Here is a 50,832-nt window from a genome sequence, read left to right as displayed (position 1 = left end):
AGGCCCGAGAACACACGTTCTCGGGCCTGGGGCTTTTTCACGTTCCGGCCACGACAACGGCCGCACACGGGCGGGACTACGCTGCCACCGTGACCACCACGCGCGTCTGCGTCGCCCACCTCGCCGACCTGGACCCGCCCGGACGACTGGCCGACTGGCTCGTCGAGGCCGGTGCCGAGGTCGACGTCATCCGCCCCGGCGCACTGCCCGTCGACCCCGCCGCGTACGCCGGTGTCGTCGTGCTCGGCGGACCGATGGGCGTCCACGACACCGCTGACCACCCGTGGCTCAAGGAAGTCCGCGCGCTGATGTCGACGTGCGTGTCCAAGCGCATCCCACTGCTGGCCATCTGCCTCGGCGCGCAACTGCTCGCGGTGGCCGAGGGCGGTGAGGTCCAGCCCGGCGACGAGGGCCCCGAGGTCGGCCGCGGTCTGACCGCCAAGCGCGACGTGAGCTGGACCGACCCGCTGTGCGCGGACCTCCCCCTGATGCAGGACGTCGTGCACTTCCACCAGGACGTCATCGCGCGGCTGCCGGTCGGGGCCGAGCTGCTGCTGTCGGCCACCCGCTACCCGACCCAGGCGTTCCGGGTCGGCAGTTGCGCCTACGGCGTGCAGTTCCACATCGAGACCACGCCCGAGGTCTTCCGGCACTGGCTCGAGGTCTACCCCGGCTTCGCCCGGTGGGCCCACCCCGCGGACACCACCGACGAGGGCATCGCCAAGCTGCACGCCGACACCGAGGAGGTCTGGCGGCCCTTCGTCGACCGGTTCGTCGCCATGGCCGCGGGCGAGCTGGCCCCCGTCGCCAAGAACCTGCTGTAGCGATGGCCGACCGCGTCACGTCGTCGACGGCCAGGTTCGGGCTCACCGAGAGCCGGGCCGAGGCGGAGCTGCGGGCCGCCGGGCTGTGGGACGACCACGGGCCGGTCGTCGAGCACGAGCTGATCCTCACCGCCCTGTCCCGCAGCCCCGACCCCGACCTGGCGTTGCGCGGTCTGGCCCGCATCCGCGAGGCCGACGAGCCGGGGTGGGCGACGCTGCGCTCCGCTCTGGTGTCGAACCGGCGGTTGCGCGGGCGGATGATCTCCGTCCTCGGCGGGTCCAGCACCCTGGCCGACCTGCTCGTCGCCCATCCCGGCGAGTGGCGCAGGCTCAGTGGCGAGGGCGTCCCGGCGTCCGACTACGCGAAGACCCTGCTGCGCATGGTCGAGGCCGCGGCGGACGGCATCGCCACCAAGCGCGGCACGGAGGCGGTCAAGGCGCTCCGGTTCGGCTACCGCGGCCTGCTGCTGGAGCTGGCCGCCGACGACCTGGGCCACCTCGTCGAGCCCGCGCTCCCGGCGCCCGCCTACGAGGACGTGGCGAGCAGGCTCAGCGACCTGGCCGAGGCCGCGCTGCGGGCGGCGCTGGCGGTCGCGTGGGCGGAGAACGGCGGCCTCGCGAGCCAGGACAAGACCCGGCTCGCGGTGATCGCCATGGGCAAGTGCGGCGGCCACGAGCTCAACTACGTCAGCGACGTCGACGTGGTCTTCGCCGCCGAGGACGACCTCAGCCTAGCCACCCGGGTCGCCAGCGCGATGATGCGCACCGCCCACGAGGCCTGCTTCGAGGTCGACGCGAACCTGCGCCCCGAGGGCCGCAACGGCGCGCTGGTGCGCACCGTGGACGGACACCTGGCCTACTACAAGCGCTGGGCGCGGACCTGGGAGTTCCAGGCGCTGCTCAAGGCCCGCCCGGTCGCGGGCGACGCCGAACTGGGGCGCGCCTACATCGACGCCGTCGCCCCGCTGGTGTGGAACGCGGCGAACCGGGACAACTTCGTCGTGGACGTGCAGGCCATGCGCCGCCGCGTCGAGGACCACGTGCCCTCCGAACTCCTCGAGCGCGAGCTGAAGCTGGGGCGCGGGGGACTGCGGGACATCGAGTTCGCGGTTCAGCTCCTGCAACTCGTGCACGGTCGCACAGACGAGACGCTGCGCATCGGCTCCACGGTCGACGCGTTGGCGGCGTTGGCGGCGGGGGGCTATGTCGGACGCACGGATGGCGCGGAGCTGGCTGAGTCCTACCGGTTCCTGCGCACTCTGGAGCACCGCCTGCAGTTGCAGCGCCTCCGGCGCACCCACCTGTTCCCCGCCGACGACGACACCGCCGACCTGCGCTGGCTGGCCAGGGCAACCGGCATCGGCCCGGACCGGGGCAAGTCCGAGGCGCAGGTGCTGCTCGCGGAGTTCCGCAGGCGCGCCAACCGCATCCGGCGGCTGCACGAGAAGTTGTTCTACCGCCCGCTGCTCGAGGCGGTCTCGCGCGTGCCGACCGGCTCCCTGCGGCTGACCGCCGACCAGGCCGAGGCCCGGCTCGCCGCGCTCGGTTACACCTCCCCGCAGGGCGCGCTCAAGCACATCGAGGCGCTCACCTCCGGGGTGAGCAGGCGGGCGGCGATCCAGACCGCGCTGCTGCCGGTGCTGCTGGACCTGCTCGCCGAGACCGCCGACCCCGACGGCGGGCTGCTGGCCTACCGGCGGGTGTCCGAGGCGCTGGCCTCGACCCCCTGGTACCTGCGGGTGCTGCGCGACGAGGGCGCGGTGGCCGAGCGGCTGGCGTTCCTGCTCGGCACCTCCCGGCTGGTGCCGGACCTGGTGGTCCGCGCCCCCGAGGTGCTGCGGCTGCTGGCCGACCCCAAGGACCTGACCCTGCGCGACCCGGCCGAGGTGGCCGCGTCACTGCGCAACGTGGTGAAGCGGCACAGCTACCTGGGCAACGCGGTGACGGCCGCCCGGTCGTTGCGCCGCCACGAGCTGGCCAGGGTGGCGTGCGCGGACCTGCTGGGGTTCATGGACGTGTTGTCGGTGTGCTCGGCGCTGTCGAGCGTGTGGGGCGCGGTGCTGCAGGCCGCGCTGCACGCCGTCGACCGCTCGGAGGCCGTGGCCGCCGGGGGCAACCTGGCGCGCATCGCGGTGATCGGCATGGGGCGCCTGGGCGGGGCCGAGCTGGGCTACGGGTCGGACGCGGACGTGATGTTCGTGTGCGAGGCCGCGCAGGGCGTCTCCGACACCGACGCGCTCAAGTACGCGACCAGGGTCGCCACGACGGTGCGGCGGCTGCTGGGCTCACCGTCGCAGGACCCGCCGTTGCAGGTGGACGTCGACCTGCGGCCGGAGGGCAGGCAGGGCCCGATCGTGCGCACCCTGGAGTCCTACCGCGCCTACTACGCGCAGTGGAGCGAGGTCTGGGAGTCGCAGGCGCTGCTGCGGGCACGCCCGATCGCGGGCGACGAGGAGCTGGGCGCCCGCTTCGTCGAGCTGATCGACCCCATCCGGTACCCGGATGGCGGCCTGACCGATGACGCCGTGCGCGAGATCCGGCGGATCAAGGCCAGGGTCGACACCGAACGCCTCCCCCGCGGCGCCGACCCGACCTCGCACACCAAGCTCGGCCGCGGCGGCCTGGCCGACGTGGAGTGGACGTTGCAGCTCGTGCAACTGCGGCACGCCCACGAGTTCCCGGCGCTGCGCACCACCTCGACGATCAAGGGCCTGGCGGCCGCCGTGGCCGCCGGTCTGCTGTCGGCGGAGGACTCGGCGGAGCTGACCCAGTCGTGGCTGCTGGCCACCCGCGTCCGCAACGCGATCACCCTGGTCCGCGGGAAGTCGACCGACCAACTGCCGACCCAGGGCCGGGAACTGCTGGCGGTGGTGAGCGCACTGGGCCCGGACACCCCTGGCGGCCTGGCGGACCCGGGGGAGTTCCTGGACTACTACCGGCGCACCACCCGCCGCGCGCACTCGGTGATCGAACGGGTCTTCTACGACGAGTGACGTGCCCGGCTCCTCAGAGTGGTTCACATCTGATAGGGCGCACGGTACGACCGCATGTTCACAGATTTGAGCATTGACAGTGCTTGTCGTCGATGATCAACGCTGCTACGGTTGTCCGCAGAGCCAGGTATCCATGCGATCCGCATGAAGACAAAGCGATGCCCCGGGCGGCTTGCAAAGCAGAGGCGACCCGGGGCTTACATCCATCACCGTAGCACGGATTCGTGCTGCCCCAAAACCCGAGAGGCGGTGCCATCATGTCCGACATACCCGGGTGGGTTCGTGACGCGCTGTCTCCCGCGCGCTTCAAACCCTATTGCACAGCCGCAGGCAACGACATCGCGAGCGCGATCAAGCTCTACCACTGGAACGTTGCTGTGGCATCCGCGTTCCACACTCCGCTGCACTACCTCGAGGTCTCGTTGCGCAACACCGCGCATCGCACCCTGTCGAGAGCGTTCGACCGCTCGGACTGGTGGGAGGCCGCCCCGTTGCACGACAACGCCCTGCGCATGCTCGCCGACGCGGAGAAAGAGTTGAGGCGGCGCGACCATTCCACGACCAGCGACGACATGGTCGCCCAGTTGTCCTTCGGGTTCTGGGTGTCCCTGCTGGCCTCCGGGTACGACAGAACCCTCTGGCGGTCCCACCTCCACGTCGCCTTCCCAGGCAGGCCGCAGCGCAAGCGCCTGCACGAGGACATGAGGAGCATGCTGCTCTTCCGGAACCGGGTGATGCACTACGAGCCGATCCACCACCGCCACCTCGAGGCGGACCTGGCGACCATCCACCGGTTGTTGGGCTGGATGTCCGAGGACGTGCTCCGGCTCGTGGGGGAGATTGATCCGGTGGACGCGATCTTGGCGAACCGTCCGAGGTTCCGGTGACAGACGGTCCGTCGAGGCGGAACACGCGGTTGACGGCGTCTGAGGTCGCCAAGCACGCGGGGGTTGGACTGAGCGCTGTCAGCAACTGGCGGGCACGCAATCGGGACTTCCCGCAAGCGGTCGCCGAAGGTGGTCAGGAGACGTTCGAGGCTTCGGCGATCTCTGCTTGGCTGGATGGACGTAAGGTCCCTGGCAACCGCCTGCGCGAGGGGGAGGCCCCAGGGGCGACTTACGGCCAGAGGTTGCAGCGAAGCCTGGCGCAGGGGCACGCACCGCCTGCGGCGGTTCGACAACCCGATCGAGATCCGATGGCACTTCTCTGGTCGGCCACAGAGCCCCTCCGCGGTGAGGTGCACCCCACCGCCCTGTTTGGTCTCCTCTATAAGCTCGTTTACCTCAAGGCGACCGATCCGAGCCAGTGGCAGTCGGTCTTAGGCCGCGGCATCGGCGAAGCGGACCTCCACCTCCCCGGTCACCGTCGAGAACCGCTGGTCGGCGCAGATTTCGGACTCGTGCGCGATGAGAAGTTCCGGCATGTCCTGCGATTCATCGACGAGATCGACATGTCCGACGGCGTCGGCCCGGAGAGCACCGCAGCGCGCCTCGCGGACGACTTCCTAGCCAAAGGCGACAACCGCGTCGGTCGCGGCGGTGCCCATCACACCCCGCCCGCAGTGGCTGACCTGCTCGTGCGCATCCTGTCCTCGACCACGTCCGATTCGGTCCTCGACCCGTCGTGTGGCAGCGGTGAGCTGCTCTGCGCCGCAGGCAGGGGCAAGGCATTGGTGCACGGCCAAGTCGCCAACGTGTGGTCAGCGCAAATGGCCACGATGAACACGGCTCTCCACGGCGTCAGTGCGGAGATTCAAGTCGGCGACGCACTCACTTCAGGTTGTTTTGCGCAACACCGGTTTGACACAGTGCTCAGCAACCCTCCGTTCGCGATGCGTCTGCCCAGCGACTTAACCTTGAACTTGCCTTTCGGTCAGTCCGCGAATGCCGACTTAGCATGGCTGCAGCTTGCAGTGCTCAAGCTGAACCCCCTGGGTACCGCCGCAGTGGTGATGCCAGCCGGAGCGGCGTTCAGAGGAAACAAGGAAACGTCAATCCGCGCAGCCATGGTCGAAGCCGGGGTCGTTCACGCGGTGATCGAGCTGCCCTCGCAACTGTTCAAGCACACACAAATTTCCACGATGCTGTGGATCTTGCGGAGCCGAGAGGCCGCTGTTCCCAGATCGGACGTCCTGCTGATCAACGCGGCGCAACTGGGTACCCGCGTCAGCAACAGCGAGCAGATCCTCGCTCCGCAGGCCCAAGCACGGATCGCGACCGAATACGAGCGATGGCGGGAAGCTGCCGCGTTCAAGGGAGAATCCGGGTTCTCGCACTCAGCCACCTTTGAGGAGGTGAAGCGCGAGGATTTCGTTCTGCACCCAGCGCGCTACACCGTGATCGAGTCCGCGAAACCGGGGCCCGAGGATTTCGCGAAGTCGTTGGCGACGCTACGAGCTGAGTTGGCCGGTGTTCTCCGGGAGGCGCGCCGCACAGACGCCGACCTGGAGGAGGGCTTGAGCCGTCTGGGCCGCCAACAACGGGAGGACGGTTCCTTCGCTTCGTTGGGGGATATCTGCAGCGTCGTCGCGGGTCCTGGAAGCCTCTCCCCGGACGGGCGGGCCGCAGACGGGCGTCCATTGATCCTGACCCGCAACATTCGCAACGAACGTGTGGACTTCGGCGAGGTGGGCGCGGTCAGCACCTCCGTGGCCGCGACCATGGGCAAGTTCGCGGCCTCGGTGGGGGACATCGTCGCTGCGCGGGTCGGGTCTGACCGTCGGTTCGGCCTGGTGGGTGAAGGGCAGCGTGGCTGGCTGGTTGGTCCGGGCTGCATCCTCCTGCGGGCGCGAGAGAAAGTGCTGCCCGCGTTCCTCCTGCACTACCTGACCGGTCCAGACGCCCAACGATGGCTTGACACGCAGAAGAGAGGAACCGCGATTCACCACATCACGACCTCAGCGCTCAAAGCTTTGCCGGTTTGGCTTCCAACCCTGTCAGTCCAGCAGGAGGTCATCGAGACCATGGCACCTTTTCGGGCTGCTGCTCTGGCGCACAACCGCGTGGGGGAGATCGTGGGGGAGCTGAAGGCCTTGGTGCTGCCAGCCCTGCTCGCAGACCTGCCGGAATGATCGCGGGCCTCCGTTGTCGCGAACGCAGCTCCCGGCACTGCTGAGTGACGTGCGCAACCACCATTCGGGTACTGGTGGTCTCCGCGCTTAGGCTCGGCCCATGAGCACGCCCTGGTCCACCCGCATCGTGGTGCGCAGCTACGAACTCGACGCCCTCGGCCACCTCAACCAGGCGGTCTACCACCAGTACGGCGAGATCGCCCGCGTCGAGGGCTTCGCCGCAGCGGGCTGCGCCTGGGACGAGCTGCTGGCCAGCGGCGCCTCCCCGGTCCTGCTCGGCGCCACCATCTCCTACCGCCGCGAGCTGCGCGCGGGCGAGGCCGTCGACGTCACCTGCGAACTGAAGTTCGGCACCGGCAAGACCTTCCTGTGCGACTCGGTCATGACCAAGCTGGACGGCACCGTGTCAGCCGAGCTGTCGTGCGTCATCGGGGTCATGGACCTCACCGCCCGCAAGCTGTTGCCGGACCCACGGACCGCCCTGGAGGCAGCGGGTCTGGACCTGGCTCTCCTCGGCGCTTGACGGGGCCTTTGCTCGCGGTGTTCAAGACGGCGACGGCGACCGCGCTCACGAGCAGGCCGATGACGGCTGTGCGGCGCAGGGGTTCGCTGAACATCGCCGTTGCCCACAGGGCGGTGGCGGCCGGGGTCAGGTAGAGCAGGGTGCTGGCTCGTTCCGCGCCATCGCGGGTGGTGACGAGGTAGTAGAGCCCGTAGCTTCCGATGCCCGCTAGGGCTGCCCACGCTGTGGCGGTCCAGAACGCTGTGGTCGCCGGGGGTGTTAGATCGCCCACGACGGCGGTGTACGCGGTGATGAGTCCCGCGCTGATGACTGCCTGGGTGGCGAGGCTCTGCATCAGCGGTGTCGAGGTGCGCGGGGTGGTGGTCCACCGCTGTTGGAGCAGGGTGCCCGCGGCCAGGGACAGCATCGCCAACAGCGGCAGGACCAGCGCCGTGATGCTGACGCCCGCGCTCAGGTCCCCCGCGGCGGTCAGTGCGACGCCGGCAGACCCCAGGGTCAACCCGCAGGCGTGGGCGAACCGGAATCGCCTGCTCCCCAGCAGCGCGGCTGCCGCGAGCACCAGCGCCGGTTGCAGGGAGGCGATGAGGGCGGAGGTGCCCGCGGGGACCCCCGCGGCCGCCGCCCAGTAGACGCCCACCAGGTAGAGGCACTGGCACAGCACGGCGAGCACCGCCTGGCGCATCCACTCCCGCCGGTCCGCCGCCCGCGGCAGCCACGGGAGCAGGACGACGGCGATGACCAGGAAACGCCAGGCCAGCAGCGTCGTGGGCGGGGCGGCGCGGGCGCCGAGCTCGGCGCCGATGAACCCGGAACTCCAGACGAGGACCAGCGCGAGTGCGCGGATGGTGGCCATGAGCCGCATGTAACCATACCGGTTGGTATACTCGCAGTTCACCGATGAAGGGGAGGCGGCCGTGCTGGGCACGCTCACCACGATGGACGACACCACCCCGGGCGTCCTGCGGCCGGTCCTGCAGCCGCTGCCTGCGCTGACCGAGGCGGGGACACGACTGCTGGACGCGGCCAGCGACCTGTTCTACCTACGCGGGGTGCGCGCCGTCGGCGTGGACCTCATCGCCGAGACCGCCGGGACGACGAAGAAGACCCTCTACGACCGGTTCGGTTCCAAGGACGCCCTCGTGGCGCTCTACCTGCTGCGGCGGGCGCACCGCTGGCGCGACCACCTGCTCACCCGGTTCGCCGAGGCCGGGGTCGTCGCCGACGACGCCGCCGAGCGGACGGTGCCCCTGGTCTTCGACGCGTTGCAGACCTGGATGGGGACCCAGCGACGGGGCTGCGCGTTCGTCAACGCCTACGCCGAGGTCGGCGACAGCGAGCACCCGGCCGTCCCGGTCATCCGCGCGGAGAAGGCGTGGATGCGCGCCTTGTTCGACACCCTCGCGGGCGACCTCGGCGTGGGAGCCCACCTCCACCTGCTCTACGAGGGCACCCTCGTCCTCCTCGCCGCGGGCGCCGACCCCGGAGCGGCGGCCAACGCCCGCCGCTCGGTCCAGGCCGTGCTGGCGCACGCCGACGCCTGACGCGGCCCGGGACAGCGCAGCGCCCGCCCGGGAGGCCCGGGCGGGCGCTGTCGCTGCCTGGTTCAGTCCAGCCTGGTTCAGGCCAGCCTGGCTGAGCCCAGCCGAGAGTCACACGTCGTAGTAGAGACCGAACTCGTACGGGTGCGGGCGCAGGCGCAGGGGGTCGATCTCGTGCTCGCGCTTGAAGGCGATCCACGTCTCGATGACGTCGGGGGTGAACACGCCGCCCTCGAGCAGGTAGTCGTGGTCGGCCTCGAGCGAGTCGAGCACGTCGCCCAGGGAGGCGGGGACCTGCGCGACCGACTTGGCCTCCTCCGGCGGGAGCTCGTAGAGGTCCTTGTCGATCGGGGCCGGGGGCTCGATCTTGTTCTTGACGCCGTCCAGGCCCGCCATCACCAGGGCGGCGAAGGCCAGGTACGGGTTGCCCGAGGAGTCGGGGCAGCGGAACTCGACGCGCTTGGCCTTGGCGTTGTTGCCCGTGATCGGGATGCGGACGCAGGCGGAGCGGTTGCGCTGGGAGTAGACCAGCGAGACCGGGGCCTCGTAGCCGGGCACCAGGCGGTGGTAGGAGTTCACCGTCGGGTTGGTGAACGCCAGCAGCGACGGGGCGTGCTTGAGCAGGCCGCCGATGTAGTGGCGGGCGGTGTCGGACAGGCCCGCGTAGCCGGACTCGTCGTGGAACAGCGGGACGCCGTCCTTCCACAGCGAGGAGTGCACGTGCATGCCGGAGCCGTTGTCGCCGTAGAGCGGCTTGGGCATGAAGGTGACGGTCTTGTCGGCGTTCCACGCGGTGTTCTTGATGCTGTACTTGAACATCTGCAGGTCGTCGGCGGCGTGCAGCAGCGTGTTGAACCGGTAGTTGATCTCGGTCTGGCCGCCGGTGCCGACCTCGTGGTGGGCGCGCTCGATGTTGAAGCCCAGGCCCTGCAGGTCGACGACCATCTTGTCGCGCAGGTCGGCGAAGTGGTCGACCGGCGGGACGGGGAAGTAGCCGCCCTTGAACTTGGTCTTGTAGCCCAGGTTCTTGCCGTCCGCGTCGGCCGCGCCGGTGTTCCACCAGCCCTCGACGGAGTCCAGCTCGTGGAAGGAGCCGTTCTCGGTGTAGTCGAAGCGCACCGAGTCGAAGATGTAGAACTCGGCCTCCGGGCCGAAGTACGCGGTGTCGGCGATGCCCGACTCGGCGATGTACTGCTCGGCCTTGCGCGCGATGTTGCGCGGGTCGCGGGAGTAGGCCTCGCGGGTGAACGGGTCGTGCACGAAGAAGTTGATGATCAGGGTCTTCTCCGCGCGGAACGGGTCGATCCTGGCCGTCGCGGGGTCGGGCAGCAGCAGCATGTCCGACTCGTGGATCGACTGGAAGCCGCGGACGGAGGAGCCGTCGAAGGCGAGGCCCTCGTTGTAGGCGTCCTCGTCGAAGGCCGCCGCCGGGAGGGTGAAGTGCTGCATGACACCCGGCAGGTCGCAGAACCGGACATCGACGAACTTCACGCCTTCTTTGGCGATGAAGCCCAAGACCTCGTCGGAAGACTTGAACACGCTGGTTGGCTCCTTACGTCTGATCTGCCGGCCGGGACCGGCCCACCGCGCGGGGCGAAGGCAGATGATCACGCCTGTCCGCTCTGCGTGATGAAAGTAAGAGGGCGGTGTTGCCCGACCATCACCCTCATGTTTCACGGGCGTTAACGGCACCCGTCGTCGCTGCCGAGCATGCCGGCTGTCACCGCCGGTGGCACCCCGTCCTAGGCTGCGGGGGTGAGCAGATGGACCGGCACGTGGCTTCCCGGCTCGGGTGCGGAACGCGATTCCCAGCGGTGGCCGGGCGAGCGGATGGGACTGCCCGAGAAGGGCGAGGGCTCGGTGGCCTCGGGGGGAGTGCGCCTGCTGGCCCTGGTGGTCGACCTGGTCCTGGCCTCGTTGATCACGTCGTTGTTCCTGCCGCTGGACTTCGACGACCCGACGGCCAACTGGAACCGCAACCTGCTGTCGGTGGCGATCTGGCTGGTGATCACCGTGGTCGGGGTGGGCGTGATAGGCCTCACGCCGGGCAAGATGCTGCTCGGGATGCGGGTGCTGCGCATCGACGGCAGCGAGCACGTCGGGCTGCGCGCCGTGCCCCGGTCACTGCTCGTGGCCGTCATCATCCCCGCCGCTGTCGTCGACCGGGACGGGCGCGGCCTGCACGACAAGGTGGGCGGCACCGTGGAGCTGCGCACCCGCTAGAGCGCGGGCTCCTCGGCCAGGTGCACGGCGGTGGCGACGGGCAGGTACCCGACGCCGCGGTAGACCCGGTCGGCGTCGGCGCTGCCCGGGGTCAGCCAGGCCAGATCGACGCCCGCCTCGGTCATCGGGACCAGGGTCGCGGCGGCGGTCACCAGCGCGCCGAAGCCCTGCCTGCGGTGCTCCTCCTCGGTGGCGATGCCCACCACCTCGGTCACCCCGTCGGCGACGGCCGTCCACGACGCCACCGCCACCGGCGTCCCGTCGACCCAGGCCAGGACCATCCCGCCTGCGCCCGCGTCCGGCGCGGGCGCCTGGGCCACCGGCTCGCCGAGGCCGCCGAACGCGCGGTGGGCGATGCCGTCGCCGATCAGCCGGTGCTCGGTGGTGGTGACCCGGGAGACCACGACGCCGGGTGCCGGGTCGGGCTCGACGAGGGCGTCCCGGGCGACGGTCATGACCGGCACGCGCAGGGTGACGCTCAGCCCCGCCCCGGCCAGCGCCCGCGCGGCCCCCGGCGCGGCCTCGTCGACCAGTTCGAAGCGCAGCGTGCCCTCGGGGAAGACCTCGCGCAGGGCCCGCAGCGCCGCGGCCACCTCGGCGGGGTCCTCGACCGGCTCACCCGGGCGGGCGGCCACGGCGTAGCTGAGGAACTGCGGCCCGTCCGGGGCGAGCAGGCCGGTGAACGGGCCCGCCTGGACCAGGGTCCTGCTCCGGCTGAGCCCGCGGAGCTGGGCGGCGGCGATGCGGGCGGCGGTGTTCGCGGGGGTCACCCGTGCGACCGTATCGCCCGGTGGGCGCGGCAGCCGACCGGCTTTCGCCCGGGCGTGGTGATCTCGTCCGGCCGTGGAACGCGGAACAGCCGACCGGAAGATTCCGGTCGGCTGCTCGGCGGCGGTGTCTGGCGGGGGTCAGCGCCTGCGCATGGTGCGCTGCACGCTGCGCATCTTCGCGCCCTGCGGCATCGGGCCCTTGGGCAGTGCCGCGCCCCGGCTGGCCAGGGCGGCCATCCGCTTCTCCACGCCGTCGATCTCGGCGGGGCGCAGGTTGTTGGGCAGCTTCATCAGGTGCCGCTGCAGCTTGGCCAGCGGGATCTGGCCCTCCTCGTTGCCGACGAACACGTCGTAGATCGGCGTCTTGTCGCCGATGACGCGCGCGACGCGCTTCTTCTCCTGGGCGAGCAGCGTCTTGACCCGGTGCGGGGCGCCCTCGGCGACCAGGACGACGCCGGGGCGGCCCAGGACCCGGTGCACGGCGTCGAGCTGGGTGGTGCCCGCGACGGCGGGGGTGACCTTCCAGCGGCCGCGCAGGTTCTCCAGCGCCCACGCCGCGGCGCCGGGCTGGCCGTCGGCCTTGCCGTAGACGTTGCGCTGCACCCGTCGGCCGAAGATGATCACAGCGGCGAGCAGGCCGAAGGCGATGCCGACCGGCAGCAGGAACCACTCGATGCCGATGAGCAGGCCGATGACGAACACGACGCCCGCCACCACGAGGAACGAGCCCACCATCCACGGCAGGAGGGCCTTGTCCTCCTTGCGCTGCATCTGGAAGGCCTGCCAGATCTGCCCGCGCTTGGCCTTCGACGCGGCCTTGCGCGCCGCCTTGGCTTCCTTCGCGGCCGCCTTGTCCTGCTTATCCGCCATGCTCCCAGGATACGGTGCGCCCTCCCGCGCACACGAGCCGCGCTCTGCGAGGATGCGGGCATGGCCAGCGACCGAGGACGCGACGACCTGCTGGCCGGGCTCGACCCCGAGCAACTCGCCGCCGTGCGCGCCCCCCGGGGCCCGGTGTGCGTGCTGGCCGGGGCGGGCACCGGCAAGACGCGCACCATCGTCAGCCGCATCGCGGCGCTGGTCTCGGCGGGCCACGTCTCCGCCGGTCAGGTCCTCGCGGTCACCTTCACCGCGCGGGCGGCGGGGGAGATGCGGACCCGGCTGCGCGCGGCCGGGGTGCCGGGCGCGCAGGCCCGCACGTTCCACGCCTCGGCGCTGCGGCAGTTGCGCTACTTCTGGCCCAGGGTCGTCGGCGACAGCCCGTGGGAGCTGCTCGACGGCAAGCTGCGCCTGGTCGGCCAGGCCGCGCACCGGGTGGGCACGAGCACGGAGCGGGAGACGCTGCGCGACCTCGCGGGCGAGATCGAGTGGGCGAAGGCGTCGCTGGTGGCGCCGCAGGACTACCCGGCGGCCGCCGCCCGCTCGCGCCGCGACGCCCCCACGGCGCCGGAGCTGGTGGCGAAGGTCTACGCCGGGTACGAGGAGCTCAAGAACCAGGCGCGGATGCTCGACTTCGACGACCTGCTGCTGCACACGGCCGCCGCGCTGGAGGAGCACGGCGAGGTCGCCGAGGAGTTCCGCGACCGGTACCGGTGCTTCGTCGTCGACGAGTACCAGGACGTCACGCCGCTGCAGCAGCGGGTGCTCGACGCGTGGCTGGGCCAGCGCGACGACCTGACCGTGGTGGGTGACGCCAACCAGACCATCTACTCCTTCGCGGGCGCCTCGGCCCGGCCGCTGCTGGAGTTCACCCGCCGCTTCCCCGACGCCACGGTGGTCCGCCTGGAGCGCGACTACCGCTCGACGCCGGAGGTGGTGTCGCTGGCCAACCAGGTCATCGGCGCCGCGCGCGACCGGCCCGCCGGGTCCCGGTTGCGGCTGATCGGCCAGCGCCCGCCCGGTCCCCGGCCGCGGTTCACCGAGCACGACGACGAGCCGACCGAGGCCGCCGCGGTGGCCGCGCGGATCAAGGAGCTGGTCGACGAGGGGGTCGCGCTCAGCGAGATCGCCGTCCTCTACCGGGTGAACGCCCAGTCGGAGGTGTACGAGCAGGCGCTGGCCAAGCTGGAGATCCCGTACCTGGTCCGCGGCGGCGAGCGGTTCTTCCAGCGCTCCGAGGTGCGCCAAGCGGTGGCCGCGATCCGCACGGCGGCGGTGGCGAACCCGCGGGGGGAGCTGCCCGCGCTGGTCCGGTCGCTGCTGGCGCCGCTGGGGCTGAGCGACGAGCCGCCCGCGGGCGGGAGGCTGCGCGAGAAGTGGGACTCGCTGCTGGCGCTGGTCGAGCTGGCCGAGGAGCTGGTGGCGGCCGAGCGGGGCGCGGACCTGGCCCGCTACGCCGCCGAGCTGGAGCAGCGGGCGCAGGCCCAGCACCCGCCGACGGTCGAGGGCGTCACGCTGGCGTCGCTGCACGCGGCCAAGGGCCTGGAGTGGGACGCGGTGTTCCTGGTCGGCCTGGTCGACGGGACCATGCCGATCCAGCACGCCGACGGGGACAACGCGGCGATCGAGGAGGAGCGCAGGCTGCTCTACGTGGGGGTGACCCGCGCGCGGGTGCACCTGTCGTTGTCGTGGGCGCTGGCGCGCGCGGAGGGCGGCAAGCGGTACCGGCGGCGCAGCAGGTTCCTCTACGGGCTCATCCCGCAGAACGACCCGACCGCGCGGGTGCCGCTGCGGCAGCGGGAGGCCGGGGCGCGCGGGGTGGACGCGCCGCGGTTCTGCCGGGTGTGCGGATGCCAGCTCCACGGGATCATGCCGGTCAAGCTGGGCCGGTGCGCGGACTGCCCGGCCGACCTGGACGAGGGGCTGCTGGACCGGCTGCGCGAGTGGCGGGTGGAGCGGTCCAAGGCGCTGCGCGTGCCCGCGTACGTCATCTTCACCGACGCCACACTTTTGGCGATTGCCGAACAACGTCCGGCGGATCGGGCCGCTCTCGTGGCTATCTCCGGGATCGGGGCCTCGAAACTGGACAAGTTCGGGTCCGAGGTGCTGTCGATAATCACCGGCGGGGACTGATCGAAGGTCGTGTGACTGGCGTCACTCGAAGTTGTGGAAAATAGGTTGCACGGCCTCTGCGAGGCCCAATAACCTGCATGTGTCCGGGAGGAAGAACGCCCGGGGAAGCACCGCTGTCGGACTGACATCCGGCGGCCGACGAAGGAGTGGAGGTGGACAGCGTGGAGTTCAAGTTCCCGGAGACCAAGGTCTCGATCGAGCAGTGGACCCCGACCTGCCACCTGTTCCCGGAGTCGGTCCCGCACACCGCTGTGCGCGTCCTCGGCACGCCGGTCGTCGGCTGGCCCACCGCCGGAAAGCGCGCCACGGGCGCGTGCGTCGGCGGCATGTCGGTCATGGGTGGCAGCGCCACCCCGAAGTCCGCTCTGTCTGTTCATGGGGGCGACCTGGAAACCCTCCAGGCTCGTCGTGAGCGTGTGGCCGCTCTGGGGGCGTCCGTCGCACACACCGCACACACCACCGTTCTCTCCAACAACACCGGTCTGGTCGCTGATGGCGGCTTCCCGCGTGTCCTGTCCGTTGTGTCGGGCCGGAGGACTTAGCGCTCAGCGCAAGCTCCTGGCCCAGAGGCCGCGGACTCCGACACCGGAGTACGCGGCCTTTGTTTTTGACCACAACCGGTTTTCTTCCCAGTCAGGAGTTTCTCGACCATGTCGACCACCACTCCGCTGCCCGGCGGAGACCTGTCCGACCTGCTCTCGCAGACGTCAGGGGTCAGTGAGCTGCTGGACGCGGCGCCGTCCGCGGGCTTGGCGCTGCCCTGCCGGTCCGCCGACAACCCCGACCTGTGGTTCGCCGACGCGCCCGCCGACCTCGAGCGCGCCAAGGACCTCTGCGGCGACTGCCCCGTCCGCGCGGCCTGCCTGGCCTCCGCGCTGGCCAGGCACGAGCCCTGGGGTGTCTGGGGCGGCGAGATCTTCGAGCGCGGCGTCGTGATCGCCCGCAAGCGGCCGCGTGGCCGCCCGCGCAAGGCCGACCTCGCCCGCGAGGCGGCCGAGCGCGCGACCAAGAACGGGGTAGCCGCATGAACGCCCAGCTCAGGGACCCGATGTACACCTTCAAGCCGGAAGGTCCCACGGAGATGTTGCTCCACGAAAACCTCGCCAGATCACGAATGCGCGAGGCGGACCAGGTGGCGCGAGCCCGCCACCTGGTCCGCCGGCTGAGCGCCGCGAGGCGCTGGCAGCGCGTGTCGAAGTGGGCGGCCAAGCGCGCCGCGCACCTCACCGCCATCCTCTGACCCGCTGCCCTGATCCGACAGCCCGAACCCACCCACTACCCCGTGTGACGCCCGCCACCTCATCGGTGGCGGGCGTTCGCCGTTAGGGTGGGATACTGGATGGAAACAGTGTTGTCACCGCGTGCCTGGCGGGGCGGGCATAGGGTGTTGTCCCCTGTACCCGACGCGTTGGGGCTCATGGTGGTGCAATTCGCGCAGGACGCCAGTGGCGTGAGCGCAAGACGCGGGTCCTCGCCCGAGGTGGGCCGCACCGGCGCCCGGTTCGGGCCCCGCGGTCAGTGGCGGCTCGCCGCCGGGGAGCCCGACCCCGTGGACCCGCAGCCGGACGAGCCGAGACCGGACTCCGCGATCGGCCGCGTCGGCGCCCGGTTCGGCGGCTCCGCCCGCAAGCGCGGGCGCGCCGCCGTCGAGGAGCCCGTCGACTCGACGACCGAAGACGACCTCGACGAGCTGTTCGCCGCACCCTCCCCGGTCCTGGCCCCGGTCGACCCGGTCCGGCCGTGGTCCCCGGAGCCGGTCAGCGACGAGGCGTGGACGACCCGCCCCGAGCAGCACACCCTCGTCCGCCCCTACGCCTGGACCCGCGGTCGCACGCACACCCGCTCAGACCTGGCCCTCGAGGCCCTGGTCTCCACCGTCTCCGCCGAGCGCGCCACCTCCTGGGAGCACCGGGCGGTCGTCGACCTGTGCGCCACCCCGCGGTCGGTGGCCGAGGTGTCCGCCCTGATGAAGCTCCCGCTAGGCGTCGCGCGGGTGCTGATCAGCGACCTCGCCGAGGCCCAGGCCGTCAGCGTCCACCAGCGCGCCGACGGCGCCGCCAACGACCTGGAGTTCATGGGCCGCGTGCTCGCGGGCCTGCGCAAGCTGTGACCGGCGCCGACCAGTTCTGCGCGCTGTGCGGGCGGGCGCGCTCCGCCGAGCCCGCCCTCGCCGCCCTGGCCTGGGCCAAGGACGCCCAGGACGGCGCGCCGCGCTGGCTGTGCGGCCCGTGCGCCAGGGACAACGTCCGCGCGATCGAGGGCAAACTGCCTGCCGAGCACTGGTGACCCCGATACGGTCAGGCGCGTGCTGATCGCCGAGGACCTGCTGCTGCTCCTGCTCGACGACGAGTCCGGCCGGGTCAAACCCGCGGGCACCCAGGTGGACACGGGCCTGGCGGGCGCCGTCCTGGTCGAGTTGGCCGGGCTCGGCCTCGTCGACGTCGCGGGGGAGGGCGCGCCCGCCAAGAAGGGCCGCGTCGTGCGCCGCCCCGGCTCCCCGCCCGAGCACCAGGTCCTGCGCGGCTGCTACGCCCGGATCGCCGAGTGGGAGGGCCGCGAGCCCGGCCCGGTGCTGGCGAAGCTGGCCAAGGGCCTGCGCGCCGAGATCACCGCGAGCCTGGTCGTCCGGGGGCTGGTGCGCGAGGAGAGCAGGAAGGTCCTCGGCCTGATCCCCACCACCCGGGTCTTCCCGCGCGACGCCGACCACGAGGCCCAGGTCCGCGCCCGCCTCGACGCCGTCCTCGCGGGCGCCGAGCCCGACCACCACTCCGGGGCGTTGATCACCCTCCTGCACGCCCTCGACGTGCTGCCCCGCGTCCTCGACGTGCGGGACAAGAAGGCCGCCAAGAGGCGGGCCAAGGAACTGGCCGACGGCGATTGGGCCAGCGAGGCGGTGCGCAAGGCGGTGGCCCAGGTCAACCAGGCCGTCCTGGTCGCCGTCGCGTCCTCGAGCTCCGGCGGCGGGGACGGCGGCGGGGGTGGCTGAGCCCCGGTCCGCTCAGCCGTCGTCGTCGGCGAAGCCCGGCTGCCAGTGGGAGATGATCTCCCGCATGCCCACCCGGGCGCCGAGCTGGCACAGGATGCCCGTCGCGCCCGCCGTCACCCGCTGGATCAGCAGGTACTGCGGCGGCAGGTTCAGCGAGCGGCCGGTCTTGAAGTCCTGCCCCTTCACGTCGCCGACGCGCCAGGCCTGGCGCTGCATCCAGCGGCGGGAGAAGTGGAAGACCTCGCTGGCGGCGGGCTCGGCGAACGGGGCCAGGTAGCCCAGGACGTCCTCGGGGTCGAGCTTCATGCCCTCGCGGATGAAGCCGTCCGCGCGCATCTGGGCGGCCAGTTCCTCGGACTTGCCGTCGACGGCCAGCCGGGTCATCACCCCGAGCGGGCGCGGCAGGCCCTCGGGCAGCCGGGCGATGGCCCCGAAGTCGATCACGCACAGCCGCCCGTCCGGGGTGAGCATGAAGTTGCCCGGGTGCGGGTCGGAGTGCAGCAGGCCGACGCGGGTCGGCGAGGAGAAGTGGAACTCGGCCAGCAGCCTGCCCGCCTCGTCGCGCTCGGACTGCGTGCCCTCCTTGATGATCGAGGCCAGCGGGCGCCCGTCGACCCACTCGGTGATCGTCACCTTGGGCGCGCTGGCCACCACCCTGGGCACCAGCACCTGCGCGTCCCCGGCGAAGGCCTTGGCGAAGGCGCGCTGGTTGGCGGCCTCGGCCCGGTAGTCCAGCTCCTCGGTCATCCGGTCCGCCAGCTCCTGCAGCAACGGCTTGACGTCCAGGCCGGGGGCGAAGGGCTGGAAGAGCTTGCTGAACCGCTGGAGCTGCCGCAGGTCCGACCGCAGGGCCTCGTCGGCGCCCGGGTACTGCACCTTGACCGCCACCACGCGCCCGTCGTGCCACACCGCCCGGTGCACCTGGCCGATGCTCGCCGCCGCGGCCGGGGTGTCGTCGAACTCGGCGAACCGGGACGCCCACCCGTTGCCCAACTGCTGGGCCAGCACCCGGTGCGTGGTCGCCGTGCTCATCGGCGGCGCGGCCGACTGCAGCTTGGTCAGCGCCTCCCGGTAGGGCTCGGCGAGCTCGTCGGGCACCGCGGCCTCGAACACCGACAGCGCCTGGCCGAACTTCATCGCACCGCCCTTGAGCTGGCCGAGGACGGCGAACAACTGCTCCGCGGTCCGCGCCGACATCTCGGCGCTGACCTGGTCCGCGGTCTGCCCGGCCAACCGCTTGCCCCAGCCGCCCACGGTCCGGCCCGCGACCCCGAGCGGGATGCTGGCCAGCCGCGCGGTCCTGGCGACGGTCTTGCGTGGCATGTCATTCACCAGACGATTGTCCCCTCTTCCGCCGCCGCGGCACACGGCTATCCCCGGCCGAACCGGGATTCGTGGGGATTCTCCCCACCGGATCCAGGTTCTCACCCCGCGCCCAGTCTCCGGACGTGAACACTTGTCATCAACCGCCAATCGCGCGCCCCGCCCCGCACCCGCACTCTGGGTGCGGCGGCCAGGCCTGTCTCGTCAGGGTCCCCGCAGCCGGGTCGACCCGCAGTGCGACACCGCCGACACCGGTCGGCCCGCGCAGCGCCGCAAGGGTTTGCGCCACCGCCAGCGCCGCCGCGGCGTGCACCGTGGCCAGGTCGGCGGGCACCGCCCGCCCGGCGACCTGCGCGGCCACCACCGGCCAACAGGCGTCCCCCGCGGTCCGGTGCAGGTCCAGGCAGCGCAGGCAGGCCGTGCGGCCGGGCAGCACCAGCGGCCCCACCACCCCGACGCCCTGCGCGGCCGACACCGGCAGGTGCGGGGCGCGCAGGCAGGCCAGCACCGCCGGGTCGGGCACCGGGGCGTCGGCGAGCACCACCAGGTCAGGTGACCGGCCGTGGAAGCCGTGCGTGCGCACGCTGTCGCTCGCGCGCGCCACCACGCCGCAGGCGGCCTCCGCGCGCGGCAGGCCGATGTCGCGCCTGCGCAACCCGGTGCCCAGGTCGGCGGGCTCGACCCGGCCCCGGGCCACGACCCGGACGTGGCCCACCCCCGACTCGGCGAGCAGCCGCCCCACCGCGACCGCGATCCGCCCGTCGCCGCGCACGAGCACCCCCGCCGCGGCGCGGGTGGACAGTCCCGCGGTCTGCCGGGTGGCCGCGTGCGCGGCGTCGGCGGCCAGCTCGGACGCCTGCACGGGGCCCGCGGCGTCCTCCAGCAGCCCGCGACCGGCCAGGCCGGCCAGCAGCTCGGCCATCTCGGCCCGGTGCGGGCCCGCCCGGCGCAGCAACCCGGCCGCGGTGTGCGCGCCCGCGAGGTCGTCGAGCGCGTCGAGGACGGCGGGCGGCACCCCGTCGACCACCGTCGCGAGACCGGGCTCGAGGCCGATCTGGACCTCGCCTGCGCGACGGCGCAGCAGGGGCAGCCCCGGCCGCAGCCGGGGGCGGCGCAGGGGCGGGTGCGGGGGTGTCCGCAGGGGTGCTCGCATAGCTGCGAGAGTGCCGGATTCCGCCGAATGGTGGGAAAAGTTGTCCACAGGCGAGCGTCACACCCCGTCGGTCCTCCCGGAGTGTCGGTGTCGCGGTTTACGGTTGCGCCGTGGCCGAAGTCGAGGTGCGCAGGAGCAAGCGACGAACCCGCACCGTCACCGCATACCGCGAGGGGAACACCCTCATAGTCCTGATCCCCGCCAGGCTCTCCAAGAAGGAGGAGGCGCACTGGGTGCGGGAGATGGAGCGCAGGCTGCTGCGCAGCGACACCAAGCGCCGGGGGCCCTCGCGCACCTCCGACGCCACCCTGCTGGCCCGGTGCGTCGAGCTCTCGGACCGGTACTTCGACGGCCGGTGCGAGCCCGCCGCCGTGCGCTGGGTGCCGCCCATGCGCACCCGGTGGGCCTCGTGCACCCCGGTCGACCGGACGATCCGGGTCTCCGAGCACCTCAAGCAGGTGCCCGCCTGGGTGCTGGACTACGTGCTGGTGCACGAGTTGGCGCACCTGATCGAGCCAGGGCACGGGCCGGAGTTCTGGGAGCTGGTGCAGGCCTACCCGCGCACCGACCGGGCCATGGGCTTCCTGGAGGGGCTGTCCGCCGCCGCGGGCTGGGGGTTGTCGGTGGACTGACGCGCGGACGCCGCGCCCCTGGCTCGTTCAACCAGGTGGGCGCGGCGTCCGCTGAGCGAGTGGTGCCCGGTCGAGCCGGGCCGGGTCAGGCCCTGCCGCCGTCCTCGGGACCCTCGTCCTCGGCGCCGTCCTCGCCGTCGGGGGCGTTGGCCTTGGCCTCGCGCTCGGCCTCCTTGGCCGCCGCCGACTGCTCGGTGCGCTTGAGCTGGGCGATCGGGTCGTCCTCGATGGCCGTCCCGGAGCCGACGCGGTCGGCGAACGCCATCGGGTCGTCGAGGTCCTCGGCGGTGGGCATCAGGTCGGGGTGGGCCCACAGGGCGTCCCGGGCGTCGAGGCCGTTCTGGTCGGTGACCAGCCGCCACAGCGACGCCGCGGCGCGCAGCTTGCGCGGGCGCAGCTCCAGGCCCACGAGGGTGGCGAAGGTCTGCTCGGCGGGCCCGCCGGAGGCGCGGCGGCGGCGCAGCGTCTCGCGCAGCGCGTTGGCGCCGGGCAGCCGGTCGGTCACCGCGTCGCCCACGACCACGTCGACCCAGCCCTCGACCAGGGCCAGCAGGGTCTCCAACCGGGCCAGGGCCTGCTTCTGCTCCGGGGTGGTCTCCGGCTCCAGCACCCCCGAGCGCATGGCCTGCTCGATGGTCTCCGGGTTCGACGGGTCGACCTGGGTGGCGAGCTGCTCCAGCGCGGCGGTGTCGACCTTGATGCCGCTGGCGAACTCCTCCACCGAGGCCAGCAGCCGCTGCCGCAGCCACGGCACCCCGGCGAACAGGCGGTGGTGGGCGGCCTCGCGCGCGGCGAGGAACACCATCACCTCGCTGGCGGGCAGCTCCAGCCCCTTGGTGAACTCCTCGATGTTGGCCGGGAGCAGGGCCGCGGTGTTGGCCGGGCCCAGCGGCAGGCCGATGTCGGTCGAGGTCAGCACCTCCGCGGCGAGCTGCGCCAGCGCGCCGCCGAGCTGCGAGCCGAAGGCCATGCCGCCCATCTGGCCGACCATGGCCAGCAGCGGACCGGCCTGCGCCTTGGCCTCGGCGGGCAGGGCGTCGACCCACGCGCCGGACATCCGGCGGGCCACCGGGTCGCACAGCCGCTGCCAGGTCGGCAGCGTGTGCTCGACCCAGTCCCGCGCGGTCCACGCCTGGGTGCTGGTGGCGCCCGCGGGCAGGGTCGTGGCCGGGTCCAGCCACATCTCGGCCAGGTGCACCGCGTCGGTGACCGCCTTGGCCGACTCGGCCGGGGCGACGAAGCCCACCTGGCCGGACAGGCGCTGCACGGCGATCTGCTTGGCCAGGTCGTAGTTGACCGGACCGCCGCCGCCGCCGGAGCCCGCCTGCGAGAGCATCTGCCCGAGCTGGCTGAGCATCTGGCCGAGCTGGCCGAAACCGTCGAAGGGGTTCTCCTGGCCGCCGCCGGAGGGCTTGGGGTTGCCGTCCTCGTCCCGGTCATCGGGGTCCGGCGCGCCGAAGCCGAACTTGAACTCGCTCATGGGTCCACGGTACGCGGCGCGGGCGGCCCCGCGCTGTCCGGTGATCCGCTCTGCGTGAACGCACGTAGGCTGTGGCGCCGTGAGCACTACACCGGACGCCCCCGCCACGCAGCCCGCGCCCGAGCAGCCGCGACCGGCCCGCGGGCTGACCCGGCGCGGCTGGACCGTGGTCATCGGCACCCTGCTCACGCTGGTGTTCCTCATCGCCGGGCTGTTCGTGCCGATCCCCTACGTCTCGCTGGGCCCCGGGCCCACCTACGACACGCTGGGCTCGATCGAGGACGTGCAGATCGTCGCGGTGGACGGCGAGCAGACCTACCCGACCACCGGCCAGTTGCGGATGACGACGGTGTCGGTGAACGACGAGGTCACCCTCTTCGGCGCCATGGGGCTGTGGGTGAGCGGCCGCTACGCGCTCGCCCCCCGCGAGGAGTACTTCCGCCCCGGCGAGACCGAGGAGGACATCACCAAGCAGAACACCAAGCTCTTCCAGGACTCGCAGAGCAACGCCGAGACCGCCGCTCTGCGCTACCTGCGCTACCCGACCCAGGTCATCGCCGCGCAGATCACCGCGGGCGCCCCCGCCGACAAGGTGCTCGAGCCCGGCGACCAGTTGCTGACCGTCAACGGCACCCCCATCTCCACCGCCGCGCAGGTGCGCGGCGCGCTGGCGGGCACCAAGCCCGGCGACTCGGTCTCGATCAGCTTCAAGCGCGAGGGCGTGGACACGACGACCTCGATCACGCTGGGCAAGGCGTCGGACTTCGGCGCGCAGGAGCGGTCGGAGGGCTTCCTCGGCCTCGGCCCCGCTGACCAGCCCGATGTCCCGTTCACGACCTCGATCTCGCTGGAGAACGTGGGCGGGCCGTCGGCTGGGTTGATGTTCTCCCTGGCCATCGTGGACCGCCTCACCCCCGGCGACCTGGCCGGTGGGCACACCATCGCCGGGACCGGGGAGATCGACCCGGAGGGCACCGTGGGGCGGATCGGCGGTATCCAGTTCAAGCTCGTGGGGGCTCGGGAGGCTGGGGTGACCACGTTCCTGGTCCCGGAGGGCAACTGCGATGAGGCCCGGGCGGCCACGCCTGATGGTTTGCAGTTGTTGAAGGTCGGGACCCTGACGGACGCTGTCACGCAGCTGGAGAACCTCAAGGCCGGGCGGCCCACCGAGGGCTGCTGAGGGGACGCCTTCTAGGTGGCCGCGACGACCTGGTTCGAGAGCGCCCGGACCAGTTCGACCCCGACCGGCTTGCCCGTGTGAGCGGGCACAGAGCCGAAGACCTTGGGCGACTCGGGCACACCGGTCGTCACCTCGCAGGGGCCTGCGTGCAGGGCCACGCCTTCAAGCACCACGGTCAGGCCCCCCAGGTGCGGGGTCCGGGTGACGGTGAACCTCGACTCGGTCAACAGTTCGTGCCAGCTCAGCAGCACGGTGCAGCCGTCGCTGAGGCTCATCTTGCCGAGGTCGACGGTGATCGGGTGGTCCTGCTCGCCCCGGACGACGACCCGTCGTGGTGAGGCGAGGGGTTGCGGATGCTGGTGCAGGTGCTCGGTGAACACGATCACTCGCTCCACGGCGTCGTGCGCGACGGATGCCGGTTCCACCACGGTGTCATCGATCAGGCTGGTGAGCCCGCGCAGCACCCGCACGCCGACCTCGATGCCCTGGTAGGGCTGAAGGCTAGGGAACAGCGCGGGCATGTCGTCGATCCGCACCCACGCTTGCGCGTCCAAGCCGCCGACGAACGGACCCGCGCTCTGCAAGACGAAGGACCTGCTGTTGCCGGAGCGGGTCACCGTCAAGCCGATGAGCTCCCCCGGGTCGACGGAGTTCCACCAGGCCAGCAACTGCGAGCAGGTGTCACCGAAACTCTCGCCCCGCACCTGCACCACGACGTTCGACGCCTGGTGTGCGCGCATGGTCATGTCCACTAGGACCGGCCGCGCCTCATCCAGGTCCGCCCCGTGGTAGTCCAAGTGCTGCTCAAGGCCAGCCACGCACTCGCGAAGACGCTCCAAGCCGAACTCCATCACAATCATCCTTCCCGACGTCAGTACGAATTTGCTCTATCTCTAGGTAGCTCAAAGTGTCATATGAGCTACCTAGGGGCGTTTGCAGGTCAGTTTGCACTACTAAGTCTGGTGATGTAAGGGTGGCTTGATCTACCCTGGTGCAGGACGGCGACAAGTCAGGCGGTGTGGGGAGAAGACATGGCGGGATACACAGACATAGCGGCTCACTTCCGTGGCCAGATCGAGTCCGGAACCCTGCTCCCTGGTCAGCGGTTGCCGACCCTGCGGGAGGTCATGGCCGAGTTCGGCGTGGCCCAGCAAACAGCAAGCCGCGCATACGCGGCGCTCAAGGCCGAGGGGTTGACGCGGGCTACCACCGGGGGAGGGACCGTGGTTGCTGACAGCGCAGGCGCGGTCGGCTCCCGAGTGCGTGGTTGGGCGGCGACCGGGCGTGCGTTGTCCGCTGACGAGTCGTCCGAGATCGTTGAGATTGGCACTGTCAGTGCCGACGAGGCCGTGGCGGCTCGGCTCGAAGTCGAGCCGGGGAACCCGGTCTTCGTCCGTCGGCGAGTCGTCAGTCGTGACGGGGCGCCAGCGCACTTGACCAGTTCGTACTACCTCTCCGAGGTGATCGAGGCCACCCCGGAGCTGACGGAGCCAACCTCGACGGGCGGCTCACGTGAGCTGGCCGCACAGCGTCTTGGCTCTGCGCAAGACCGTGTGCTCGAGGAGGTCACCTCGCGGTTGGCCACCGACGATGAGCGGGCCAAGCTCGGCTTGACCGGGTCAGCGCCGACTGTGGTCACGCAGGTGACCCGGACCGTGTGGCTCGTGGACGGGAGGATCGTGGAGGTCGCGGTGAAGGTCTGCCCTGGCGCGACAGTCCTCAAGTGGTCCACCCCGCTGGGGTGAGGCGCGAGGTCCTGCCCGGCAAAGCTACGGGCGCAGGGTCTCCAGCAGGGCTGTGGTCAGGTTCTTGGCCAGGCCGGGGTGTTCCACCACCTCGTCCAACTGGTCCGGGCTGGTCGTGCGCAGGCGCAGGACGCACGCGGTGGCTCCGTCTCGGGAGACCGCGGCGATGAGGCGGGCCTCGCGGGCCTGGGGGTGGGCGGCGGCCACTCGGCCCATCGCGTCGGCGTCGGAGTCGGGGAGTTCCGCCTCGGCGTCCGGGGGGAGCATGACGATCTCCTGGGCGAGGGCGCAGCCCGCGACGGCCTCGGGCCACATGATGGCGGCCAAGGCCTCGCCGAGGTCGCCCTCCAGGGGGTCCTGGGCGACGGGGGTCAGCGGGGCGGCGGTCGGGTCCAGGCGGTCGGCCAGCTCGGGCTGCTCGCGCAGGAGGTGGTCGGTGGGGACCAGCGCGAAAAGCTGCGGGGCCTGGTCCCAGCCGCCCGCGGCCACGTATTCCTCGACCTCGCGGGCGGCTGCGGCGAGGCGGGCGGCGTCGGGCGCCGGGGTGGTGGGCTCGGTCACCGGGCCATCCTCGCCCATCACCCGATCCGGCGAGTTCGCAGCCCCGGGCGGGCGGACATCCGTGCATATCGGGCACCCTCGCGGGAACCTGAACCACCCCTAATAGAGTTGAACAACCGGGGCCGGCTGCTGGCCAGCCCTGTTGATCTTGTGTAAGCGACTCTGGAGCGTGCCCGTGGCCACTCGGCCCCCGATCGGCCTGCCGAAGCTGTCCCGTCGCAGCCGTGCCCTGCTCATCATCGGAGCCGCCGTCGTCCTGCTCTTGCTGGTGGGATCGCGGCTGCTCAGCACCTACGTGAACTGGTTGTGGTTCGGGGAGGTCGGGTTCCGGTCGGTGTTCACCACCGTCCTGTGGACCCGGATCGGCCTGTTCTTCACCGTTGGCGCCGTCGTGGGCGGCCTGCTCGCGATCAGCCTGTGGATCGCCTACCGCTCGCGGCCGGTGTTCGTGCCCATCGTGGGCGCGGACGACCCGCTGGCCCGGTACCGGTCGAACATCGTGCAGCGGGTGCGGTTGTTCGGCATCGGCATCCCCGTCGCCGTCGGCCTGATCGCCGGTTCGGCGGCCCAGGGTGACTGGCAGCGGTTCCAACTGCTGCTCAACGGCACGGAATTCGGCGTGACCGACCCGCAGTTCGGCATCGACATCGGCTTCTACGCCTTCACCCTGCCGTTCATCACCTGGCTGATCGACTGGATGTTCGTGGCGGTGGCCATCGCGTTCTTCGGCGCGCTGATCACCCACTACATCTTCGGCGGCATCCGGCTCGCCGGGAAGGGCGGCCAGTTGGCCGCCTCGGCGCGCATGCAGCTATCGATCACCGCGGGCGTGTTCGTGCTCGTGTACGCGGTCGACTACTTCTTCGAGCGCTACGAGCTGATGTTCTCCGACAGCAACTCGCTGTTCAGCGGCGCGACCTACACCGACCTCAACGCGGTGCTGCCCGCCAAGCTCATCCTGATGTTCATCGCGGCCTTCTGCGCCGTGGCGTTCTTCGCGGGCGCCTTCCTGCGCAACCTGCAGCTCCCGGCCATCGCCACGGCGCTGCTGGTGCTCTCCGGGGTGCTGGTCGGCGCGGCGTGGCCGCAGGTCCTGCAGCAGTTCTCGGTCCGCCCGAACGAGAACGCCAAGGAGGCCGTGTCGATCCAGCGCAACATCGACGCCACCCGGCAGGCGTTCGGCCTCACCGACGACAAGGTCGAGACCGAGGACTACTCCGGCGTCAGCTCGGTCGACCCGGCGAAGATCCGCAGCGACCCGGCGAGCCTGAACACCATCTCGAACCTGCGCCTGCTCGACCCGAACATCCTCGCCCCGACCTTCACCCAGCGCGAGGGCCGGGAGAACTTCTACGGGTTCCCCGAGAAGCTCGACATCGACCGCTACACGGTCAACGGCAAGACCCAGGACTACATCGTCGCCGCGCGTGAGATCAACACCGCCGGGCTCACCGAGACCCAGGGCGGCTGGATCAACCGGCACATGGTGTTCACCCACGGCAACGGCTTCGTCGCCGCGCCGGCGAACACGATCAACTCGGCGCTGGAGGACGCGGCCGACCAGGGCGGCCAGTCGGGCGAGCAGGGCGGCTACCCGGTGTTCAAGGTCGGCGACCTGAGCAACCCCGGCCCGTTCAACGTCGAGCAGCCGCGCATCTACTTCGGCGAGCTCGCCACCGACCAGTACGCGATCGTCGGCGGCAAGAACGGCGACACGCCGATGGAGTACGACACCCAGAACACGACCTTCGCCTACAACGGCCAGGGCGGGGTGCCCATCGACAACCTGTTCAACAAGCTCGTCTTCGCGGCCAACTACGCCGAGCGCAACATCTTGTTCTCCTCGCAGATCGGCGAGGGCGCCAAGATCATGTACAACCGCAACCCGAGGGACCGCGTGGCCGAGGTCGCGCCGTGGCTGACGGTGGACGGCGACCCGTACCCGGCGGTCGTCGACGGCAAGATCGTCTGGATCATCGACGGCTACACCACGCTGGAGAACTACCCCTACGCGCAGCGCACCCCGCTGGGCGAGGCCACCACGGACTCCCTGGCGGGCGTCGTCCGCCAGGAAGACAAGACGATCAGCTACATCCGCAACTCGGTGAAGGCGACCGTCGATGCCTACGACGGCTCGGTCGACCTGTTCTCGATCGACGACAACGACCCGGTCCTCAAGGCGTGGGAGGGCGTGTTCCCCGGCACGGTGAAGCCGAGCTCGGAGATCTCGGACTCGCTGCGCGCGCACTTCCGCTACCCCGAGGACCTGTTCAAGGTCCAGCGCGAGCTGCTGTCGCGCTACCACGTCTCGGACTCCAACGAGTTCTTCTCCCAGAAGACCTTCTGGAACGTCCCGAGCGACCCGACGGTCGAGGGCGGCAGCCAGGCCGCGAGCACCAACACCGGCGGGGTCAAGCAGCCGCCGTACTACGTGCTCGCCCAGATCCCCGGGCAGGACAGCGCGACCTTCCAGATCACCAGCGCGCTGACCCTGCTCAACCGGCAGTTCCTCGCCTCGTGGGTCTCGGTCTCCTCCGACCCGGCGGACTACGGCAAGATCAGAGTCCTCCGATTGCCCACCGAGGCGTCCCAGGTGGAGGGCCCGAACCAGGTCCAGAACCGCTTCCAGACCACACCCGAGGTGGCGGAGAACCGGACGCTGTTCAACAACCCCAGCGTCTCACCGCAGTTCGGCAACCTGCTGACGCTGCCGGTGGCGGGCGGACTGCTCTACATCGAGCCCATCTACATCCAGCGCAAGGACGTCAACGCGTTCCCGCAGCTCGCCCGGGTGCTGGTGTCGTTCGGGTCCAGGGTCGGCTTCGCGCCCACCGTCCAGGAGGCCCTCGACGAGGTCTTCGGCGCGGGCACCGGCGAGGCCGCGACCAAGCCCGGCGACGCGGGCGGCGGCACCACGCCGCCGAGCACGCCACCGTCCTCCGGCGCCGCCCCGCCGCCCAGCACGGGCGGTGGCACCGGGGCCTCGCCGGAGATGGACGCGGCCGTGACGGCGCTGAACTCGGCGCTGGAGAAGCTGCGCACCGCCCAGCGCGACGGCGACTTCACCGCGCAGGGCGCGGCCCTGGCCGAGCTGGACGCCGCCGCCAAGCGGTACGACGAGGCGAAGGCCCAGGCAGGCGGCAGCACCGAGACCCCGGCGCCGCCGTCGACACCGCCCACTCCTGGAGGGTGAACCGACCCCCCGTGAAGGGGGTGCTCCGACCCGTGTATGGTTGCTCTTACCAACGCGGGGTGGAGCAGCTCGGTAGCTCGCTGGGCTCATAACCCAGAGGTCGCAGGTTCAAATCCTGTCCCCGCTACCACTGCACGTGCGGCCCGGTCCATGAGGACCGGGCCGCACGTGTTTGTTCACCCCGGGTACGGCGCGGCGTCGCGGGCGGTGCGCAGCGCGGTGGCCCACCACAGCAGGTGGGTGAGCAGCTTCTCCGCCGCCTCGTCCGCGCCCGGGTCGACCGGCACGCCCTGCGGGGTGAACCGCGAGTGCGCGTCGCGGAAGCTCACCGTCTCCCGGATGGTCACGGCGTGCAGGCTGGCGAAGACCTGCCGGAGCTGTTCGGCCGCCCGCAGGCCGCCGGAGATGCCGCCGTAGGTGACCAACGCGACCGGCTTGGCCGTCCACGCCGCGTGGACCGAGTCCACGGCCTCCTTGAGCGCTCCCGGGTACCCGTGGTTGTACTCCGGCGTCACGACCACGAACGCGTCCGCCCGGCCCACCGCGGCCGCGAACGCCGTGCGGCCCTCGGCGACGTCGGCGACCTCGACCTCGACGTCGTCCCTGGCCTTGGCCAGCTCGGCGAACCAGCCCGCGATGACGGGGCCGAACCGGCCCTCGCGGACGCTGCCGATGATCACTGCGACTTTGGTGCGCACGTGGGTTCCCTCCGTTGTCCCGCTTGCGCCGCCGACGGTAAAACCTCGAGCAACATGGAGGTCAAGCCGCTAGGGTCCCGGTCGTGGACGCTGCTGATGTCGTGCGGGTGCTGGCGGAGCCGGACCGGCTCAAGGTGTTCTCCGCTCTGGCGCTGGGTGCGGGCGACCTCGACGAGGTGGTTCGCCGGACCGGGTTGGGCGCCAAGGTCGCCGCGAAGGCCCTGGGCAAGCTGCGGGAGGCCGGGTTGGCCGACGGTTTCTCCGTGCGGGATGGCGTGCTCAAGCAGGCCGCCAGGGCGCAGGCGGGGGCGCGGCAGCCGGAGGACCACGGCTACGCCGATCCCGCCCAGGAGGCGGTCATCCGGACTTTCTTCCGGGACGGGAAGCTGGCCGCGATGCCCGCTGCCGCCGGGAAGCGGCGGCTGGTGCTCGAGCACATCGCCCAGAGTTTCAGCCCGGGGGAGCGGTTTCCGGAGCGCGAGGTGGACGCGGTGCTGCGGGCGTGGACCGACGGGACGCCCGGCGACCACGCGACCCTGCGGCGCCACCTGGTCGATGCCGGGCTCCTGACCAGGGACGCAGGCGCCTACTGGCGGTCCGGCGCGTGGGTCGACGTCCTCAGTGACCCCCCTGTGAAACGGGGGTGACAGGGATGTGTACAGTTGGTCTTACCCAACGCGGGGTGGAGCAGCTCGGTAGCTCGCTGGGCTCATAACCCAGAGGTCGCAGGTTCAAATCCTGTCCCCGCTACAACGCGCGAGGCCCCGGTCGATCAGACCGGGGCCTCGTCGCATGTGGAGGGACGGTCCGGGCTCAGCTCGGGTCCGAACCGCGCACCGACCACAGCCACAGCGCGAGCGCCCCGGTGATGCCCGTCGCCGCGAGGAAGCCGGTGAAGCCGCTGGCGTCCAAGTAGGACCAGAACAAGCCGACGAGCGGGGCGGGCGCAGCCGCGGCCAGGTCTGCCCGCCACGCGCGCCAGTGCGAGGGCGGGGGGATCTGGTCAGGTGTGGTGGCGTTGTCGGTGCGGCGGCCACGGGGCTCGGTGGCGCGGGTGGGGCCGGAGGGGTGCAGCACCGCGCCGGTGGGCAGGCGGACCGAGGTCCAGCGGGTTCCGGTCACCGACACCTCGGTGGGGGACGGCAGCGTGACCAGGGCCGGGTCGAAGTGCACCGGGACCCAGCGGGCCGGTCCGGACTCGGTCTCCAGCCACGAGCGGGTCAACAGGCCCCGCTGGACGCGGACGCGCCGCACCAGGACCCGCCGCGCCGGGCCCCTGGTGGCCAGCCACCGGCTGCCCAGCGCCCACAGGTCGACCAGGACGACCAGGCCCGCCACGACGGCGGTGAAGGCGATCCCGCTCGCGGCGCGGTCGGCGTCGGCCAGCAGCGCCGCGCCGGGGACCACGGCCCGGGTCGGGTCGGCGGGGGAGTAGGCGATGGTGGCCGGGGTGGGCCCGGTCGGGGGGCGCACGGCGATCGCGACCTCCGCCGACACCTCCCGTCCCTCGACCGGCCACGTGGCCAGGACGACACCGGGGCGCAGGGGCGCGACGGTCCCCGACGCACGGGCCGTCAGCCCCGACAGCTCAGCCGCAGCGGCCCCGTACGAGCGCCAGGACACCAGCGCCACCACCGCGCAGACGGCGAGCACCACCAGCGTCCTGGCGCCGACGTGCCGGACCGCGCGCACCCCGAGGAGCGCGCGCGGTCCGGTGGTGTGGCTCATCAGCCGGTGAAGCCGATCTTGGTGTAGTCCGGGTCGGCCACGCCGAAGCTGCCGAAGTTGGCCAGCGTCGAGCGGACCGCCCTGGTGCCGGGCACCAGGTACAGCGGCAACTGGTGGCCCTCGGCCCAGATCAGCTTGTCCGCCTCCTGGATCAGCGCGACGCGCTTGGCGTCGTCGAACTCGGCGTTGGCCGCCAAGAGCTTGGCGTTGATCTCCTCGGAGCCGATGGCACCGAAGTTCTGCTTCTTGGCGTCCGGGTCGAGGAAGTAGACCTCGCGCGAGGAGCTGATCGGCCACGGGTCCTGCTGCCAGGCCAGGCCCACCATGTCGAAGTTGCCGGGCATCACGTACTCCTTGAAGAAGGTCGCGCCGGGCACCAAGTCGATGACGACGTTGACGCCGACCTCCTTGAGCTGCGCCTGGGTCAGCTTGGAGATCTGCTCGGTGATCGGGTTCCCCGCGCCGCCCAGCAGCCGGATGTCGAGCTGCTTGCCGTCCTTCTTGCGGAACTCGCCCTCGAGCCTCCACCCCAGCTTGTCCAGGTCGGCCCGAGCGGCTTCCTTGTCCGCCTTCACCGGGGCGGAGTTGTCCTGGTAGTTGCTGGTGCCGGTCAGGAAGAAGTGGTTGCCCAGCGGCTCGGGGTCGGTCGAGATCGGGCCCAGGATGCCCTTGGCGAACACCATCGGGTCGAGGGCCTTGGAGACGGCCACCCGCAGCGCTCGGTCGGCCAGGATGGAGGTGGGGGCCCCGTTGAAGGTCAACTGGTTGTACTGCTTCCCCGGCGCTTGGCGCACCGTCGCGCCCGTGATGGCCTTGGCCCGCTGGAACAGGTCGACGCTGGAGCCGATGGTGTAGAAGTCGATCGCACCGCTGGCCAGCGAGTCGGCCAGGGCGGCGCGCTCGACCACCCGGAAGGTGATTTTCTCCAGCTTGGGCTTGGCGCCCCACCACGCGTCGTCGCGCACCAGGGTGACCAGCTTCGCGGTCTGGTCGATCGTCTCCACCTTGAACGCGCCCGCGGTGACCTTGGGCGCGCTCTGCCAGCCGGTGTTGAACTCAGCGGGGGTGGAGTTCAGCGACGCCGGGTAGAGCGGGGTGAACAGGGAGGTCCACTCGCTGAACTTCTGCTTGAAGGTGACCTTCACCTCCTGCGCCGACGCGCCCTGCTCGACCTTCTCGATGTCCTCATAGCCGGTGGTGGACGCCACCGAGAACTCGGTGTTGGACCCGTTGAGCGCCTTGGCCTGGGCGTCGAAGTCCGTCCAGGAGAACGGCGTCCCGTCGTTCCACTTGGCTAGCGGGTTGAGCTTGTAGGTGACCACCTGCGGGTCCTGGGAGGTCAGCGTCGCGGACTCCAGGTAGTCCCCGTTCACCTGGATCTTGCCCGCCTTGTCGGCGAGGTGCAGCTTCGGCATGATGGCGTCGAGGATGTGCTTGCCGTCGACCAGCGCACCGTTGACGTGGTTCATGTTCCAGTTGTCCGGCAACTGGTCCACCGGCCACTTGAGCTCGCCGCCGTCGGTCAGCGCGGCGGGGTCCACCTCGTTGATGTCCCAGCTCCCCTGCTCGGCGGGCGGGGCCTGCCCCTGCGGGTCGTCCGACGAGCCGCCGCACGCGCTCAGCGCGAGCGCCGCCGCCGTCAGCGGGGCGGCCAGGGCCACCCAGTTCCTCCGACTCACGGTTGAGTCCTCTCACTAGTGCGGCCTTCGGGGCAGCCGCGAAACTGACGGGGTCAGACGACCTCTCGGGACCGCGCGAAGTGGCACGCCGAGGAGTGGTCGCCGGACCCGTTCAGGGCGGGCTCGGTGTCCACGCACACCGACCGCCTGTCCTCGGGCATGGCCGCGTAGACGAAGCAGCGGGTGTGGAAGCGGCAGCCGGTCGGCGGGTCCGCCGGGCTGGGCAGGTCGCCGGTCAGGATGATCCGCTCGCGCACGCGCTCCTTGGCCGGGTCCGGGATCGGGATGGCCGAGAGCAGCGCCTGGGTGTAGGGGTGCTCCGGGGCGGCGAACACCCGGTCCACCTCGCCGATCTCGACGATCTTGCCCAGGTACATCACCGCGACCCGGTCGGCGATGTGGCGCACCACCGACAGGTCGTGCGCGACGAACAGGTACGACAGGCCCAGCTCGGCCTTGAGCTCGTCGAGCAGGTTGATCACACCGGCCTGGATGGACACGTCCAGCGCGGACACCGGCTCGTCGAGCACGATCAGCCGGGGCCGCAGCGCCAGCGCGCGGGCGATGCCGATCCGCTGGCGCTGCCCGCCGGAGAACTCGGCGGGGTAGCGGCTGCCGTGCTCGCGGCGCAGGCCGACCAGGTCCAGCAGCGCAGGCACCCGCTCGGCGATGCGCGCGGCGCTGAACCCGTGCACCTGCATCGGCTCGGCCAGCACGTCGCTGATCGGCATTCTCGGGTCGAGCGAGGCCTGCGGGTCCTGGAACACCACCTGCAGGTCGCGGCGGATGGCCTTGCGCCTGGCCTTGTCCAGCCGGTCGGTCGGCTCGCCCAGGACGCTGATCCGCCCGCCCATCAGCTTGTCCAAGCCCAGGATCTCCATCAGCGTGGTGGTCTTGCCGCAGCCGGACTCGCCGACCAGGCCCAGCGTCTCACCCGCGCGGATGTCGAAGCTGATGCCGTCGACCGCGCGCACCTCGCCGACCCGGCGCCGGAACACCGTGCCCTTGGTGACCGGGAAGGACTTCACCAGGTCCTCGACCGACAGCACGACCTCGCGCTCGGCCCGCGGCACGGCGGCGATCGCGGGCTCGCCGATGGTCGCCACGCCGAAGACCTCCGCGGCGGCGGGATCGCGCTCGGCGATGTCGGCGCTGCGGATGCACGCGGCCCGGTGCTCCTCACCCGCCCCGACCGCGCCCACCAGCGACAGCGGCGGCTCCTCGGTCAGGCAGGCGTCGACGACCATCGGGCAGCGCGGGGCGAACGGGCAGCCGGGCGGCAGGTCGGTCAGCGACGGCGGCTGGCCCTCGATCGGCACCAGCGGCTGCTTCTCGGCCGCGTCGAGCCGGGGGATCGAGCCGAGCAGGCCCAGGGTGTAGGGCATCCGCGGCCGGGTGTAGACCTCGTCCACCTGGCCGGTCTCCACCGCCCGCCCGGCGTACATCACCATCAGCCGGTCGGCGAACCCGGCGACGACGCCCAGGTCGTGGGTGATGATGACGATGCCCGCACCGGTGACCTCCTGGGCGGTCTTGAGCACCTCGAGCACCTGGGCCTGCACGGTGACGTCGAGCGCGGTGGTCGGCTCGTCGGCGATGATCAGGTCGGGGTCGTTGGCGATCGCGATGGCGATGACCGCGCGCTGGCGCATGCCGCCGGAGAACTCGTGCGGGAACGCCTTGGCCCGCTCGCGGGCGTTCGGGATGCCGACGAGGTCTAGCAGCTCCACCGCCCGGTTGGCCGCCTGCTGCTTGGACACCCGGCCCCGGCCGTGGGCCAGCAGCGCCTCAGCGATCTGGTCGCCGACGGTGTACACCGGGGTCAGCGCCGAGAGCGGGTCCTGGAACACCATCGACACCCGGCGCCCGCGCAGCCGGGAGAGCTCCGCGTCGCCCAGGCCCAGCAGCTCGCGGCCCTGGAACCGGATCGATCCGGTGACCCTGGCCGAGTCCGGCAGCAGCCCCATGACCGCCAGCGAGGACACCGACTTGCCCGAGCCGGACTCGCCCACGATGCCCAGCACCTCGCCGGGGGACACCGCGTAGCCCAGTCCGCGCACGGCGGTGACCCGCCCGTCCTCGCTGGGGAACGACACGCGCAGGTCGTCGACCTCGAGAACCGGCCCGTCGAACGGCTTGTCGGCCGCGGTCATGCCCGCTCCCCCTTGTCGATCTTCTTCTCCCGCTTGCGGCTGCCCGCCGCCGACGGGTCCAGCGCGTCGCGCAGGCCGTCGCCGAACAGGTTCACCGCCAGCACGAACACCACCAGGAACCCGGCGGGGAAGTAGAACAGCCAGGGGTAGGTGATGGCGGACTCGGTGCCGGAGGCGATCAGCGTGCCCAGCGAGACGTCCGGCGGCTGCACGCCGAAGCCGAAGAAGCTCAGCCCCGTCTCGGCCAGCACCGCCGCGCCCACGGTGATGGTCGCATCGATGATCAGCAGCGAGGCCATGTTCGGCACGATGTGCTTGGCGATGACGCGCAGCGGGCTCTGCCCCATGAACCGCGCGGCCTTGACGTACTCGCGCTCGCGCAGGGTCAGCGTCATGCCGCGCACGATCCTGGCGGTGATCATCCAGGAGAACCCGGCCAGCAGCACCACGAAGATCAGCCAGCTCTCGCCCTTGAAGGCGGGCGAGGCCACCGCGATGATCAGGAACGACGGCAGCACCAGCAGCAGGTCGACCAGCCACATCAGGACCCGGTCGACCCAGCCGCCGAAGTAGCCCGCCACCGCGCCGACGACCGCGGCCAGCGAGGTCGACAGCAGCCCGACCAGCAGGCCGATCGTCAGCGACTTCTGCAGCCCGCGCATCACCTGGGCGAAGACGTCCTCGCCGATCTTGGTCGTGCCGAACCAGTGCGAGCCGTCCGGCGGGGTCAGGAACGCCAGGTAGTCCGGCACGGCGTAGTCCCACGGCGAGAACAGCGGGTACGAGAACGCGACCGCGTAGAGCAGCACGACCACGACGAGGCCGAAGAGCGCGGACTTGCGGCGCAGGAAGCGGCGCAGCACGAGCTTGCCCCGGCTGGGCGTGCGCTCGGTGACGGGGGTGGGGTCGACGGGGGAGGCGGTGGCGGCGCCGTCGTCGGTGACAGTCATGAGTTGTTCCCTGCCCTCAAACCCGGACCCGCGGGTCCAGCGCGGCGTAGAGCACATCGGACAGCCAGCCGGAGACGAGCACCAGCACGGCGATGAACAGCGTGACCGTGGCGACGATGTTGGCGTCCTGGGTGGCCACGCCGACCACGAGCCAGTCGCCCATCCCGTACCAGCCGAAGATCCGCTCGGTGAACGTGCCGCCGGTGATGAGCAGGCCGAAGCCGAAGGCGAACAGCGTGGCCATCGGGATCAGCGCGGTGCGCAGGCCGTGCTTGAACAGCGCCCGCCGCCGGGTAAGGCCCTTGGCCTGGGCGGTGCGCAGGAAATCGCTGCCGAGCACGTCGAGCATGGCGCTGCGCTGGTAGCGGCTGTAGTAGGCGATCTGTCCCAGCGCGATGGTCGCGGTCGGCACGATCAGGTAGCGCAGCCGGTCGCCGAGCGAGGCGAACCAACTGCCGTCGAAGCCGGGGGTCGACTCGCCCAGCGTCTGCAGGTAGTTGGTGCCGATCAGCTCGTTGAACGACTGGGCGGGCTGCTTGAGCAGCGTGCCGAGGACGAACACCGGTGTCGACAGGATGATGAACGAGAACAGCGTCGCCAGGTAATCGCTGAGCTTGTACTGCCGGATCGCGCTGACCACGCCGAGGATGACGCCGAACACCACGCCGAGCACCACACCGACCAGGAACAGCCGCAGGCTCACCCCGGCCCGGCGGGGCAGTTCGTCGGCGACCGGCCGGTCGGTCACGGTCCGCCCGAAGTCGCCGTGGACCACGCCGCCGACCCAGCTCAGGAAGCGCTGCGGGATCGGCTCGTCGAGGCGCAGCGCCTCGCGCTTGGCGTCCAGCACGGCGGCGGGCGGCGGCGGGTTGCGCTGTTCGAGGACGGCGATCGGGTCGAACGTCGTCGACGCGAGCGCGAACGCGAGGAATGTCGCCACCAGGCACAGGACGACGTAGTTCGCCAAGCGCCGGACGAGGAAACCGATCACGCCGGTCCAGCCTTTCCCGGTAGGTCAGTGGTGCCCGGTGGCGCCACCGCCGCGGGATGAGCCGCCGCGCCGCGGGCGGGCCCGCCCCCCGGGAAACGGGCACTCAGCCGTGGCGGACATGCAAGCTACCTACTTTGGTGAGGAATCCGGTAACAGGAGCGCGTCTGTTGCACAACCTAATATCTGCCGGGTTCAGGCACGGTAAAATCGGTGACGTGAGTCACATTCAGGTCTCGTTCGGCGGATTTCGGACGGGTGTTCCGGGTTTTCCGCGATTGGTCTGAACGGGTAGTGCGGCGTACGGCGATCCACTCGTTCAGGGCAGTGCGGTGATCACGTCCACGTGCGACTGTCCGATCTTGCTCCGGACGGGCCGTCGGGATTGGTCTGTTCGGTGGCACGCGACGGCCCTCGGTCGTGCCGGAGCGCGATCAGCCATTGTGGACCAAACGACGTGGCCACTGTGGACAGCGCCGCGCCGGCGTGGCACCGTGGACGGCGTGTCTGAATTGAACGCAACCGCAGCCGCTCTCCTCGGCCTGCTGCACGAGGGCCCCCAGACCGGAGGGCAGCTCGTCGCGGTCGCGCGCGAACGCTTCGGCTCCTTCTTCAGCGTCACGCGCAGCCAGGTCTACCGCGAGCTGCCCGCGCTCGCCGAGGACGGCCTGGTCCGCCTCGGCAAGCAGGGCCCCCGGTCGAGCCAGCAGTACGTCATCACCGCCGCGGGCAAGAAGGCCTTCAAGGCGTGGCTGGCCAGCGAGCCCGGCCCCGACCACCTGCGCAGCCCGCTCATCCTGCGCCTGGTGCACGCCAACACGCTGACGGCCAAGCAGCGGACCGCGCTGATCGACTCGGCCAAGGCCGCCTACGCCGCCGAGCACGACGCGGCCCGCGCGGCGGTCAAGGTGGCCGAGGACCAGTACGGGAAGGCGATCGCCGAGTTCGGCGTCGCGCGCGCCAAGGCCGTGCTCAAGCTGCTGGACTCCATCCCCAAGGCCTGACCGCGGGGCTCGCGTGGTCGAGGGTGGTGGGGGAAATGCCCCCACCGCCGCAGCGGCGGCGGCCGCGTCCGCGTAACCTCTGCGGACGTGAACCCGGACGTCGCCGCTGACCTCAAGGACCTGTCCGCCACGCTCACCGGAGTCGAGGGCGTCATCGACCTCGACAGCTTGCGCGCGGAGATCGCCGAGCTGGAGAAGCAGGCTGCGGCCCCTGACCTGTGGGACGACCCCGAGGCGGCGCAGAAGATCACCTCCCGGCTCTCGCACCGCCAGGGTGAGCTGCGCCGCATCGCGGAGCTGCGCGCCCGCCTCGACGACCTCCCGGTGATGTACGAGCTGGCCGAGGAGGGCGGGGACGCCGAGTCCGAGGCCGAGGCCGACGTCGAGCGCGAGAAGCTGCGCGCCGACATCGCCTCGCTCGAGGTGCGCACCCTGCTCTCCGGCGAGTACGACGTGCGCGACGCGCTGCTGACCATCCGCTCCGAGGCCGGTGGCGTCGACGCCGCCGACTTCGCCGAGATGCTCATGCGGATGTACATCCGCTGGTCCGAGCGCCACGGCTACCCGACCGAGGTCTACGAGACCCACTACGCCGAGGAGGCGGGGATCAAGTCGGCGACCTTCAAGGTCACCGCCCCCTACGCCTACGGCACGCTCTCGGTCGAGCAGGGCACCCACCGGCTGGTCCGGATCTCGCCGTTCGACAACCAGGGCCGCCGCCAGACCTCCTTCGCCGCGGTCGAGGTCGCCCCGGTCGTGGAGACGACCGACCACATCGAGGTCGACGAGAAGGAGTTGCGCGTCGACGTGTACCGCTCCTCGGGCCCCGGTGGCCAGGGCGTCAACACGACCGACTCCGCCGTCCGCCTCACCCACATCCCGACCGGCATCGTCGTCTCCTGCCAGAACGAGCGCTCCCAGCTCCAGAACAAGGCCTCGGCGATGGCCGTGCTGCAGGCCAAGCTGCTCGAGCGCCGCAGGCAGGAGGAGCAGGCCAAGATGGACGCGCTCAAGGACTCGTCCTCGGGCTCGTGGGGCAACCAGATGCGCTCCTACGTCCTGCACCCGTACCAGATGGTCAAGGACCTGCGCACCGACCACGAGATCGGCAACCCCGCCGCCGTCCTCGACGGCGACATCGACGGCTTCCTCGAGGCGGGGATCCGCTGGCGCCGGACGAGCTGACCGGCGGTGGCGCCCCGCCCGGCCCGTCGGCCCGGGACGCCGTTGTGCAACGCAGCGTGACCAGCAGGTTCACCACCAGGCCGTGGCAACGGCCCGATAACGACAAAAGGTAGACTCGCCCACCGTGATCCGGCTCGAAGAGGTTTCCAAGGTCTACAAGACCTCCACCCGGCCAGCCCTGGACAGCATCTCCGTCGAGGTCGACAAGGGTGAGTTCGTCTTCCTCATCGGCCCGTCGGGGTCCGGGAAGTCGACCTTCCTGCGCCTGCTGCTGCGCGAGGAGGTGCCCAGCAAGGGCCGGGTCTACGTGGCCAACTTCGACGTCGCGCGGATGGCGCGCCGCCGGGTGCCCCGGCTGCGCCAGTCCATCGGCTGCGTGTTCCAGGACTTCCGGCTGCTGCAGAACAAGACCGTCCACGAGAACGTGGCGTTCGCGCTCGAGGTCATCGGCAAGCCCCGGCACACCATCAAGAAGGTCGTGCCCGAGGTGCTCGAGCTGGTCGGCCTGGAGGGCAAGGCCGAGCGGATGCCCTCGGAGCTCTCCGGCGGCGAGCAGCAGCGCGTGGCCATCGCCCGCGCGTTCGTCAACCGGCCGCTGATGCTGCTGGCCGACGAGCCGACCGGAAACCTCGACCCCGACACCAGCCAGGACATCATGCTGCTGCTGGAGCGGATCAACCGGACCGGCACCACCGTCCTGATGGCCACCCACGACCACGGCATCGTGGACTCCATGCGCCGCCGCGTCGTCGAGCTCGACCTCGGCCGCGTGGTCCGCGACGACGCCAGGGGCGTCTACGGCGTCGGTCGCTAGGCCGACAACACCCCACGACCTGCCCCGACACAGCGAGGAACACCGCCCCCGATGCGTGCCAGCTTCGTGTTCAGCGAGGTCCTGACCGGGCTTCGCCGGAACATCACGATGACCATCGCGATGATCATCACCACCGCCATCTCCCTGGCGCTGCTCGGCGGCGGCCTGCTGGTCGTGCGGATGATCGACAAGACGCAACTGCTCTACCAGGACAAGGTCGAGGTCAGCGTCTACCTGACCAACGACGTGTCCGCGACGGACAAGGAGTGCGTCAACGACCCCTGCAAGGCGTTGCGCACGTCCCTGGAGACCGACCCGGCCGTCGAGACGGTGGTGTTCGAGAACCGCGACGAGGCCTTCGAGCGGTTCAAGCGGATCTTCGAGGCCCAGCCCGAACTGGTGAAGCTGGCCCGGCCGGAGGCGCTGCCCGCCTCGTTCCGGGTCAAGCTGGTCGACCCGGACCGGCCCGAGGTGATCACCCAGAGCTACGGCGGCCGCGCCGGGATCGACAGCATCACCGACCAGAGCGAGTTCCTGGACCGGTTCTTCAGCGCCCTCAACGGCGTGCGCAACGTCGTCTTCGCGGTCGCGCTGGTGATGGCCATCGCGGCGCTGCTGCTGATCTCCAACACCGTCCAGCTCTCGGCGTTCACCCGGCGCACGGAGGTGGGGATCATGCGCCTGGTCGGCGCCACCCGCTGGTACACCCAGCTCCCCTTCCTGCTGGAGGCGATGGTCACCGGCCTGGTCGGCGCCCTGCTGGCCATCGGCCTGCTCGTCCTGGTGAAGGTCATGTTCCTCGACGACGTGCTCGCCGACCCGATCAACGCGGGGGTGGTGCGCTCGGTGGACGGCCTGGACATCCTGCTGGTGTCGCCGTGGCTGCTGCTGGTCGCCTTGGGCATCTCGGGCCTCACCGGCTACGTCACCCTCCGCCTCTACGTCCGGACGTAACACCTCTCCCGCCACCCACCCCCTCGTTCCCGGCCCGGCAGGGATCTCGCGCCGGTAACCGCGTCGCCGACCCCGCGCTCCTTTCCGTAGAGTTCACGCCATGGTCAAGGAGCGCGGGAACAAGGTGATCGCGTCGAACCGGAAGGCGCGGCACGACTACGCCGTGGTGGACACCTACGAGGCCGGGATGGTCCTCGTCGGCACCGAGGTGAAGTCGCTGCGGGAGGGCCGCGCCTCCCTGGTCGACGCGTTCGCGACGGTCGACGACGGCGAGATCTACCTGCGCAACCTGCACATCCCCGAGTACACGCAGGGCACGTGGACCAACCACGAGCCCCGGCGCACCCGCAAGCTGCTGCTGCACAAGGGCGAGATCCTCCGGCTGGTCGGCAAGATCAAGGAGAACAGCCTCACCCTCGTCCCGCTGTCGCTGTACTTCAAGGACGGCAAGGTCAAGGTCGAGCTGGCGCTCGCCAAGGGCAAGAAGTCCTACGACAAGCGCCAGGACCTGGCCAAGCGCGACGCCAACCGCGAGATCGCCAAGACGATGGGACGGCGGGCCAAGGGCATCCGCTGAGGGGGTCCTCCGACCCCGGTGCCGGGCCATCCTCTGCCTGCCGGTCGGCTCCCGAAGCGGCGAAGACCCCTGGACCCCGCTCGCTCACGGCGAACACTCCCCGGGAACACCACTCCGCCTTCTCAGGTTGAGCTAGTCAGACTCAACTTCTTTGGAGAGTGGTTCTTCATGTCCGAGGCTCTGACGCTGCCGGTGCTCCCCCTGGACGACACGGTCCTGCTGCCCGGCATGGTCGTTCCGATCCCGCTGACCGGCGGGGACAACGCCAACGAGGCCAGGTCGGCCGTGGACGCCGCGCGGTCCGGCGCCGAGCCCGCGCGGGTCGTGCTCGTGCCGCGGCTCGACGGCAGATACGCGCGGGTCGGCACGGTGGCGGTGGTCGAACAAGTCGGGCGGCTGCCCGGCGGGCAGCTCGCGGCCGTGGTCCGCGGCACCGGCCGGGTGCGCATCGGCGCGGGCACGACCGGTCCCGGCGCCGCGCTGTGGGTGCGGGTCGAGACGCTCGACGAGGTCGTCGACGACCGGGCCCGCGAGCTGGCGGGCGAGTACAAGGACCTGGTCACCAAGATCCTGCAGCAGCGCGGGGCGTGGCAGGTGGTCGACAGCGTCGCCTCGGTGAGCGACCCGTCGGCGCTGGCGGACCTGGCCGGGTACGCCTCCTACGTCACCGACGAGAACAAGGTCTGGCTGCTGGAGACCGCCGACGTCGGCGAGCGGCTGGCCAAGCTGCTGGAGTGGGGCCGCGCGCACCTCGCCGAGCTGGACGTCGCCGAGACCATCCGCAAGGACGTCCAGGAGGGCATGGAGAAGCAGCAGCGGGAGTTCCTGCTGCGCCAGCAGCTCTCCGCCATCCGCAAGGAGCTGGCCGAACTCGACGGCAAGCCCGCTTCCGAGGAACAGGACTACCGCGCCCGCGTGGAGTCCGCCGACCTGCCGGAGAACGTGCGCGCGGCCGCGGTGTCCGAGGTGGACAAGCTGGAGCGGACCTCCGAGCAGTCCCCCGAGGTCGGTTGGATCCGCACCTGGCTGGACACCGTCCTGGACATGCCGTGGAACGAGCGCACCGAGGACGCCTACGACATCCCGGGCGCGCGGGCGGTGCTCGACGCCGACCACGCGGGCCTCGACGACGTGAAGGACCGCATCATCGAGTACCTGGCCGTGCGCAAGCGGCGCGACGAGCGCGGGCTCGGTGTCGTCGGCGGCAGGCGCTCGGGCGCGGTGCTGGCGCTGTCCGGTCCGCCCGGGGTCGGCAAGACCTCGCTCGGCGAGTCGGTCGCGCGGGCCATGGGGCGCAAGTTCGTCCGCGTGGCGCTGGGCGGCGTGCGCGACGAGGCCGAGATCCGCGGCCACCGGCGCACCTACGTCGGCGCCCAGTCCGGCCGGATCGTGCGCGCCATCAAGGAGGCGGGCACGATGAACCCGGTCGTGCTGCTCGACGAGATCGACAAGGTCGGCTCCGACTACCGTGGCGACCCGACCGCGGCGCTGCTCGAGGTCCTCGACCCCGCGCAGAACCACACCTTCCGCGACCACTACCTCGAGGTCGAGCTCGACCTGTCCGACGTGGTCTTCCTGGCCACCGCCAACGTCGTCGAGTCGATCCCGGCCCCGCTGCTCGACCGGATGGAGCTGGTCCAGCTCGACGGCTACACCGAGGACGAGAAGGTCACCATCGCCCGCGACCACCTGCTGCCCAGGCAGTTGGAGCGCGCGGGCCTGACCGCGGACGAGGTGGCCGTGTCCGACGGGGTGCTGCGCCTGCTGGCGGGGGAGTACACGCGGGAGGCGGGCGTCCGGCAGTTGGAGCGCGCCATCGCCCGGGTGCTGCGCAAGGTCACCGCCAAGCTCGCCCTGGGCTCTGGCGCCCTGCCGCTGTCGGTCGGCGCCGACGACCTGGTCGGCTACCTCGGCAGGCCCAAGCACACCCCGGAGTCCGCTGAGCGCACCGCCGCCCCCGGCGTCGCCACCGGCCTCGCCGTCACCGGCGCGGGCGGCGACGTCCTGTTCATCGAGGCCTCGCTGGCCGACGAGGGCACCGGCTCGACCGGGGTCACCCTCACCGGCCAGCTCGGCGACGTGATGAAGGAGTCCGCCCAGATCGCCCTGTCCTACCTGCGCTCCCACGGCGCCGAACTGTCCCTGCCCGTCGCCACCCTGGCCGACCGGGGCATCCACATCCACATCCCCGCGGGCGCGGTCCCCAAGGACGGCCCCAGCGCCGGTGTCACCATGACCACCGCCCTGGCCTCCCTCCTGTCCGGCACCCCCGTCCGCAACGACGTGGCCATGACCGGGGAGGTCTCCCTGACCGGCCGGGTCCTGCCCATCGGCGGCGTCAAGCAGAAGCTGCTGGCCGCCCACCGGGCGGGCATCACCACGGTCCTGATCCCGCACCGCAACGCCCCCGACCTCGACGACGTCCCCGAGTCGGTCCTGGCGGAACTGACCGTCCACACCGTCAGCGACGTCCGCGAGGTCCTGCAGATCGCGCTGGCCGAGCAGGAGGCGGAGGTTCTGGCCGCCTGACCGGCGAATCCTCGAGGGGTGGTGCCACCAGGTGCCACCCCTCAAGGCGGTCGGTTCAGCCGCCGGGGAACAGGGTGGAGCCCAGTTGCCGTCGCCGGTCGAAACCCGGGAGCACCAGGAAGGTCGCGCTCGCCGTGGTCCTGGTGAACGGGAGGAGCGCGTCGGAGTGCTCCATGTGGGTCAGGGTGGCGGTGAAGGTCCGCAGGTCGTTCTGGAAGCTGATGAACAGCAGACCGGGCGCGGGCTCGTCAACGCTGTAGGAGCGGCGGAGCATGAGGCCCACGCCGACCACGCTGGAGTGCGCGCGGCGCGCGTGGGCGTCGGCGGGGACGAGGTACCTGCCGTCCGGTGTCTTGGCCCCGAGGTTCGGCCCGGCGGCGGCGGAGCCCCCCGACAACGGGACACCGGTGTCGCGATGCCGGCCGAAGACGGCATTCTGGTCCTGGATGGACAGACCGGCGAACCGCCGCAGGTCGAGTTCCATGCGGCGGAGCACGACGATGGTGCCGCCTGCCACCGGCGGCGGTGCGCTCAGCCACAGGTCCCGCTCCTGCTCGGCGGGGGTGTGCGGTCCCACGATGCCGTCGACGAACCCCAGCAGGTTCCGCGGTGCGGTGCGCCCTTCGCCCAGTGCGACACCGGAGGCGCGTCGGCCGGACTGCCGCCAGCGCTCGCGCACCCGGTCGCCCGCCCGGTCCAGGAGCGCGGCCGCGGCGACCGACGGCAGCAGGGGGTCGCTCGCGCAGACCTGCACCAACAGGTCGCCACCGCGTTCGCGATCGGCGACCTCCTCCCGGGAGAAGGGCGGCAGGTCTGCCGCACCGGGCAACGACGGGTCGGACAGCCGGACGATCCGGGGACCGATCCCGATCGTCACGGTGAGATCGCCCGGCGCCAGACCCAGCAGCCGCGGGTCGACGCCCGCGGTGAGCGCGAGGATGGTCTGGCCGAGCTCGGCCAGCAACGGGCCCACCGCGGCGGTGTCATCGATGTCCGCGACGACGGCGAGCAGGTTGGGCTGGGCGTCCCGGGGTTCGGCGACCCCTGCCTGGTGCCCGCCCGTCGCGGGCGGTGGCGCGTCGGGAGCGGGTGCGCCGTGCGGTTTACCGGAACGGGACTCGCACCCGACGGCTAAGCCAGCGGTCACCGCGGCGCCCGCGGCGCCGAGGAACGTCCGACGTGACGGGCCGCGGTTCACGCATCGCAGGGTGCCACACACCGCGTGGCACAAGCGAATCCGTCGCCCGTGCCAGACTCGAGCCATGTCTTGGGAGGATTTCCGGCTGCGGGCCGCGGTTCTGGCCGTCCTGACGATGGCGCTCTCGGGCTGCTCCGACGACGACGGCGCACGTCAGGGCAACCGTCCGACCGGCGAGCACGTGACGATCCGGGTCCCGGCCGACGCGCCGACCATCTCGGCCGCGGTGGCCCTCGCGCAGCCGGGTGACCTCGTGCTGGTCGCCCCGGGGGTGTACCACGACCCGGTGAAGATCACGACGCCGAGGATCACTCTTCGGGGTGAATCTCGGCATGAAGTGGTGCTGGATGGGCGGTTGCGGCAGCCGAACGGCGTCGTCGTCGCGGCGCCCGGGGTGGCCGTGGAGAACCTGACGGTGAAGGGGAACACCCAGAACGGGGTGCTGGTCACGGGCTCGGCCAAGGCGATCGAGGGAGCGCCGGGCGAGGGCGGCTACGACACCGGCGACGAGGAGGTCCGCTTCGTCGAGTCGTTCCTGGTCTCGCACGTGACCGCCACCGGCAACGGCTTGTACGGCATCTACGCGTTCTCCGCGCGAAACGGCGTGATCGAGTCCTCCTACGCCTCCGGGAGCGCCGACTCGGGGATCTACGTCGGGCAGTGCAAGCCGTGCGGTGTCGTGGTGCGCGACAACGTCGCCGAGTTGAACGCGATCGGGTTCGAGGGCACCAACGCCAGCGGCGACCTGTACGTGGTCGGCAACCGCTTCTCCGGCAACCGGGTCGGCCTCACCACCAGCTCCGACCACCAGGAGAAGCTGCTCCCGCAACAGGGTTCCGTCATCGCGGGCAACCTGATCGCGGCCAACCAGCAGGCGGCCACCCCCGAGCAGGCCGACGGCGGGTGGGGAGCGGGGGTGGGCATCGACGGCGGGAGCGACAACCAGGTCGTCCGCAACCGGATCACCGACAACGCGCACGCGGGCCTGGTGATCACCGCGACCCAGGACATCCCGGCGAACGGGAACCAGGTCCTGGACAACGTCTTCGCGGCGAACGGCGTCGACGTGGGCTGGACGTTCCCCACGGCGACGAAGGGGCACGGCAACTGCGTCGGCGGTGCGGACCTGCGCACCGTGCCCGACGGGCTCGCGGTGATCGCGTCCTGCCCGGCCGCGGCCGGATCGCCCTCGCCCTCCGGTGCGCTGCCCGGCCCGCGCCCACCCCGGGGCATCCCGTTCACCGAGGTCGCGGCACCGCCCGCGCAGCCCCAGCTCCCGGGCGCCACCACCGCCGGGGCGACCGCGGTGCCCGCCGTCCCCGCACTGCCCGACCTCGCCGGGGTGCTCGTGCCGACGGTGTCGCTGCTGGCCGACCGCGCGCTGGTGCGGGTGCTCTGAGGCGGGCGGTCACCGCGTCGGGACGGGGGGCACCTCGGCCCGGCTGTGCGTGTCGAAGTCGATGACGACCGGCTCCGGCTCGGAGGCCACCTCGGCCCGGACCCGGTGCATGGTGCCGTCCTGGCCGAGCCAGTAGCGCACCGAGCCCGGCGCCCCGACCCGGCCGTGGGCGTCGGGACCGCGCAGCACGTCGACCGGCTGGCCGTTCACCTGGTCGCGGCCGAGCCAGGCGGCGCCGTTCTGCGGGAGCAACTGGGCGTTGTCCGGCCGGTCGCTGCCGAGCCCGAGCACGATGGACAGCGTGGTGTCCAGGGTGCTGCCCATTGTCTGAAGTGGACGATGATGCCACCCCGCCGTGGGCGGCGCATCCGGTGCGCGCGTAGGGACTTCCTCCATCGGGTGAACGAACACAGTGGTGTCCGTCCACTCGATCAGCCCATCGCCGGACGTGTTGCGCCCGGTTCCGCGCACCACGCCGTAACCGAGCCGGTTTCGGTAGTCCACTGATCCGGTGATGACCAGGCCCCCGGCGGTATCCGGCACGGTGATCGTCACCGCGCGGCCACCCGCCTCGAAGTTGCGGAACCTCGCGATCGCCAGCCGTTGCGTCTCCTCCGCGGTCAACGCGCGCGGACTCGCCGAACCCGAGTCGTCCCAAGCGGTGCAGAGCGCGACAGCCACCGCTGCGACCACTGCGGCGGCGAGCCCGACGAGGGCCACGACCCGCCACCGCGACCTCGGCCTCTGGGCGGGTTCCTTGTGGATCGGCATGGCGCTCAAACTAACAGTGCCTCAAGTTCACCCGAAAGGTCAGCGGGTTGCCGTAGCGGACCGGCTCGCGTCTTTGGTTTCCTAGTGAGGCTCGGTCGCACCCGCGATCTGGCGCATGCCCTCGACCCGAACCGGATGTGTTGCCCGGTAACGGGACTTCATCCACTCGGCAAGGGGAGAGCTATGGCTGTGCGCGGAGTCGGCAAGGCACGAGACCGCAGAACGCGGACCGGCGCTCGACGACTGGCCCGCGTGGGGCTGACCGGTCTGCTGCTGTTCGGCAGCGCCGCGGGCACGATTGTCGCGGGGGGCGCCACGGCGGGCGCGTCGACCACGGACGGCACGCTGACGGTCCAGGTGCTGCGGGACTTCTTCGGCACCGGCGTCATCAACACGACCATGGACACGCCGCAGCAGGGCATGACCGTCGAGGTGACCGATGTGACGGGCGCCCGCGTCCGGGCGTCGACGGACGCGACCGGCAAGGTCGTCGTGCCACCCTCGACGGAGCTCGTCGGTGGCCAATACCGCGTGGACGTGTCGATCCCCGCGCCCTACAGCGACTACCTGCGGGCGGCGCCCGCCTCGACGAAGCCCGACCACTTCGACAGCTTCACCTCGTTCGTGGACCTGCGCGAGGGCACGGACCAGTCGGTGATCACCGCCGTCTGGAACCCGGCCGACCACACGCTCCCCGACACCCGCTACTACGTCCCCGTGCAGACCCCGGCCGTGAACCGGGACGGCACCCCGTCCGACCCGGGCGGCCGGGCGCTGGTGGCGTTCGCCCAGGAGTCGCGCGGCACCTGCCCCGACGAGGTGGCGTGCCCGACGGTCATCAACACGCAGTCCCAGGTCGGCACCACCTGGGGCCTGGCCTACGACAAGGACCGCGAGCGCATCTTCCAGTCCGCCTTCGCCAAGCGCTTCACCGAGTACGGCCCCGGCGGCGGCGGTGCGATCTACACGACGCCGGTCGACGGCTCGGGGCAGCCGGAGCTGTTCGCCACGGTGCCCGGCGCCACGGCGACCGAGCACGGCGCCGTCGACATGCGCAAGGACCCGGCATTCGTGGACGTGCCGGGCAAGGAGAGCCTCGGCGGCCTCACCGTGTCGGAGGACGGCACGACCCTCTACGCGGTGAACCTGCTGACCCGGGAGCTGGTGAGCTTCGACGCCACCGCGGCGCGGGCGCCGGGCGTCGCCAACACCGTGCCCATCCCCGACCCGGGGTGCGCGGCGCCGGACGACTGGCGGCCGTTCGCCCTCACCGCGCACGACGCGAAGCTGTACGTGGGCGGTGTGTGCTCCGCCGAGAGCACGCAGGACCGAGCCGACCTGAAGGTCGTCGTGTCCACCTACGACGGCTCGACCTTCACCGAGGTGTTGACCCACGGGCTCGCGTACCCGCGTGGCTACGTCATCCGCTCGCGCACCGAACCCGAGACCAACCACTGGAACCCGTGGGACGCCGACCTGGCGAACTGGGACGAGCGCAACAGGAGCGGCGTCTTCATCGACCCGCAGCCCGAACTGGCCACCATGGCCTTCACCCGGGACGGCTCGCTGATCCTGGGCTTCCGCGACCGGTTCGCCGACGTCATCGGAGCGGGCGGCCTCGACCCGCGCCCGGGCAACGACACCCCGGAGTCCGCCATGTCCGGTGGCGACATCACCATGGCCTGCGCCAAGCCCACGGGCGGGTTCGACTGGGAGGGCACGGGCGAGTGCCCCAACCACGGCACGACGGCCAACAACGGCAGGCAGCTCGACGGCGTGGTCGAGTACTTCCACGGTGACTTCTTCGACCCGGGCCGGTCGGGCAACGGCACGCACCAGGAGACGGCCCAGGGGTCGGTGGCCTTCATCCCGCAGCAGCAGTGGGTCGTCAGCACCGAACTGGACCCCGCCAGGGATGTGAACTCCAACGGCGCCGGCTTCTACGACGTGACCACCGGTGTGGGCCCCGGCCACGAGAACCCCACCCACGGCTACCAGTTCGTCGGCCCCCGCGACAACGGCTTCGCCAAGGCGGGCGGTCTCGGCGACATCGCCTACCAGGCCGCGAACGCACCGGTCCAGATCGGCAACGTCGTCTGGTTCGACGGCGACAACAACGGCGTCCAGGACCCGTACCACGACGACGAGGTGCCGCTGGAAGGCGCGACCGTGCACCTGCTGGACGCCGACGGCGTGAAGATCGCCACCACCCGCACCGACGCCGCGGGCGAGTACTACTTCGGCGGTGTCGGCGCATCCCCCGAACTCACGAGGGGAGCGGAGTACACGGTCCAGTTCGACGTGTGCACCGCGTTGACCGCCAACGTCCCCGGCACCCCACCGGCCGAAGACCTCCGCTTCACCCTCCCAACCGCGGGCGACGACCGAGTCCGCGACTCCAACGTCACCCCACCCACCACCGACCGCCTCTGCAACGGCTACGCCCCCGTCACCGCCCCCACCCAGGCAGGCGGCGTCGACCACACCATCGACGCGGGCGTGCACATCCCCAAGCCCACCCCGCCCACGACCCCGCCGCCCCCCAGCGAGGCGACACCCACCAGCGAAGCAGCCCCCGCCGCCCCGCCCGCCCCCACGCCCCCATCGGCCAGGGCGATCACCCAGCCCCTGGCCCACACCGGCGTCACCGCACTACCCGAACTGATCTTCCTCGGCATCCTGGCCATCCTCGCAGGCGCCACCCTCTGGATCACCACCCACAAACGCCGCCCCAACTAACCCCACCACCCCTTGGGGCTGTCCACCCACGGACAGCCCCAAGGCCCACCCCCTCAACCCCAAGCACCCCCCGCCCCTCACCACGCACCACATCGCCCACCCCAAGAACCCGCCCGCCCCACCCCAAACCACCACACGCAGGTCCCAAGGACCGCACCCCCCATCCCACCCCGTCACCCCGCAACGCCCCCACCACCCCGCAGGTCCAGCTCCTGCCCTCAACCCCGTCACCCCGCAACGCCCCCCACCACCCCGCAGGT

The 50,832-nt window shown here is 71.3% G+C and carries 44 protein-coding genes and 2 tRNA genes; 29 read left to right on the top strand and 17 right to left on the bottom strand.

The window, feature by feature from the left end:
• The first annotated feature begins 89 nt into the window (after positions 1-89).
• The 5 genes from GCL84_RS05340 (at position 90) to GCL84_RS05320 (ending at position 7,410) form a co-directional block, all read left to right on the top strand.
• Entirely contained in the window at positions 90-824 is a 735-nt protein-coding gene (locus GCL84_RS05340; protein WP_156754226.1) for a type 1 glutamine amidotransferase, read from the top strand.
• A gap of 2 nt (positions 825-826) precedes the next feature.
• Positions 827-3,817, top strand: a complete 2,991-nt coding sequence (locus GCL84_RS05335) for a bifunctional [glutamine synthetase] adenylyltransferase/[glutamine synthetase]-adenylyl-L-tyrosine phosphorylase (protein ID WP_156754225.1) — start codon at positions 827-829, stop codon at positions 3,815-3,817.
• 257 nt (positions 3,818-4,074) lie between these two features.
• A complete protein-coding gene (locus GCL84_RS05330; RefSeq protein WP_156754224.1) occupies positions 4,075-4,704 on the top strand; it encodes a hypothetical protein in 630 nt (209 codons plus the stop codon).
• 308 nt (positions 4,705-5,012) lie between these two features.
• Positions 5,013-6,887, top strand: coding sequence for an N-6 DNA methylase (locus tag GCL84_RS05325; protein WP_156754223.1), 1,875 nt, complete (start codon positions 5,013-5,015; stop codon positions 6,885-6,887).
• Between the two features lie 100 nt (positions 6,888-6,987).
• Positions 6,988-7,410, top strand: coding sequence for an acyl-CoA thioesterase (locus tag GCL84_RS05320; RefSeq protein WP_156754222.1), 423 nt, complete (start codon positions 6,988-6,990; stop codon positions 7,408-7,410).
• On the opposite strand, the gene GCL84_RS05315 is transcribed toward GCL84_RS05320, so the two are convergent.
• Positions 7,331-8,263: a DMT family transporter gene (locus tag GCL84_RS05315; RefSeq protein WP_197523030.1), complete on the bottom strand. Its 933-nt coding sequence runs from the start codon at positions 8,261-8,263 to the stop codon at positions 7,331-7,333. The two genes, GCL84_RS05320 and GCL84_RS05315, sit on opposite strands and share 80 nt — an antisense overlap.
• A 22-nt stretch (positions 8,264-8,285) precedes the next feature.
• On the opposite strand from GCL84_RS05315, the gene GCL84_RS05310 reads away from it, so the two are divergent.
• Positions 8,286-8,951, top strand: a complete 666-nt coding sequence (locus GCL84_RS05310; protein ID WP_235926007.1) for a TetR/AcrR family transcriptional regulator — start codon at positions 8,286-8,288, stop codon at positions 8,949-8,951.
• A 108-nt stretch (positions 8,952-9,059) separates the two neighbouring features.
• Here the strand turns inward: GCL84_RS05310 and glnA are convergent, their stop codons facing one another.
• Positions 9,060-10,487 (bottom strand): type I glutamate--ammonia ligase, encoded by a 1,428-nt coding sequence (gene glnA / locus GCL84_RS05305; protein WP_156754220.1) that lies wholly within the window; start codon positions 10,485-10,487, stop codon positions 9,060-9,062.
• Positions 10,488-10,703: 216 nt separating this feature from the next.
• Between glnA and GCL84_RS05300 the strand changes: the two genes are divergently transcribed.
• Positions 10,704-11,171: an RDD family protein gene (locus GCL84_RS05300; protein WP_156754219.1), complete on the top strand. Its 468-nt coding sequence runs from the start codon at positions 10,704-10,706 to the stop codon at positions 11,169-11,171.
• Here GCL84_RS05300 and GCL84_RS05295 read toward each other — a convergent pair.
• Entirely contained in the window at positions 11,168-11,941 is a 774-nt protein-coding gene (locus GCL84_RS05295; protein ID WP_156754218.1) for a GNAT family N-acetyltransferase, read from the bottom strand. The two genes, GCL84_RS05300 and GCL84_RS05295, sit on opposite strands and share 4 nt — an antisense overlap.
• A 138-nt stretch (positions 11,942-12,079) precedes the next feature.
• A complete protein-coding gene (locus tag GCL84_RS05290) occupies positions 12,080-12,811 on the bottom strand; it encodes a DUF4191 domain-containing protein (RefSeq protein WP_156754217.1) in 732 nt (243 codons plus the stop codon).
• A gap of 60 nt (positions 12,812-12,871) precedes the next feature.
• On the opposite strand from GCL84_RS05290, the gene GCL84_RS05285 reads away from it, so the two are divergent.
• From GCL84_RS05285 to GCL84_RS05255, 7 genes are all read left to right on the top strand, one after another.
• On the top strand, positions 12,872-14,953 hold the full coding sequence (locus GCL84_RS05285; RefSeq protein WP_156754216.1) for an ATP-dependent DNA helicase UvrD2: 2,082 nt from the start codon (positions 12,872-12,874) through the stop codon (positions 14,951-14,953).
• 152 nt (positions 14,954-15,105) lie between these two features.
• Positions 15,106-15,495: a hypothetical protein gene (locus GCL84_RS05280; RefSeq protein ID WP_156754215.1), complete on the top strand. Its 390-nt coding sequence runs from the start codon at positions 15,106-15,108 to the stop codon at positions 15,493-15,495.
• Between the two features lie 108 nt (positions 15,496-15,603).
• Positions 15,604-15,981, top strand: a complete 378-nt coding sequence (locus GCL84_RS05275) for a WhiB family transcriptional regulator (RefSeq protein ID WP_156754214.1) — start codon at positions 15,604-15,606, stop codon at positions 15,979-15,981.
• On the top strand, positions 15,978-16,193 hold the full coding sequence (locus tag GCL84_RS05270; RefSeq protein ID WP_156754213.1) for a hypothetical protein: 216 nt from the start codon (positions 15,978-15,980) through the stop codon (positions 16,191-16,193). The genes GCL84_RS05275 and GCL84_RS05270 overlap by 4 nt, the downstream gene beginning before the upstream one ends.
• A gap of 210 nt (positions 16,194-16,403) precedes the next feature.
• Positions 16,404-17,063 carry a DUF742 domain-containing protein gene (locus tag GCL84_RS05265; RefSeq protein ID WP_197523029.1) on the top strand — a complete coding sequence of 220 codons (660 nt, stop codon included), beginning with the start codon at positions 16,404-16,406 and terminating at the stop codon, positions 17,061-17,063.
• Complete coding sequence (locus tag GCL84_RS05260; protein ID WP_156754211.1) at positions 17,060-17,239, top strand: hypothetical protein; 180 nt, start codon at positions 17,060-17,062, stop codon at positions 17,237-17,239. Before GCL84_RS05265 ends, GCL84_RS05260 begins: the two co-directional genes overlap by 4 nt.
• Before the next feature lie 19 nt (positions 17,240-17,258).
• Positions 17,259-17,939, top strand: coding sequence for a GOLPH3/VPS74 family protein (locus GCL84_RS05255; RefSeq protein WP_197523028.1), 681 nt, complete (start codon positions 17,259-17,261; stop codon positions 17,937-17,939).
• Between the two features lie 12 nt (positions 17,940-17,951).
• Here the strand turns inward: GCL84_RS05255 and GCL84_RS05250 are convergent, their stop codons facing one another.
• Together GCL84_RS05250 and GCL84_RS05245 are read right to left on the bottom strand one after the other, a co-directional pair.
• Positions 17,952-19,262: an ABC1 kinase family protein gene (locus GCL84_RS05250; RefSeq protein ID WP_156754229.1), complete on the bottom strand. Its 1,311-nt coding sequence runs from the start codon at positions 19,260-19,262 to the stop codon at positions 17,952-17,954.
• Between the two features lie 139 nt (positions 19,263-19,401).
• Positions 19,402-20,415, bottom strand: coding sequence for a TOMM precursor leader peptide-binding protein (locus GCL84_RS05245; RefSeq protein ID WP_156754209.1), 1,014 nt, complete (start codon positions 20,413-20,415; stop codon positions 19,402-19,404).
• Positions 20,416-20,540: 125 nt separating this feature from the next.
• Between GCL84_RS05245 and GCL84_RS05240 the strand changes: the two genes are divergently transcribed.
• Positions 20,541-21,047: a M48 family metallopeptidase gene (locus GCL84_RS05240; RefSeq protein WP_156754228.1), complete on the top strand. Its 507-nt coding sequence runs from the start codon at positions 20,541-20,543 to the stop codon at positions 21,045-21,047.
• A gap of 85 nt (positions 21,048-21,132) precedes the next feature.
• Here the strand turns inward: GCL84_RS05240 and GCL84_RS05235 are convergent, their stop codons facing one another.
• Positions 21,133-22,527, bottom strand: a complete 1,395-nt coding sequence (locus GCL84_RS05235) for a zinc-dependent metalloprotease (RefSeq protein WP_156754208.1) — start codon at positions 22,525-22,527, stop codon at positions 21,133-21,135.
• A gap of 79 nt (positions 22,528-22,606) precedes the next feature.
• Between GCL84_RS05235 and GCL84_RS05230 the strand changes: the two genes are divergently transcribed.
• A complete protein-coding gene (locus tag GCL84_RS05230) occupies positions 22,607-23,707 on the top strand; it encodes a YlbL family protein (protein ID WP_156754207.1) in 1,101 nt (366 codons plus the stop codon).
• Between the two features lie 11 nt (positions 23,708-23,718).
• On the opposite strand, the gene GCL84_RS05225 is transcribed toward GCL84_RS05230, so the two are convergent.
• Entirely contained in the window at positions 23,719-24,558 is an 840-nt protein-coding gene (locus tag GCL84_RS05225) for a hypothetical protein (RefSeq protein ID WP_156754206.1), read from the bottom strand.
• 180 nt (positions 24,559-24,738) lie between these two features.
• Here GCL84_RS05225 and GCL84_RS05220 point away from each other — a divergent pair, with 180 nt between their 5' ends.
• Positions 24,739-25,452 carry a GntR family transcriptional regulator gene (locus GCL84_RS05220; protein WP_156754205.1) on the top strand — a complete coding sequence of 238 codons (714 nt, stop codon included), beginning with the start codon at positions 24,739-24,741 and terminating at the stop codon, positions 25,450-25,452.
• Between the two features lie 24 nt (positions 25,453-25,476).
• Here the strand turns inward: GCL84_RS05220 and GCL84_RS05215 are convergent, their stop codons facing one another.
• Positions 25,477-26,031, bottom strand: coding sequence for a PPA1309 family protein (locus GCL84_RS05215; protein ID WP_156754204.1), 555 nt, complete (start codon positions 26,029-26,031; stop codon positions 25,477-25,479).
• A 157-nt stretch (positions 26,032-26,188) separates the two neighbouring features.
• Here GCL84_RS05215 and GCL84_RS05210 point away from each other — a divergent pair, with 157 nt between their 5' ends.
• Both GCL84_RS05210 and GCL84_RS05205 read left to right on the top strand, forming a co-directional pair.
• A complete protein-coding gene (locus GCL84_RS05210; protein WP_156754203.1) occupies positions 26,189-29,206 on the top strand; it encodes a UPF0182 family protein in 3,018 nt (1,005 codons plus the stop codon).
• Between the two features lie 53 nt (positions 29,207-29,259).
• A tRNA-Met gene (locus tag GCL84_RS05205) sits at positions 29,260-29,336 on the top strand.
• 46 nt (positions 29,337-29,382) lie between these two features.
• Here the strand turns inward: GCL84_RS05205 and GCL84_RS05200 are convergent.
• Positions 29,383-29,904, bottom strand: coding sequence for an NADPH-dependent FMN reductase (locus GCL84_RS05200; protein ID WP_156754202.1), 522 nt, complete (start codon positions 29,902-29,904; stop codon positions 29,383-29,385).
• An 83-nt stretch (positions 29,905-29,987) separates the two neighbouring features.
• Here GCL84_RS05200 and GCL84_RS05195 point away from each other — a divergent pair, with 83 nt between their 5' ends.
• Positions 29,988-30,551, top strand: a complete 564-nt coding sequence (locus GCL84_RS05195) for a DUF2087 domain-containing protein (protein WP_156754201.1) — start codon at positions 29,988-29,990, stop codon at positions 30,549-30,551.
• Between the two features lie 29 nt (positions 30,552-30,580).
• Positions 30,581-30,654 (top strand) — tRNA-Met (locus GCL84_RS05190).
• A gap of 63 nt (positions 30,655-30,717) precedes the next feature.
• Here the strand turns inward: GCL84_RS05190 and GCL84_RS05185 are convergent.
• Genes GCL84_RS05185 through GCL84_RS05165 form a run of 5 tightly spaced genes read right to left on the bottom strand, consistent with a single transcriptional unit; the run spans position 30,718 to position 37,405 of the window.
• On the bottom strand, positions 30,718-31,632 hold the full coding sequence (locus GCL84_RS05185; protein ID WP_156754200.1) for a hypothetical protein: 915 nt from the start codon (positions 31,630-31,632) through the stop codon (positions 30,718-30,720).
• Positions 31,632-33,311, bottom strand: a complete 1,680-nt coding sequence (locus tag GCL84_RS05180) for an ABC transporter family substrate-binding protein (RefSeq protein WP_156754199.1) — start codon at positions 33,309-33,311, stop codon at positions 31,632-31,634. The genes GCL84_RS05185 and GCL84_RS05180 overlap by 1 nt, the downstream gene beginning before the upstream one ends.
• A gap of 53 nt (positions 33,312-33,364) precedes the next feature.
• A complete protein-coding gene (locus tag GCL84_RS05175; protein ID WP_156754198.1) occupies positions 33,365-35,464 on the bottom strand; it encodes an ABC transporter ATP-binding protein in 2,100 nt (699 codons plus the stop codon).
• On the bottom strand, positions 35,461-36,414 hold the full coding sequence (locus GCL84_RS05170) for an ABC transporter permease (protein WP_156754197.1): 954 nt from the start codon (positions 36,412-36,414) through the stop codon (positions 35,461-35,463). Before GCL84_RS05170 ends, GCL84_RS05175 begins: the two co-directional genes overlap by 4 nt.
• 16 nt (positions 36,415-36,430) lie before the next feature.
• Positions 36,431-37,405 carry an ABC transporter permease gene (locus tag GCL84_RS05165; RefSeq protein WP_156754196.1) on the bottom strand — a complete coding sequence of 325 codons (975 nt, stop codon included), beginning with the start codon at positions 37,403-37,405 and terminating at the stop codon, positions 36,431-36,433.
• 500 nt (positions 37,406-37,905) lie between these two features.
• Between GCL84_RS05165 and GCL84_RS05160 the strand changes: the two genes are divergently transcribed.
• From GCL84_RS05160 to lon, 6 genes are all read left to right on the top strand, one after another.
• Positions 37,906-38,406: a PadR family transcriptional regulator gene (locus tag GCL84_RS05160; RefSeq protein ID WP_156754195.1), complete on the top strand. Its 501-nt coding sequence runs from the start codon at positions 37,906-37,908 to the stop codon at positions 38,404-38,406.
• Positions 38,407-38,493: 87 nt separating this feature from the next.
• Complete coding sequence (gene prfB / locus GCL84_RS05155; protein ID WP_156754194.1) at positions 38,494-39,591, top strand: peptide chain release factor 2; 1,098 nt, start codon at positions 38,494-38,496, stop codon at positions 39,589-39,591.
• Between the two features lie 124 nt (positions 39,592-39,715).
• Positions 39,716-40,405 carry a cell division ATP-binding protein FtsE gene (ftsE, locus tag GCL84_RS05150; RefSeq protein WP_156754193.1) on the top strand — a complete coding sequence of 230 codons (690 nt, stop codon included), beginning with the start codon at positions 39,716-39,718 and terminating at the stop codon, positions 40,403-40,405.
• A gap of 51 nt (positions 40,406-40,456) precedes the next feature.
• Positions 40,457-41,359: a permease-like cell division protein FtsX gene (gene ftsX, locus GCL84_RS05145; RefSeq protein ID WP_156754192.1), complete on the top strand. Its 903-nt coding sequence runs from the start codon at positions 40,457-40,459 to the stop codon at positions 41,357-41,359.
• A 100-nt stretch (positions 41,360-41,459) separates the two neighbouring features.
• A complete protein-coding gene (gene smpB, locus GCL84_RS05140; protein WP_156754191.1) occupies positions 41,460-41,936 on the top strand; it encodes an SsrA-binding protein SmpB in 477 nt (158 codons plus the stop codon).
• 168 nt (positions 41,937-42,104) lie between these two features.
• Positions 42,105-44,465, top strand: coding sequence for an endopeptidase La (gene lon / locus GCL84_RS05135; protein ID WP_156754190.1), 2,361 nt, complete (start codon positions 42,105-42,107; stop codon positions 44,463-44,465).
• Between the two features lie 55 nt (positions 44,466-44,520).
• On the opposite strand, the gene GCL84_RS05130 is transcribed toward lon, so the two are convergent.
• A complete protein-coding gene (locus tag GCL84_RS05130) occupies positions 44,521-45,663 on the bottom strand; it encodes a Dyp-type peroxidase (RefSeq protein WP_235926005.1) in 1,143 nt (380 codons plus the stop codon).
• 64 nt (positions 45,664-45,727) lie between these two features.
• On the opposite strand from GCL84_RS05130, the gene GCL84_RS05125 reads away from it, so the two are divergent.
• Positions 45,728-47,062 carry a right-handed parallel beta-helix repeat-containing protein gene (locus GCL84_RS05125; RefSeq protein WP_156754188.1) on the top strand — a complete coding sequence of 445 codons (1,335 nt, stop codon included), beginning with the start codon at positions 45,728-45,730 and terminating at the stop codon, positions 47,060-47,062.
• Between the two features lie 9 nt (positions 47,063-47,071).
• Here the strand turns inward: GCL84_RS05125 and GCL84_RS05120 are convergent, their stop codons facing one another.
• Complete coding sequence (locus GCL84_RS05120) at positions 47,072-47,833, bottom strand: hypothetical protein (protein ID WP_235926004.1); 762 nt, start codon at positions 47,831-47,833, stop codon at positions 47,072-47,074.
• Positions 47,834-48,016: 183 nt separating this feature from the next.
• Between GCL84_RS05120 and GCL84_RS05115 the strand changes: the two genes are divergently transcribed.
• Entirely contained in the window at positions 48,017-50,572 is a 2,556-nt protein-coding gene (locus GCL84_RS05115; RefSeq protein ID WP_156754187.1) for an SdrD B-like domain-containing protein, read from the top strand.
• Positions 50,573-50,832 lie beyond the last annotated feature (260 nt).

Source organism: Actinokineospora pegani (assembly GCF_009745975.1).
In the GTDB taxonomy this organism is placed as follows: domain Bacteria; phylum Actinomycetota; class Actinomycetes; order Mycobacteriales; family Pseudonocardiaceae; genus Actinokineospora; species Actinokineospora pegani.
Note: the sequence above shows the minus strand (reverse complement) of the source record. Positions and strands in the feature narration are given on the sequence as shown.

Excerpts from the sequence above, each read along its gene's own strand:
- GCL84_RS05335 (WP_156754225.1), top strand. The coding sequence starts at position 827 with ATGGCCGACCGCGTCACGTCGTCGACGGCCAGGTTCGGGCTCACCGAG.
- GCL84_RS05325 (WP_156754223.1), top strand. The coding sequence starts at position 5,013 with ATGGCACTTCTCTGGTCGGCCACAGAGCCCCTCCGCGGTGAGGTGCAC.
- GCL84_RS05185 (WP_156754200.1), bottom strand. The coding sequence starts at position 31,632 with ATGAGCCACACCACCGGACCGCGCGCGCTCCTCGGGGTGCGCGCGGTC.
- GCL84_RS05290 (WP_156754217.1), bottom strand. The coding sequence starts at position 12,811 with ATGGCGGATAAGCAGGACAAGGCGGCCGCGAAGGAAGCCAAGGCGGCG.
- ftsX (WP_156754192.1), top strand. The coding sequence starts at position 40,457 with ATGCGTGCCAGCTTCGTGTTCAGCGAGGTCCTGACCGGGCTTCGCCGG.
- GCL84_RS05225 (WP_156754206.1), bottom strand. The coding sequence starts at position 24,558 with ATGGAGTTCGGCTTGGAGCGTCTTCGCGAGTGCGTGGCTGGCCTTGAG.
- GCL84_RS05315 (WP_197523030.1), bottom strand. The coding sequence starts at position 8,263 with ATGGCCACCATCCGCGCACTCGCGCTGGTCCTCGTCTGGAGTTCCGGG.
- GCL84_RS05120 (WP_235926004.1), bottom strand. The coding sequence starts at position 47,833 with ATGCCGATCCACAAGGAACCCGCCCAGAGGCCGAGGTCGCGGTGGCGG.
- GCL84_RS05270 (WP_156754213.1), top strand. The coding sequence starts at position 15,978 with ATGAACGCCCAGCTCAGGGACCCGATGTACACCTTCAAGCCGGAAGGT.
- smpB (WP_156754191.1), top strand. The coding sequence starts at position 41,460 with ATGGTCAAGGAGCGCGGGAACAAGGTGATCGCGTCGAACCGGAAGGCG.
- GCL84_RS05250 (WP_156754229.1), bottom strand. The coding sequence starts at position 19,262 with ATGCCACGCAAGACCGTCGCCAGGACCGCGCGGCTGGCCAGCATCCCG.
- GCL84_RS05320 (WP_156754222.1), top strand. The coding sequence starts at position 6,988 with ATGAGCACGCCCTGGTCCACCCGCATCGTGGTGCGCAGCTACGAACTC.
- GCL84_RS05215 (WP_156754204.1), bottom strand. The coding sequence starts at position 26,031 with ATGGGCGAGGATGGCCCGGTGACCGAGCCCACCACCCCGGCGCCCGAC.
- GCL84_RS05235 (WP_156754208.1), bottom strand. The coding sequence starts at position 22,527 with ATGAGCGAGTTCAAGTTCGGCTTCGGCGCGCCGGACCCCGATGACCGG.
- GCL84_RS05175 (WP_156754198.1), bottom strand. The coding sequence starts at position 35,464 with ATGACCGCGGCCGACAAGCCGTTCGACGGGCCGGTTCTCGAGGTCGAC.
- GCL84_RS05220 (WP_156754205.1), top strand. The coding sequence starts at position 24,739 with ATGGCGGGATACACAGACATAGCGGCTCACTTCCGTGGCCAGATCGAG.
- GCL84_RS05330 (WP_156754224.1), top strand. The coding sequence starts at position 4,075 with ATGTCCGACATACCCGGGTGGGTTCGTGACGCGCTGTCTCCCGCGCGC.
- lon (WP_156754190.1), top strand. The coding sequence starts at position 42,105 with ATGTCCGAGGCTCTGACGCTGCCGGTGCTCCCCCTGGACGACACGGTC.
- GCL84_RS05275 (WP_156754214.1), top strand. The coding sequence starts at position 15,604 with ATGTCGACCACCACTCCGCTGCCCGGCGGAGACCTGTCCGACCTGCTC.
- GCL84_RS05125 (WP_156754188.1), top strand. The coding sequence starts at position 45,728 with ATGTCTTGGGAGGATTTCCGGCTGCGGGCCGCGGTTCTGGCCGTCCTG.
- GCL84_RS05115 (WP_156754187.1), top strand. The coding sequence starts at position 48,017 with ATGGCTGTGCGCGGAGTCGGCAAGGCACGAGACCGCAGAACGCGGACC.
- GCL84_RS05245 (WP_156754209.1), bottom strand. The coding sequence starts at position 20,415 with ATGCGAGCACCCCTGCGGACACCCCCGCACCCGCCCCTGCGCCGCCCC.
- GCL84_RS05170 (WP_156754197.1), bottom strand. The coding sequence starts at position 36,414 with ATGACTGTCACCGACGACGGCGCCGCCACCGCCTCCCCCGTCGACCCC.
- GCL84_RS05285 (WP_156754216.1), top strand. The coding sequence starts at position 12,872 with ATGGCCAGCGACCGAGGACGCGACGACCTGCTGGCCGGGCTCGACCCC.